This window comes from Rugamonas violacea, assembly GCF_016461825.1.
Taxonomy (GTDB): Bacteria; Pseudomonadota; Gammaproteobacteria; order Burkholderiales; family Burkholderiaceae_D; genus Rugamonas.
Genome location: NZ_JAEMNU010000008.1, coordinates 11,038 through 61,624 on the forward strand (window position 1 = coordinate 11,038; position 50,587 = coordinate 61,624).

The 50,587-nt window shown below is 67.3% G+C and carries 40 protein-coding genes and 1 tRNA gene; 22 read left to right on the forward strand and 19 right to left on the reverse strand.

Annotation, left to right across the window (positions count from 1 at the left end):
• From H7U20_RS01635 to H7U20_RS01645, 3 genes are all read left to right on the forward strand, one after another.
• Positions 1–576: YfiR family protein (locus H7U20_RS01635; RefSeq protein ID WP_199517877.1), on the forward strand; the 576-nt coding region annotated here is incomplete at its 5' end.
• 20 nt (positions 577–596) lie between these two features.
• On the forward strand, positions 597–2,648 hold the full coding sequence (locus H7U20_RS01640) for an ATP-binding protein (RefSeq protein WP_199517938.1): 2,052 nt from the start codon (positions 597–599) through the stop codon (positions 2,646–2,648).
• Positions 2,645–5,239, forward strand: a complete 2,595-nt coding sequence (locus H7U20_RS01645; protein WP_199517878.1) for an EAL domain-containing protein — start codon at positions 2,645–2,647, stop codon at positions 5,237–5,239. The genes H7U20_RS01640 and H7U20_RS01645 overlap by 4 nt, the downstream gene beginning before the upstream one ends.
• A gap of 13 nt (positions 5,240–5,252) precedes the next feature.
• On the opposite strand, the gene thiL is transcribed toward H7U20_RS01645, so the two are convergent.
• On the reverse strand, positions 5,253–6,227 hold the full coding sequence (thiL, locus tag H7U20_RS01650) for a thiamine-phosphate kinase (RefSeq protein WP_199517879.1): 975 nt from the start codon (positions 6,225–6,227) through the stop codon (positions 5,253–5,255).
• Between the two features lie 165 nt (positions 6,228–6,392).
• Positions 6,393–6,812 (reverse strand): hypothetical protein, encoded by a 420-nt coding sequence (locus tag H7U20_RS01655; protein ID WP_199517880.1) that lies wholly within the window; start codon positions 6,810–6,812, stop codon positions 6,393–6,395.
• A 305-nt stretch (positions 6,813–7,117) separates the two neighbouring features.
• Between H7U20_RS01655 and H7U20_RS01660 the strand changes: the two genes are divergently transcribed.
• The 7 genes from H7U20_RS01660 (at position 7,118) to H7U20_RS01690 (ending at position 16,697) form a co-directional block, all read left to right on the forward strand.
• The gene (locus H7U20_RS01660; RefSeq protein WP_199517881.1) at positions 7,118–9,436 is read left to right on the forward strand and encodes an NADP-dependent malic enzyme; all 2,319 of its coding nucleotides are present in this window, start codon (positions 7,118–7,120) and stop codon (positions 9,434–9,436) included.
• A gap of 279 nt (positions 9,437–9,715) precedes the next feature.
• Positions 9,716–10,759: a GDP-mannose 4,6-dehydratase gene (gene gmd / locus H7U20_RS01665; protein ID WP_199517882.1), complete on the forward strand. Its 1,044-nt coding sequence runs from the start codon at positions 9,716–9,718 to the stop codon at positions 10,757–10,759.
• Between the two features lie 10 nt (positions 10,760–10,769).
• Positions 10,770–11,705, forward strand: coding sequence for an NAD-dependent epimerase/dehydratase family protein (locus H7U20_RS01670; protein ID WP_199517883.1), 936 nt, complete (start codon positions 10,770–10,772; stop codon positions 11,703–11,705).
• Positions 11,702–12,853 carry a glycosyltransferase family 4 protein gene (locus tag H7U20_RS01675; RefSeq protein ID WP_370593045.1) on the forward strand — a complete coding sequence of 384 codons (1,152 nt, stop codon included), beginning with the start codon at positions 11,702–11,704 and terminating at the stop codon, positions 12,851–12,853. Before H7U20_RS01670 ends, H7U20_RS01675 begins: the two co-directional genes overlap by 4 nt.
• Positions 12,854–12,888: 35 nt before the next feature.
• Positions 12,889–14,013, forward strand: a complete 1,125-nt coding sequence (locus H7U20_RS01680; RefSeq protein WP_199517884.1) for a glycosyltransferase family 4 protein — start codon at positions 12,889–12,891, stop codon at positions 14,011–14,013.
• 385 nt (positions 14,014–14,398) lie between these two features.
• Positions 14,399–16,207 (forward strand): amidohydrolase, encoded by a 1,809-nt coding sequence (locus H7U20_RS01685; protein WP_199517885.1) that lies wholly within the window; start codon positions 14,399–14,401, stop codon positions 16,205–16,207.
• Positions 16,208–16,355: 148 nt separating this feature from the next.
• Positions 16,356–16,697 carry a CCDC90 family protein gene (locus tag H7U20_RS01690; RefSeq protein WP_199517886.1) on the forward strand — a complete coding sequence of 114 codons (342 nt, stop codon included), beginning with the start codon at positions 16,356–16,358 and terminating at the stop codon, positions 16,695–16,697.
• A 190-nt stretch (positions 16,698–16,887) separates the two neighbouring features.
• Here H7U20_RS01690 and H7U20_RS01695 read toward each other — a convergent pair.
• Positions 16,888–16,974, reverse strand: a tRNA-Leu gene (locus H7U20_RS01695).
• A 145-nt stretch (positions 16,975–17,119) separates the two neighbouring features.
• Between H7U20_RS01695 and H7U20_RS01700 the strand changes: the two genes are divergently transcribed.
• Positions 17,120–19,081, forward strand: coding sequence for an APC family permease (locus H7U20_RS01700; protein ID WP_199517887.1), 1,962 nt, complete (start codon positions 17,120–17,122; stop codon positions 19,079–19,081).
• A 15-nt stretch (positions 19,082–19,096) separates the two neighbouring features.
• Here H7U20_RS01700 and H7U20_RS30040 read toward each other — a convergent pair whose 3' ends face one another.
• From H7U20_RS30040 to hutC, 8 genes are all read right to left on the reverse strand, one after another.
• Complete coding sequence (locus tag H7U20_RS30040) at positions 19,097–19,780, reverse strand: PEP-CTERM sorting domain-containing protein (protein ID WP_233410432.1); 684 nt, start codon at positions 19,778–19,780, stop codon at positions 19,097–19,099.
• Between the two features lie 237 nt (positions 19,781–20,017).
• The gene (locus H7U20_RS01710; RefSeq protein WP_199517888.1) at positions 20,018–21,742 is read right to left on the reverse strand and encodes an ArnT family glycosyltransferase; all 1,725 of its coding nucleotides are present in this window, start codon (positions 21,740–21,742) and stop codon (positions 20,018–20,020) included.
• A gap of 112 nt (positions 21,743–21,854) precedes the next feature.
• Entirely contained in the window at positions 21,855–22,124 is a 270-nt protein-coding gene (locus H7U20_RS01715; protein ID WP_199517889.1) for a type B 50S ribosomal protein L31, read from the reverse strand.
• 300 nt (positions 22,125–22,424) lie between these two features.
• Complete coding sequence (gene rho / locus H7U20_RS01720; RefSeq protein ID WP_093382150.1) at positions 22,425–23,687, reverse strand: transcription termination factor Rho; 1,263 nt, start codon at positions 23,685–23,687, stop codon at positions 22,425–22,427.
• Positions 23,688–23,928: 241 nt separating this feature from the next.
• Positions 23,929–24,255 carry a thioredoxin TrxA gene (gene trxA, locus H7U20_RS01725; protein WP_199517890.1) on the reverse strand — a complete coding sequence of 109 codons (327 nt, stop codon included), beginning with the start codon at positions 24,253–24,255 and terminating at the stop codon, positions 23,929–23,931.
• Between the two features lie 322 nt (positions 24,256–24,577).
• Complete coding sequence (locus tag H7U20_RS01730) at positions 24,578–25,033, reverse strand: response regulator (RefSeq protein WP_199517891.1); 456 nt, start codon at positions 25,031–25,033, stop codon at positions 24,578–24,580.
• Between the two features lie 3 nt (positions 25,034–25,036).
• Positions 25,037–29,692 carry a PAS domain S-box protein gene (locus H7U20_RS01735; protein ID WP_199517892.1) on the reverse strand — a complete coding sequence of 1,552 codons (4,656 nt, stop codon included), beginning with the start codon at positions 29,690–29,692 and terminating at the stop codon, positions 25,037–25,039.
• Positions 29,693–30,014: 322 nt separating this feature from the next.
• Positions 30,015–30,734 carry a histidine utilization repressor gene (hutC, locus tag H7U20_RS01740; protein ID WP_199517893.1) on the reverse strand — a complete coding sequence of 240 codons (720 nt, stop codon included), beginning with the start codon at positions 30,732–30,734 and terminating at the stop codon, positions 30,015–30,017.
• A gap of 206 nt (positions 30,735–30,940) precedes the next feature.
• On the opposite strand from hutC, the gene ada reads away from it, so the two are divergent.
• The 10 genes from ada to H7U20_RS01790 all read left to right on the forward strand — a co-directional run bounded on the left by ada (position 30,941) and on the right by H7U20_RS01790 (position 41,835).
• Positions 30,941–32,032, forward strand: a complete 1,092-nt coding sequence (gene ada / locus H7U20_RS01745) for a bifunctional DNA-binding transcriptional regulator/O6-methylguanine-DNA methyltransferase Ada (protein WP_199517941.1) — start codon at positions 30,941–30,943, stop codon at positions 32,030–32,032.
• Positions 32,029–32,736: a 2OG-Fe(II) oxygenase gene (locus H7U20_RS01750; protein WP_199517894.1), complete on the forward strand. Its 708-nt coding sequence runs from the start codon at positions 32,029–32,031 to the stop codon at positions 32,734–32,736. Before ada ends, H7U20_RS01750 begins: the two co-directional genes overlap by 4 nt.
• 63 nt (positions 32,737–32,799) lie before the next feature.
• Positions 32,800–35,112: a peptidase domain-containing ABC transporter gene (locus H7U20_RS01755; protein WP_199517895.1), complete on the forward strand. Its 2,313-nt coding sequence runs from the start codon at positions 32,800–32,802 to the stop codon at positions 35,110–35,112.
• Positions 35,105–36,544, forward strand: a complete 1,440-nt coding sequence (locus tag H7U20_RS01760; RefSeq protein ID WP_199517896.1) for an HlyD family type I secretion periplasmic adaptor subunit — start codon at positions 35,105–35,107, stop codon at positions 36,542–36,544. Before H7U20_RS01755 ends, H7U20_RS01760 begins: the two co-directional genes overlap by 8 nt.
• A gap of 1 nt (position 36,545) precedes the next feature.
• Entirely contained in the window at positions 36,546–37,031 is a 486-nt protein-coding gene (locus H7U20_RS01765) for a hypothetical protein (protein WP_199517897.1), read from the forward strand.
• Positions 37,032–37,106: 75 nt separating this feature from the next.
• Complete coding sequence (locus H7U20_RS01770; RefSeq protein WP_199517898.1) at positions 37,107–37,700, forward strand: hypothetical protein; 594 nt, start codon at positions 37,107–37,109, stop codon at positions 37,698–37,700.
• Positions 37,701–37,717: 17 nt separating this feature from the next.
• The gene (locus H7U20_RS01775; RefSeq protein ID WP_199517899.1) at positions 37,718–39,439 is read left to right on the forward strand and encodes a hypothetical protein; all 1,722 of its coding nucleotides are present in this window, start codon (positions 37,718–37,720) and stop codon (positions 39,437–39,439) included.
• Entirely contained in the window at positions 39,436–39,909 is a 474-nt protein-coding gene (locus H7U20_RS01780) for a toxin-activating lysine-acyltransferase (protein WP_199517900.1), read from the forward strand. The genes H7U20_RS01775 and H7U20_RS01780 overlap by 4 nt, the downstream gene beginning before the upstream one ends.
• Positions 39,910–39,918: 9 nt before the next feature.
• Positions 39,919–41,310: a TolC family protein gene (locus tag H7U20_RS01785; protein ID WP_199517901.1), complete on the forward strand. Its 1,392-nt coding sequence runs from the start codon at positions 39,919–39,921 to the stop codon at positions 41,308–41,310.
• 66 nt (positions 41,311–41,376) lie between these two features.
• The gene (locus H7U20_RS01790) at positions 41,377–41,835 is read left to right on the forward strand and encodes a hypothetical protein (RefSeq protein WP_199517902.1); all 459 of its coding nucleotides are present in this window, start codon (positions 41,377–41,379) and stop codon (positions 41,833–41,835) included.
• A gap of 52 nt (positions 41,836–41,887) precedes the next feature.
• On the opposite strand, the gene msbA is transcribed toward H7U20_RS01790, so the two are convergent.
• Positions 41,888–43,741, reverse strand: a complete 1,854-nt coding sequence (gene msbA / locus H7U20_RS01795; RefSeq protein WP_199517903.1) for a lipid A export permease/ATP-binding protein MsbA — start codon at positions 43,739–43,741, stop codon at positions 41,888–41,890.
• Between the two features lie 193 nt (positions 43,742–43,934).
• On the opposite strand from msbA, the gene H7U20_RS01800 reads away from it, so the two are divergent.
• Positions 43,935–45,605, forward strand: coding sequence for an amidohydrolase (locus H7U20_RS01800; RefSeq protein ID WP_199517904.1), 1,671 nt, complete (start codon positions 43,935–43,937; stop codon positions 45,603–45,605).
• Positions 45,606–46,158: 553 nt separating this feature from the next.
• On the opposite strand, the gene tnpC is transcribed toward H7U20_RS01800, so the two are convergent.
• From tnpC to H7U20_RS30050, 7 genes are all read right to left on the reverse strand, one after another.
• A complete protein-coding gene (gene tnpC, locus H7U20_RS01805) occupies positions 46,159–47,700 on the reverse strand; it encodes an IS66 family transposase (RefSeq protein ID WP_199517905.1) in 1,542 nt (513 codons plus the stop codon).
• Positions 47,701–47,729: 29 nt separating this feature from the next.
• Positions 47,730–48,077: an IS66 family insertion sequence element accessory protein TnpB gene (gene tnpB, locus H7U20_RS01810; protein ID WP_199517906.1), complete on the reverse strand. Its 348-nt coding sequence runs from the start codon at positions 48,075–48,077 to the stop codon at positions 47,730–47,732.
• Entirely contained in the window at positions 48,074–48,499 is a 426-nt protein-coding gene (gene tnpA / locus H7U20_RS30845) for an IS66-like element accessory protein TnpA (RefSeq protein WP_370593046.1), read from the reverse strand. Before tnpA ends, tnpB begins: the two co-directional genes overlap by 4 nt.
• 54 nt (positions 48,500–48,553) lie before the next feature.
• A complete protein-coding gene (locus H7U20_RS01820; protein WP_199517907.1) occupies positions 48,554–48,877 on the reverse strand; it encodes a hypothetical protein in 324 nt (107 codons plus the stop codon).
• A 7-nt stretch (positions 48,878–48,884) separates the two neighbouring features.
• Entirely contained in the window at positions 48,885–49,424 is a 540-nt protein-coding gene (locus H7U20_RS01825; protein WP_199517908.1) for a hypothetical protein, read from the reverse strand.
• Positions 49,406–50,206: a TIGR04255 family protein gene (locus H7U20_RS01830; RefSeq protein WP_199517909.1), complete on the reverse strand. Its 801-nt coding sequence runs from the start codon at positions 50,204–50,206 to the stop codon at positions 49,406–49,408. The genes H7U20_RS01825 and H7U20_RS01830 overlap by 19 nt, the downstream gene beginning before the upstream one ends.
• Positions 50,207–50,390: 184 nt before the next feature.
• The coding region (locus H7U20_RS30050) for a hypothetical protein (protein ID WP_233410433.1) at positions 50,391–50,587 on the reverse strand (197 nt) is incomplete at its 5' end.

Genomic DNA, 50,587 nt, shown 5'->3' on the forward strand with positions numbered 1-50,587 from the left:
CCGCCGGCGGCGGCGGGCGGTTTGCTGGTCCGCTTGCTGCCGGGTTTGCTGGCGCTGCTGCTGGCGCTGTGGCCGGCCCAGGCGCCGGCCGAGGCGTCGGCGCCGGCCAACCTGGCGCTGCAGGTCAAGGCCGCCTACCTGTACAAGTTCGCCGGTTTCGTCGAGTGGCCCGAGGGCAGCTTCGCCCGCGCCGACAGCCCGCTGCTGATCGTCGTGGCCGGCGCCGACGCGCTGGCCGAGCAGCTCGAGCAGAGCGTCGCCGGGCGCAGCGCCAACGGCCATCCGCTGCAGGTGCGCCGGCTGCGCCGCGGCGAGGCGCCCGGCCCGGCCCACATCCTGTTCCTTGGCGCGCTCGAACGCGGCGCGTTGCAGGAGCTGCTGGCGGCGGCGCAGAGCCAGGCCATGCTGACCGTGTCCGACAGCGCCGAGGCCTACGCGCTGGGCAGCATGATCAACTTCGTCACCGCCGACGACCGCCTGCGCTTCGAGGTGGCCTTGCGGCCGGCCGCCGGCGCGCGCCTGAAGATCAGTGCGCGCATGTTGTCGGCCGCCTACAAAGTGCAGGGGGCGACATGAGCGCGGACGTGGCGGGCGGCATGGGCGCGGCGGACGGCACGGCCGCGGCGGCGCGCTGGTGGCGGCCGCGGCTGCTGCGCCAGAAGCTGCTGGCGGTGGTGCTGCTGACCACCTTGGCGGCGCTGCTGGTGGCGATCGGCTGCGTCATCGCCTACGACCTGCGCGCCTACCAGCGCGGCCTGCTCAGCGACATGCGCACCCAGGCCGAACTGATCGGCCACATCAGCGCCGCCGCGCTGGCCTTCGACGATCCGCGCCTGGCCGGCGAAAACCTGGCGCTGCTGCGGCTGCGCCCGGGCATCCGCGCCGGCGCCATCTACACCAGCGCCGGCGCGCTGTTCGCCGGCTATGTCGCGCCCGGCCAGGCCGGCGGCTTCCCGCGCCGCGCCGCCGCCGACGACGCCAGCTTCGCCGGCGGCACGCTGACGCTGTCGCGCCGCATCGTCGACAACGGCGAGCTGCTCGGCACCGTCTACCTGCGCGCCGACGACGGCCTGCTCGGCCGCGCCGCCGACTACCTGGCCATCGCGCTCGGCGCCGTGCTGCTGGCGATGCTGATCGCCTACCTGGTGATGCGCCGCCTGCACCATGTCGTCACCGAGCCGATCCTGGCCATCGCGGCGATCGCCGGCGAGGTGGTCGCCACCGGCGACTATTCGCGCCGCGCGCCGCGCATCAGCGACGACGAGGTGGCCCGCCTGGTCGACTCGTTCAACCGCATGCTGGTCGAGATCGAGGCGCGCACCGGCGCGCTGGAGCGCTCGAACCGGGCGCGGGGGGGGGGGGNNNNGCGCGCCGAGGCGCAGCGCGAGGTGATGCGCCTGAACGCCGGGCTCGAGCAGCGCGTCCACGAGCGCACCGGGCAGCTGGAGCGGGCCAACGGCGAGCTGGCGCTGGCGATGGCCGAGGCCAGCCGCGCCAACCAGGCCAAGACCACCTTCCTGTCGTCGATGAGCCACGAGCTGCGCACCCCGCTCAACGCCATCCTCGGCTTCGCCCAGATCCTCGGCTCCGACAAGCTGCCCACCACGGCCGAGCAAAAGCGCGAGTTCGCCGGCCACATCCTCAAGTCCGGCCGCCACCTGCTGACCCTGATCAACGAGGTGCTCGACCTGGCCAAGATCGAGTCCGGCACCGTCGCCCTGTCGCTCGAGCCGGTGGCGCTGGCCGACATCCTGCGCGAGTGCCACGACATGACCGAGCCGCTGGCCAGCGCGCGCGGCGTGCGCCTGCTGTTCCCCGAGCGCTGCGAGGGCAGCGTCGAGGCCGACCGCACCCGCCTCAAGCAGATCCTGCTGAACCTGCTGTCGAACGCCATCAAATACAACCGCGCCGGCGGCGCCGTGGTGCTCGACATCGCCGCCGCCGCCGGCGGCCGGCTGCGCCTGGCGGTGCAGGACACCGGCCACGGCCTGGCGGCCGAGCAGCTCGGGCGCCTGTTCCAGCCCTTCAACCGCCTCGGCCAGGAGGGCGGCGGCGAGGAGGGCAGCGGCATCGGCCTGGTGGTGACCAAGCGCCTGGTCGAGTTGATGGGCGGCGCCATCGGCGTGTCGAGCAGCGTCGGCGTCGGCAGCCTGTTCTGGGTCGAGCTGCGCGCCGCGGCGGCGCCGGCGCTGCGCCCGGTGCCGGCGCCGAGCTTGCCGCCGGCGCCGCCGGCCGCCGGCCGCGCCACCCTGCTCTACGTCGAGGACAACCCGGCCAACCTGCGCCTGGTCGAGGAGATCGTCCGCTTCCGCCCCGGCCTGCGCCTGCTGGCCGCGCCCGACGGCCACCTCGGCATCGAGATGGCGCGCGCCCACCTGCCCGACGTCATCCTGATGGACCTGAACCTGCCCTGCGTCGGCGGCGCCGACGCGCTGCGCGTGCTGCGCGGCGACCCGCGCACGGCGCACATCCCGGTCATCGCGCTGACCGCCAACGCCATGCCGCGCGACGTCGAGCGCGGCCTGGCGCAGGGTTTCGCCGACTACCTGACCAAGCCGATCAACCTCGACGAATTCGGCGCCGCCGTCGACCGCGCCCTGGCCGCCGCGGCCGGGCAGGCCGGCGCGCCGCGGGAGGCCCGCCCATGATCACCCCGAGCGACATCCTGCAGGCCCGGATCCTCATCGTCGACGACCAGCCGGTCAACGTCCAGCTGCTCGAGTACCTGCTCGGCTCGAGCGGCTACTCCGCCGTCAGCGCCACCACCGACCCGCGCCTGGTGGCGCCCTGGCACGCCGCCCGGCGCTACGACCTGATCATCCTCGACCTGCACATGCCCGGCCTGAGCGGCTTCGGCGTGATGGAGCAGCTCAAGCCGCTGGAAAGCGACGGCTACCTGCCGGTGCTGGTGGTGACCGCCGAGCCGGAGCAGAAGCTGGCCGCGCTCGACGCCGGCGCGCGCGACTTCGTCAGCAAGCCCTTCGACCCGGTCGAGGTGCTGACGCGCATCCGCAACATGCTCGAGGTGCGCCTGCTGCACCGCGAGGTGGTGCGCTACAACGCCCGCCTGGAGCAGACCGTGCGCGAGCGCACCGCCGAGCTGCAGCGCTTCCGCAGCGCGCTCGACGCCACCGCCGACGCCATCTTCCTGCTCGACGCCGCCAGCCTGGCCCTGCTCGACGCCAACGAGGGCGCCTGCCGCATGCTCGGCTACGGGCGCGCCGAGCTGCTGGCGCTGGCGCCGCAGCGGCTCGGCCTGGGCGTCGCCGAGGCGCTGCGCGAGCAGGCCGTCCGGCTGGCCGACTACGCCGCCTGCATCGGCCCGGCGCGGGCGCCCGAGCTGAGCGAGCTGGAGCTGAGCCGGCAGGACCTGGCCTCGGTGCCGGTGGAGATCTACTGGCAGTTGCAGCACGGCGACGGCCAGCCGGCCGTGCTGCTGGGCGTGGCGCGCGACATCAGCGAGCGGCGCCAGGCGCACCAGCGGCTGGCCCGCATGGCGCGCTACGACGGCCTGACCGGCCTGCCCAACCGCTCGCTGTTCTACCAGACCCTGAGCGAGGCGATCGAGCTGGCGCAGGACAAGGAGTGGCGCATCGTGGTGCTGTTCATCGCCCTCGACCGCTTCAAGAACATCAACGATTCGCTCGGCCCGGGCCAGGGCGACGAGCTGCTGCGCCAGTTCAGCAACCGCCTGGTGCAGTGCGTGCGCCTGCGCGACACGGTGGGCCGGCTGGGCGGCGACGAGTTCGCGCTGATCCTGACCATGACGCGCGACCAGCAGGACGCCGTCTACGTCGCCAACGAGGTGCGCGAGGCGCTGCGCGCGCCGTTCGACCTGCACGGCCACGCCGCCGCGCTGACCGCCAGCATCGGCATCGCCATGTACCCGGACGACGCCACCGACCCGGAGACGCTGGTGCGCAACGCCGACACGGCGATGGGGCGGGCCAAGCTGGCCGGCCGCGACGGCTACCGTTTTTTCACCGCCGGCATGAACGTGCAGGTGCTGGCCCGGCTCGATCTGGAGATGGCGCTGCGCCGCGCCATCGACGGCGACGAGCTGGTGCTGTACTACCAGCCCAAGGTCAACCTGAACACCGGCCGCATCAGCGGCGCCGAGGCGCTGCTGCGCTGGCAGCGTCCCGGCTTCGGCATGGTCTTCCCGGCCGAGTTCGTGCCGGTGCTGGAGGAGACCGGCCTGATCGTGCGGGTCGGCGCCTGGATCATCGACACCGCCTGCCGCCAGATCGCCGCCTGGATCGGTTCGCCGGTGGGGCCGGTGCACGTCGCCGTCAACGTCTCGAGCCGCCAGTTCGTCGAGGGCGACCTGGAACGCGAGGTGCGGCAGGCGCTCGAGCAGCACCAGGTGCCGCCCGAGCTGCTCGAACTGGAGCTGACCGAGACGGCGTTGATGTCCAACGCCGAGCGCACCATCGTCGTGCTGGCCAACCTGAAGGCGCTCGGCATCAAGGTGGCGATCGACGACTTCGGCACCGGCTATTCCAGCCTGGCCTACCTGCAGCGCTTCCCGATCGACAAGCTGAAGATCGACATCGCCTTCGTCCGCGACATCACCACCAATCCGAACGACGCCGCCATCGCGCTGGCCATCATCAGCATGGCGCACAGCCTGAAGCTGCGCGTCATCGCCGAGGGGGTGGAGACCCGGCCGCAGCTCGAGTACCTGCGGCGCAACCGTTGCGACGAGATCCAGGGTTACTACTTCAGCCGGCCGTTGCCGCCCGGCGAGATGGGCCAGCTGGTCGAGGCGGGCAAGTGCCTGCCGGCCGCGCCGGACGCGCCGGCCCAGCCGGCGCAGACCCTGTTGATCGTCGACGACGACATCAACGTGCTGGCCGCGCTGCACCGCCTGTTCCGCCGCGACGGCTACCTGATCCTGACGGCGGCCACGCCGGCCGAGGGCTTCCAGCTGCTGGCGCTGCACGAGGTGCAGGTGATCGTCTGCGACCAGCGCATGCCGATCATGAGCGGCACCGAATTCCTCAGCAAGGTCAAGGAGATGTACCCGGACACCATCCGCATCATCCTGTCCGGCTACACCGGGCTCGAGGCGGTGCTCGACTCGATCAACCGCGGCGCCATCTACCGCTTCTACACCAAGCCGTGGGACGACACCCAGTTGCGCGACAACATCCGCCTGGCCTTCCACCACTACTGGCTGATGCACGGCAGCGGCCGCCGCGTCGGCCAGCCGGGCGAGGACGCCACGGCGCTGTAGCGGCGCGGCCGGCCTAGGCCGGGCCGGCGAAGTGGTCGAAGCCTTGCAGGCGCAAATCGAGCGGCGCGCCGGCGGCGTCGACCAGGCGCAGGCCGGCGGCCGCCTCGATGCCGCCGACCCGCGTCACCGGCGTGGCCACGCTGGCGGCGGCGGCCAGGATGGCGGCGCGGGCGCCGGCCGGCGCGGTGAAGCACAGCTCGTAGTCGTCGCCGCCGGCCGCCGTGTAGGCGCGCCGCAGCGCGGCCGGCCGGGTGCTCAACACCGGCCCGGCCGGCAGCGCGTCGACGTCGAGCGTGGCGCCGACGCCGGAGCGCGCCAGGATGTGGCCGAGGTCGCCGACCAGGCCGTCCGAGATGTCGATGGCGGCGTGCGCCAGGCGCTGCTCGGCCAGCAGCATGCCCAGCTCGACGCGCGGGATGGGCGCGTGCATGCGCGGCGCGGCGGCGCGCAGCAGCTCGGCGGCCAGCTCGACCTCGTGGCGGTAGCCGGCCAGCGCCAGGCGGGCGTCGCCCAGCGTGCCGCTGATCCAGATGTCGTCGCCGGCGCGGGCGGCGTCGCGCCGCAACGCCTGGCCGGGCGCCAGCTCGCCGAACACGGTGATGCAGATGGTCAGCGGGCCTTTGGTGGTGTCGCCGCCGATCAGCTCGCAGTTGAAGGCGTCGGCCAGCGCGAACAGGCCCTGGGCGAAGCCGGCCAGCCAGGCCCGTTCGGCGGCCGGCAGCGCCAGCGCCAGGGTGAAGCCGACCGGCCGCGCGCCCATCGCCGCCAGGTCCGACAGGTTCACCGCCAGGCACTTGTGTCCCAGTTGCAGCGCGTCGGCGCCGGCGAAGAAGTGGCGGCCCTCGACCAGCATGTCCGACGAGATCGCCGTTTGCCGGCCGGGCGTGGGGGTGAGCAGGGCGCAGTCGTCGCCGATGCCCAAGGTGGCGCGGGCGGGGTGCCGGGGGCGCACGAAGTATTGCTTGATGAGGTCGAATTCGGAGAGCATGGCCGCATTGTACCGAAACGCCGGCGGCGGCGGCGTCCGTTCAAGGCCCCCCGAACAAGCCGTCGTTCCCGCGCAGGCGGGAACCTATACGTCGCACCTTCCCTAGCGCGGCATGGCTTCCCGCCTACGCGGGAAAGACGAATTCAGGGTTGTTCGACGTGCCCTTCAGCTGTTGCCGATGGTGAGGTGGGCCGGCACCGCCTCGGCCGACAGGAACAGCCAGTCGTGGTTGGCCAGCCGCACCGCCACGCCCTCGACGTTGAAGCGGGCCAGCAGGTCGGGCGTGAAAAACTGCTGCGGCCCGGCCTCGTAGCCGGCGCCGTTGAGCACGACGAACAGCTTGCACAGGCCGGCCTCGATGGTCAGCGCCTCGGCCGACAACCGCGCCAGGCGGCCGCGTCCGGTTTGCGTCAGGCCGCCGAGCGAACGGCTGTAGACGAAGGCCAGCTCCTTGCCGTCGCGTTGCCATTGCTGCAACCGGCGCCAGGCCGGGCCGTCGGCGCCGGCTTCGGCCGGCGGCTGCGCGGCCGGTTTGGCCGGCGGGGTGGCCGGCGAGCCGGCGGGCGGATTGATCAGGGCCGTCATGACGCTCTCCACAGCGAGGGGGATGCCGATGAGCATACAACAAAGCCGCCCTCAGCAGGCGGGACGGGCCTATTGGTCTCCGCAATCGTTATTTCATTGGTAATAGTTAAAGTAAATCAATTGAAGAAATTGATTGAATTTCGTAATTTAATAGCTATTTAATTCGGCGCCGGGCCGGAAAGCCGGCGCTTTTGCTCGTCTCGACACCATTTCGTCATAGGACTTGGTAAAAATACCTAGCTAATTGAAAGAATCCGTCTGATAAAATCGTAAGCTTTCCGACCGAACAAACAGGAAGGCAGCACATGGATTCGTCATCTGATCAAAAAGAGGAACTTCGTCAACAATTGCGCCTCGCCGCATTGGAATACCACGAGTGCCCCAGACCAGGCAAGATCAGCGTCACGCCGACCAAGCAACTGACCAACCAGCGCGATCTGGCGCTGGCCTATTCGCCGGGTGTGGCGGCGCCGTGCGAAGAGATCGTCATCGATCCCGCCAACGCCTACAAATACACCGCGCGCGGCAACCTGGTGGCCGTCATCACCAACGGCACCGCCGTCCTCGGCCTGGGAAACATCGGCCCGCTGGCCGCCAAGCCCGTCATGGAAGGCAAGGGCGTGCTGTTCAAGAAGTTCGCCGGCATCGACGTGTTCGACATCGAGATCAACGAGATGGACCCGGACAAGCTGTGCGACATCATCGCCTCGCTCGAGCCGACCTTCGGCGGCATCAACCTGGAAGACATCAAGGCGCCCGAGTGCTTCTACATCGAGCGCCAGCTGCGCGACCGCATGAAGATCCCGGTCTTCCACGACGACCAGCACGGCACCGCCATCATCGTCGGCGCCGCCATCCTGAACGGCATCAAGGTCGTCAACAAGGACATCAAGAACTGCAAACTGGTGGTGTCGGGCGCCGGCGCGGCCGCGCTGGCCTGCCTCGACCTGATCGTCGACCTCGGCTTCCCGCTGGAGAACATCTTCGTCACCGACCTGGCCGGCGTGGTCTACAAGGGCCGCGTCGAGCTGATGGACCCGGACAAGGAGCGCTTCGCCCGCGAGACCGACGCGCGCACCCTGGCCGAGGTGATCCCCGGCGCCGACATCTTCCTCGGCGTCTCCGCCGGCGGCGTGCTGAAGCAGGACATGGTCATGCAGATGGCGCCCAACCCGCTGATCCTGGCGCTGGCCAACCCCAGCCCGGAGATCCTGCCGGAGGACGTCAAGGCCGTGCGCGGCGACGCCGTCATCTGCACCGGCCGCTCGGACTATCCGAACCAGGTCAACAACGTGCTGTGCTTCCCCTACATCTTCCGCGGCGCCCTCGATTGCGGCGCCACCACCATCACCCGCGAGATGGAGATCGCGGTGGTGCACGCCATCGCCGAGCTGGCCCACGCCGAGCAGTCCGACATCGTCGCCACCACCTACGGCATCAGCAACCTGTCGTTCGGCCCCGAGTACCTGATTCCGATGCCGTTCGACCCGCGCCTGCTGATCAAGATCGCGCCGGCCGTGGCCAAGGCGGCCGTCGAGTCGGGCGTGGCGACGCGGCCGATCAAGGACCTGCAAGCCTACGCCGACAGCCTGCAGCAGTTCGTCTACCGCAGCGGCACCTTCATGAAGCCGCTGTTCCAGGTCGCCAAGAGCACCGCCGCCGAACTCAAACGCATCGTCTACGCCGAGGGCGAGGAGGAGCGCGTGCTGCGCGCCGTGCAGGTGGTGGTCGACGAAAAGCTGGCCCGGCCGATCCTGGTCGGCCGCCCGGCCGTGCTGGCCACGCGCATCGACAAGTTCGGCCTGCGCCTCAAGCAGGGCGTCGACTTCGACGTCATCAACCCGGACTTCGACGAGCGTTACCGCGAATACTGGCACGCCTACTACGAGATGACCGCCCGCAAAGGCGTCACCGAGGAGTACGCCAAGCTGGAGATGCGCCGCCGCCACTCGCTGATCGGCGCCATGATGATCCACAAGGGCGACGCCGACGGCATGATCTGCGGCACCTTCGGCACCACCCAGCTGCACCTGCACTACATCGACCAGGTGCTGGGCAAGCGCGCCGGCGCCAACGTCTACGCCGCGATGAACGTGCTGATCCTGCCGGAGCGCCAACTGGTGGTGGTCGACACCCACGTCAACGAGAACCCGGACGCCGAGCAGCTCGCCGAGATCACCATCATGGCCGCCGAGGAGATGGTGCGCTTCGGCCTGTCGCCGCGCGCCGCCCTGCTGTCGCACTCGAACTTCGGCTCGTCCAACAGCGCCTCGGCGCAGAAGATGCGCGCCGCGCTGGCGCTGATCAAGCAGCAGGCGCCCGAGCTGGAGGTCGACGGCGAGATGCACGGCGACACCGCGCTCGACTCCAAGCTGCGCAAGGCCATCATGCCCGGCTCGGACCTGCAGCACGACGCCAACCTGCTGGTGATGCCCAACATCGACGCCGCCAACATCGCCTACAACCTGGTCAAGACGGCGGCCGGCAACGGCATCGCCGTCGGCCCGATCCTGCTCGGCTGCGCCAAGCCGGTGCACATCCTGACGCCGTCGGCGACGGTGCGCCGCATCGTCAACATGACCGCGCTGTGCGTGGTCGACGCGGTGGCCCAGCGCAAGGCCTAGTTGCCCGCCGCCGCGCCGCCGCGCCGGCGCGGCGACGCCAGGCCAGCCTCCGCCCGGAGGCTGGCTTTTTTTTCGCGCCGGCGCCGGCGCGGCGTCGGCATATTGATGTATATCAAATAATATTGCATTTTGGCTGAAAATTACCCTGTAACAAGATGTAATTGTTGTAATAGCCACAGAGCGGGCAAAGTGGTCTTAACCCGCTCTGTTACAATATCGGGTTAATTGAAAGCCGGTCCGCCCGCCTTTCGGCCACTCCAAGCTTCGAATGTGAACACCATGCAAAAAACCAAAAAAGCACTCATCACGGGCATCACCGGTCAAGACGGCGCGTATCTGGCGCAACTGCTGTTGGAAAAAGGCTACGAAGTGACCGGCACCTATCGCCGCACCAGCTCGGTCAATTTCTGGCGCATCGAGGAGCTCGGCATCGCCGCCCACCCGCAGCTCACGCTGGTCGAGTACGACCTGACCGACCTGAGTTCGAGCATTCGTTTGCTGCAATCGGCCGCCTTCGACGAGGTCTACAACCTGGCCGCGCAAAGCTTCGTCGGCGTCTCCTTCGAGCAACCGATCACCACCGCCGAGATCACCGGCCTGGGCCCGGTCAACCTGCTCGAGGCGATCCGCATCGTCAACCCGAAGATCCGCTTCTACCAGGCCTCGACCTCGGAGATGTTCGGCAAGGTGCAGGCCATCCCGCAGGTCGAGGAGACGCCGTTCTACCCGCGCAGCCCGTACGGCGTGGCCAAGTTGTACGCCCACTGGATGACGGTCAACTACCGCGAGTCCTACGGCATCTTCGCCACCTCCGGCATCCTGTTCAACCACGAGTCGCCGTTGCGCGGCCGCGAGTTCGTCACCCGCAAGATCACCGACTCGGTCGCCAAGATCAAGCTGGGCAAGCTCGACGTGCTCGAACTGGGCAACCTCGACGCCAAGCGCGACTGGGGCTACGCCAAGGAGTATGTCGAGGGCATGTGGCGCATCCTGCAGGCCGAGCAGCCCGACAGCTACGTGCTGGCCACCAACCGCACCGAGACCGTGCGCGACTTCGTCAGCATGGCCTTCAAGGCGATCGACGTGGCCATCGAGTGGAGCGGCACGGCCGACCACGAGATCGGCACCTGCCGCCGCAGCGGCAAGGTGCTGGTGCGCGTCAGCCCGAAATTCTACCGTCCGTCCGAGGTCGAGCTGTTGATCGGCAATCCGGCCAAGGCCCTGGCCGAACTGGGCTGGGCGCCCAAGACCACGCTCGAAGAGCTGTGCCTGATGATGGTCGAGGCCGACCTGCGCCGCAACACCGCCGGCTTCTCCTTCTAAGGTGGACGCCGTGGCCAAGCCGACGCAGCTGCAGTTCCTCTCGCCGCTGCGCGAGGGCGCCGGCAGGCGCGCCCTGGTCACCGGACTGGCCGGCTTCACCGGCCGGTACATGGCGGCCGAGCTGGCGGCCGCCGGCTACCGCGTGTTCGGCACCACCACGCCGGGCCACGCGCCGGGCGCCGATTGCTACGCCGTCGACCTGTGCGACCGCGCCGCCGTGGCCGCCATGGTGGCCGAGGTGCGGCCGGACGTGGTGGCGCACCTGGCCGGCATCGCCTTCGTCGGCCACGCCGACGTCGAGCAGATCTACCGCGTCAACGTGGTCGGCACGCGCAACCTGCTCGAGGCGCTGGCCGCCCAGCCGCAGCGGCCCTCGGCGGTGCTGCTGGCGTCGAGCGCCAACATCTACGGCAACACCGAGGTCGAGGTGATCGACGAGGAGGTGCGCGCCGCGCCGGCCAACGACTACGCCGTCAGCAAGCTGGCGATGGAGTACATGGCCCGGCTGTGGCAGGACAAGCTGCCGCTGATCGTCACCCGGCCGTTCAACTACACCGGCGTCGGCCAGCACGACAACTTCCTGCTGCCGAAGATCGTCGCCCACTTCCGCCGTGGCGCCGCCGACATCGAGCTGGGCAACCTGAACGTGGCGCGCGACTTCTCCGACGTGCGCATGGTGGCCGCCAGCTACCGCCGCCTGCTGGCCGCCGCGCCGGCCGGCCAAACCTTCAACATCTGCTCCGGCCGGGCCTACTCGCTCGGCCAGGCGCTCGACATGATGGGCGAGATCGCCGGCTACCGCATCAACGTCCACGTCAACCCGGCCTTCGTGCGGGCCAACGAGGTGGCCCGCCTGGTCGGCGACAAGCGCCGCCTGGAGGCCGCCGTCGGCGCCTTCGAGGCGCCGCCGCTGGCCGACACGCTGCGCTGGATGTATCTGGCGTGAGCGCGCCGCGCGTCGCCCTGTCCACCACCACCGTTGAACCCGGCCTGACCGGCGGCCGGCTGGACGGCCTCGGCGTCTACAGCCGGGAGCTGATGGGCGCGCTGGCGCGGGCCGGCTGCGAGGTGCGGCCGTTTTCCTTCGCGCCGTCCGGCGCCGCCGCCGCGCTGACGGTCGGCCGCGCGTTGCCGCGCACCTTCGCCGCCGCCACGCTGCGCGACCTGCTGCCGGCGACGGCGCCGTTGCGCCTGCCGGCCGACCTCGTCGACGGCCGCGTGCCCGACCTGTTCCACGCCACCGACTACCGCGTCGTGCGGATGGACCGCCCGGTGGTGGCGACGCTGCACGATGCGCTGCCGATCGCCCATCCGGAATGGTGCAACCCGCGCCTGCGCCGCCTGAAGAACTGGCTGCAGGCCAAGGCGGCGCGCAAGGCCGACCACGTCATCACCGGCTCGCGCTTCTCCGTCACCGAACTGGTCGAATGCTTCGGCGTCGACCCGGCGCGCATCAGCGTGGTCTACAACGGCGTCGGCGACGAATGGTTCGAACCGCCCGCCGCCGAGGCGGTGGCCGCCACGCTGGCGCAGTACGGCCTGCGGCCCGGCTACTTCCTGTTCGTCGGCACGCTGCAGCCGCGCAAAAACCTCGAACGCCTGCTGCAGGCCTATCTGCAACTGCCGCCGGTGCTGCGCGCGGCGCGCCAGCTGGTGGTGGTCGGCGCGCCAGGCTGGCGCAGCCAGGAACTGGTGCGCCGCCTCGAGGCGGCCCGCCAGCAGGGCGAGAACGTGGTCTGGCTCAGCGCCCTGACCGAGCACCAACAACTGCGCCACTTGTACGCCGGCAGCGGCGTCTTCGTCTTCCCCTCGCTGTACGAGGGCTTCGGCCTGCCCATCGTCGAGGCCTTTGCCGCCGGCGTGCCGGTGGTGGCCTCGAACGCCACCTCGATGCCGGAGGTGTGCCTGGGCGCCGCGCTGGAGGTCGACCCCACCTCGGTGGCCGAGCTGGCCGCGGCGATGGCCGGCATGGCGCGCGACGAGGCGCTGCGCGCGCGCTGCATCGCCGCCGGCCGCCGCCGCGCGCTCGAGCTGACCTGGGCCGAGACGGCGCGCCGCACCCGCGCCGTGTATCATTCCGTCCTTTCATCCTGAGCGCGCCAGCCGCCATTCGTCCCTAGCCCCCTATCATGCGCGTCCTCCACTTCTACAAGACTTACTACCCCGACTCCTGGGGCGGCATCGAGCAGGTCATCCGCCAGATGTGCGTCGGCACCGGCCGCCTCGGCGTGACCAACGAGGTGTTGACGCTGACCCGCGAGAAGGACCCGTCGGACCTCGAGTTCGAGGGCCACATGGTGCACCGCATGCCGCTCGACTTCGAGATCGCCTCGACCGGTTTCTCCTTCGCCGCCATCCGCAAGCTGGCGCGCCTGGCGCGCAAGGCCGACGTGATCCACTACCACTTCCCGTGGCCCTTCATGGACCTGGCCCACTTCATGGCGCGCATCGACAAGCCGAGCGTGGTGACCTACCACTCCGACATCGTGCGGCAGAAGACCCTGCTGCGCGTGTACACCCCGCTCAAGCAGCGCTTCCTGCGCAGCGTCGACCTGATCGTGGCGACCTCGCCCAACTACCTGGCCTCGTCGCCGGTGCTGGCCCGCTACAAGGAAAAAATCCGCACCATCACCTATGGCCTGGACAAGAGCATCTATCCGGAGCCGGGCGAGGCCAGGCGCGGGCAGTGGCGCGCCCGCTGCGGCGCGCGCTTCTTCCTGTTCATCGGCGTGCTGCGCTACTACAAGGGCCTGCACATCCTGCTCGACGCCGTCGCCGATCTGGACTACCCGGTGGTGATCGTCGGCGCCGGCCCGATCGAGCGCGAACTCAAGGCCCACGCCGAGCGGCTCGGCCTGAGCCACGTGATGTTCGTCGGCGCGCTCGAAGAGGCCGACAAGATCGCCCTGCTGCAGCTGTGCTACGCCATGGTGTTCCCGTCGCACCTGCGCTCGGAGGCCTTCGGCATCTCGCTGCTCGAGGGGGCGATGTTCGGCAAGCCGATGATCTCCAGCGAGATCGGCACCGGCACCACCTACATCAACATCGACAACGACACCGGCCTGGTGGTGCCGCCGGACGATCCGGCGGCGCTGGGCGCGGCCATGCGCACCCTGTGGGAGCAGCCCGAGCGGGCCGCCGCCATGGGCCGGCGCGCCGAGGCGCGCTACTGGGAGTTGTTCACCGCCGAGAAGATGGCCGAGAACTACACCGCGCTGTACCGCGAACTGGCGGCGCGCCCGGCGAAGGGCTGAGGCCATCGGCCAAAGTTTGACTTTGCGCAAACCGGGGTCTTGAGATAACGCTAATATGGCGTCGAACTCCTGGCCCCGCCCATGGTCACAGCAACGCCAACAACAATGTTATCGGCGCTCCACTGTGTGACGCAACGACATGGACGGACGCGGGAGTTCACCCCACCCGCACTATCCCCTCGCCAGTCCCCTCCACATCAACAGCGACAGCAACAGCGCCATCGCCATCGTTTCATGGCCAGCGCCGGCCGCGCGCGATGCGCGCCGCCTCGGTGCGCTTGGCCGCGCCCAGCTTCCCGATCACCCTTGAACACCGCCCGCCCCAAGCCGGCTACACTGGCGGCGTAACGCCCTGTTCTCATCCACCGCCCCGAAGGAACTTTGCATGACCTCACGCACGCTGCGCAACGCCGCCACCGTTTGTCTACTGCTGGGCGCCGCCACGGCCACCGGCGTCGCCGCGGCCGGCCCCGCGCCGGCCGCCGACACGGTCTACCGCAACGGCTACATCTACACCGTCGACGCGCGCGACAGCGTGCAGCAGGCGCTGGCGGTGCGCGGCGGGCGCATCGTCTACGTCGGCGACGATGCCGGCGCCGCCGCCCACATCGGCAAGCGCAGCAAGGTGGTCGACCTGCGGGGACGCATGCTGATGCCCGGCCTGGTCGACGGCCACATGCATCCGCAATCGGGCGGCGCGCGTCTGCTCAACTGCAATCTGAACTACGCCTCGCTGACGGTGCCGCAGTTCCAGGCGCGCATCCAGGCCTGCCTCGACCAGGAAAAAAACGCCGACGCCAAGCGCTGGCTGGTGGTGGTCAACTGGTTCCAGCAGGGCATGCAGCCGGACGGCGTGGCGACCGGCGCGGCGACCCTCGACAGCCTGGCCACCCAGCGTCCGCTGGTGGTGCGCTCCTCGTTCGGCCACTCCGCGCTGGTCAACCGCCGTGCGCTGCAACTGGCCGGCATCACGCGCGACACGCCCGATCCGCTGGCCGGCAAGATCGCCCGCGACGCCAACGGCGAGGCCAGCGGCCTGCTGGAGGACGCCGCCCAGGAGCTGGTGATGCAGCACCTGCCGCCGCTGACCCCGGCCGAGAACCTGGCCGCCTCGCGCGCCGCCCTGGCCGCCATGCGCCGCCAGGGCGTGACCAGCTTCCTCGACGCCTACACCGACCCGGAAACCATGACCGCCTTCCGCCAGCTGCAGCGGCGTGGCGAGCTGACCGCGCGCGGCCACTTCGCCGTGCTGATCACGCCGGAGGAGGGCGCCGCGCCGGCCAAGGCGGTGGCCGCGCTGCTCAGGCAGTCGCGCCGGTACGACCAGGGGCCGACCCGCGTCGCGCCGTCGATGCAGGTGCGCCACGCCAAACTGTTCATGGACGGCGTGATCGCCGCGCCGGCGCTGACCGGCACCATGCTGGCGCCCTACTACGTCGACCGGGGCACGCCGCAGCAACCGCACTGGGTGCCCGGCGACAGCAAGGGACCGGCCGCCTACTTCGCGCCGGCCGTGCTGCAAGGCGTGCTGGGCGAGCTGGCCAAGGCGCGCATCGACCCGCACATCCACGTCGACGGCGACGGCGCCGTGCGCGCGGCGCTCGACGCCATCGCCGCGCTGCGCGCCACGGCCGAGGGCCGCGCCGTGCGGCCGGCGCTGGCGCACGACGAGATTGTCGACCCGGCCGACCTGGCCCGCTTCGCCGCGCTCGACACCAGCGCCGTGCTGTCCTTCCAGTGGGCCAAGCCGGCGCCGGACACGGTCGGCGCGCTGCAGCCCTACTTGGGGCCGGAACGCTACGCGCTGGTCGAGCCGCAGGCGCTGTTGCTCGATGCCGGCGCCCGCGTCGCCTTCGGCAGCGACTGGCCGGTCGACGCGCTCGACCAGTGGTTCGCGCTGAAGGTCGGCGTGACCCGCACCGCCGCGCCCGATGCCGGCGCCGAGTTCGCCGGCCGGCTCGGCACGCAGCCCGGCATGCCGCGCGCCGCCGTGCTGCGCGCCATCACCATGAACGCCGCCTACACGCTGCGCCAGGAGGCGCAGACCGGCTCGCTGGAGGTGGGCAAGCTGGCCGACCTGATCGTCCTCGACCGCAACTTCTTCGCCATCCCGGCCGAGGACATCGCCAACATCAAGGTGCTGCAAACGGTGGTGGGCGGCAAGGTGGTCTACCGCGACAAGGCGCTGCGCTAGCCGACCGCGCCAGCAACTCCGGCTCAATACGAATGCTCAAGCCGAAGTAGGTCAAGCTTTCGCCCGCATCGGATAAGCAATACCGCGCCCGGGTCGCCAAGCCGTAACACACCTATGCAATAATGAGGAACACGTGGGAGCAACCGCTATGAGCGCCGCCATCTTTGACAGCCACAAATACGCCAAACGCCTGATCGAGGCAGGTGTTGAAGCAAAAGCCGCTGACGTTCAGGCCGAAACGATGGTCGAAGTCATGACGCAGGTAGCGGCCAGCTCGGCCACGATCGATAAGCAGGACAGTAAGTTAAACCGACTGGACAGCAAGATCGACCTCTTGGCCGCTGAAATGCGTGCGCAACATGCCGAACTCAGGGCGCTGATTGAGCGGAACTCAAAAGAAAGCACGCGCTGGCTCATGGGCGTGGTGATATCGGTCGGCGTACTGCAATCAGCCCTCGTAACCGGGCTCGCGCTCAAACTCCTTCACTGACCAGAGCACCGTCAACCGCCTTCGGGCGGTTTTTTATTGGCCCACCGGTCGATGTGCCTCGGCAGCCGGTGCTACGCCACGCCAAGCTTAAGCAGGCTTGAGGCCGAGGCGGCGCCAGACAACAAAAAACCCGCGAAGCTTGGCAGCATGCGGGTTTTAATGTTGGGTGATACCGTGCAATACAAAATCATGGTGCCGGGAGCCGGAATCGAACCGGCACGCTGTCTCCAGCGCGGGATTTTGAGTCCCGTGCGTCTACCTATTCCGCCATCCCGGCAACGCGACTCGCATTATCACTGATTTACTCGCATCCGGCAAGCCTGATGCGGAATTTTTATATTTGTACAAGTATTCCAGGCCCGGTCGAAGCGGGTATCATCTCTGCTCCCCCCCGCAACGGCCGGCATGTCCGGCGTTCACGCATGAATAACAGCAAGATCCGCGAGATCATCCTCGGCAAGCCGCTCGACCCGATGAAGAGCGAAACCCGCCATTCGATGGCGCTGGTGGCCTTCCTGGCCTGGGTCGGCCTCGGCGCGGACGGCCTGTCCTCCTCGTCCTACGGCCCGGAGGAGACCTTCAAGGCGCTCGGCGCCCACACCCACCTCGGCCTGTACATGGCCATCGCCACCGCCGTCACGGTGTTCATCATCGCGCTGGCCTACAACCAGGTGATCGAACTGTTCCCCACCGGCGGCGGCGGCTACCGCGTCGCCACCCGCCTGGTCGGCCCCTACATGGGCCTGATCTCCGGCTGCGCCCTGATCCTCGACTACGTGCTGACCATCGCCATCTCGATCGCCTCCGGCGTCGACGCGCTGGCCTCCTTCCTGCCGCTCGGCTTCCAGCCCTACAAGCTATGGGCCGAGGCCTTCTTCATCGGCCTGCTGATCGTGATGAACCTGCGCGGCCTGAAGGAGGCGATCCAGATCCTGCTGCCGATCTTCCTCGGCTTCGTCGCCACCCATCTGGTGTTGATCGTTTACGGCATTTTCGCCCACGCCTCGCACCTGCCGGCGCTGCTGCCCAACACGCTGGCCGACACCGGCCAGCTGGCCACGCAGATCGGCTGGACCGGCGTGGCCGGCATGCTGTTGCTGGCCTACTCGCAGGGCGGCGGCACCTACACGGGGCTGGAGGCGGTGTCGAACAATGTCAACCTGCTGGCCGAGCCGCGCGTGCGCACCGGCAAGATGACGATGCTGTACATGGCGCTGTCGCTGGCCTTCACGGCCGGCGGCATCATCCTGCTGTACCTGCTGTGGGACGCCCAACCGGTCGCCGGCGAGACCCTCAACGCCTCGACCTTCAAGACCATCATCGCCAGCATGGGCCTGGGCGGACCGCTGCTCAACCAGGTGCTGCTGGTGGTGGTGCTGGCCTTCGAGGCGGGCCTGCTGTTCGTCGCCGCCAACACCGGCTTCCTGGGCGGCCCGTCGGTGCTGGCGAACATGGCGGCCGACTCCTGGGTGCCGCACAAATTCCGCTACCTGTCGACCCGGCTGGTGACGCAGAACGGCATCCTGGTGATGGGCCTGGCCGCGCTGGCCATCCTGTTCTGGACCGGCGGCAGCGTGACCCTGCTGGTGGTGCTGTATTCGATCTCGGTGTTCCTGACCTTCGCCATCTCGCTGTTCGGCCTGTGCCTGTACTGGGCGCGCAACCGCCGCCGCGGCACGCACTGGCTGCGCCGCCTGCTGCTGTCGGCGGTCGGCTTCGTCATCTGCGCCGGCATCCTGGCGATCCTGCTGGTCGAGCGCTTCGCCGGCGGCGGCTGGGCCACCATCGTCATCATCGCCGCCATCGCCGGCCTGTGCATCGTCGTGCGCAAGCACTACCAGAAGACCAAGCAGGCCATCCACTCGGTCGACCAGGTGTTCGCCAGCCAGCCCTTCGGCGCCAACCCGGAGCCGGTCGAGCCGCAGCTGGACGACCAGACCGCCGTGTTCATCGTCGGCACCTCGCGCGGCGGCGGTCTGCACGCGCTGCTGTGGGTGCAGCGCATGTTCCCCGGCCACTTCAAGAATTTTTTGTTCGTCAACGCGCGCACCGTCGACTCGCACGCCTACGGCGGCGAGGGCGCGCTCGAACAGATGCGCAGCGAGGCGGCCGCGACCTTGGAGTACTTCGTCGACTTCTGCCACAGCCACCACATGGCCTCGGCCTCCTACCTGGGCTTCGGCACCGACGCGGTGGACGAGGTGACCCGCCTATGCGAACAGATCAGCGAGGAGTTCCCGCATGCGATCTTCTTCACCAGCAAGCTGATCTTCGCCACCGACAACTGGATGACCCGGCTGCTGCACAACCAGGCGGCGCTGGCGGTGCAGCGCCGCCTGCATCTGGAGGGCTTGCAGATGGTGATCCTGCCGATGAAGGTGTGAACCGGCGCGGCCGGATCAGCGCCGTCCGACGGGCCGGGCCGCCGCCTGGGCCGCCGGTTGGCGCCGCTGGCGCCGGGCCGTGAAGGCGAGCAGGCCCAGGCCGCCGATCAGCATGGCGTAGCTCGACGGTTCGGGCACCGCCCTGACCAGCAGGAAGTCCTGGTTGGTCGGGCTGGCCAGCACTTGCACCTGCACCGTGTTGAGCGTGCCCAGGTCGCCCAGCCAGCCCTCGGCGATGCCGCGCGCGGTGCTGTTGCCCGTTTCCGTGAACACGCCGCTGGACAGGCTGTAGCCGCCGCCGCCCGATTCGTATTCGATCTCCCACACCGCCAGCTGGAAGGCGGCCGACTTGTCGGCGCTGTCGACGCCGGCGCGGTATTTGGTCACCAGTTTGCCCAGGTCCTGGGCCATTTGCGCCGGCAGCGCGGTCGGCACGTAGTTGGTGTAGGTCGCCCCCCAGTTGAAGGTCTGGTACAGGTCGAGGCAGTAGGTGGCGAAGGGCGAGCCGTTCAGCACGCCGCTGAATTCGCCGGCGCCGCCCGAGTAGTTGGTGTCGGGCGTGGCGCCGCCGTTGACGTGGACCGACACGCCGGCCGAGCCGTAGGTGTAGTTGTTCAGCTGCAGGGTGTCGGCGCCGGCTTGGGCGCAGCAGAGGACGAGGCAGGCGGTGGCGATGGAGGCGGAAAGCAGGCGGCGCATGGGAATTCTCCTGAATGGGTGGGGTGAAACTGTTATCTAAGGTATATTGGCTAGTGCATTAATGCAATCAATTTTTCCCAAAATAAACTTCGCTGTGGCCGCCCCGAGACACAATTCCTAAGCGCAATATTTTTCATTTCCCAGGTGAAATTCCACCACCGCGCATCTGTTGGATGGGCGGAAACAAACAGGGGCAGCCGATCGGCTGCCCCTGTTTGTTCGCCGTCCGGCCCGCGCTCAGTCGGTGCGGCGGTACAGGCGGAAGCGTTCCTCGCGGTCGGACGGCCGGCGGCCCTCCCACAGCAATTGCCACTGCTTGCCGCGGTGTTGCGCGGCGATTTCGCGGTCGTCGCGCAGGCGCACGCTGTCCTGCAACAGCAGCAGCTCGCAGCGGCCGCCCTCGACGCCGGTGAACGGCAGGTGGGCGTAGTAGGCGAAGGAGGCGCGCTGCGCCGGGCCGACGTTGGTCTCGATGCAGCCCACGCCGGGCGGCAGCTTGTCGGCGATCTGGCGCGCCACGCTGGCGTAGCTCTTGCTGTAGTTCATGTCCGGCAGGAACAGCGTCATCAACAAAATCCAGATCAGGATCAGGCCGCCGGAGGACAGCACCACGGCGCGCCACAGCACGGCGGGCTGGCGCGACAGGCGCCAATGCACCAGGGCGATCCAGCCGGCGGTGGCGGCGGCGGCGACGACGAAGGCCAGCAGGCCCAGCTCCGGCTTGAAGCCGGGCACCAGCTTGAGCGCGTTCTTGGCGGCCTGCGCCGGCCAGCCGGTCAGCTTGGCGATCCAGAAGATCCAGATCACGCCGGCGCACAGGGTCAGCGCCATCACCGAGAACCAGTCGATGGCGTTGATGGCGCCGCGCTTCATGGTCAGCAGGCCGAAGGCGGCCATGATGGCCAGCGGCGGCAGCAGGGCCAGCAAATGGCCCTGCTCGGGATTCGGCTGGAACAGGGTCAGCAGCGCGCCCATGGTGACGAAGCTGAGCGGCACGACGATGTGCAGCACGTGGTGCTGGCGGCGCCAGGCGTACACGGCCCAGCCGGCGAAGGGCCAGGCGGGCCAGAAGAACCAGGTGCCGACGCGGAAGAAGAACTTCAGCGACAGCGCCGTCGGCAGCGCCAGCTGGGCGGCGCCCAAGGCCAGCCAGCCGGCCAGCGGGGTCTGCTGGTAGGGCCGCAGCAGCTGGGCCGGCAGCAGCCACAGCGCGGCGATCGCCACGGCGACGACGGCGGCGAGGGCCAGCTCGCGCAGCGTGCGGCCCAGCGGCAGGCCGAGGAAGCGGGTGCACAGCAGCAGCGCGACGGTCAGCGCGGCCGGCGTCAGCCAGCCACGGGTCAGGCTCAGCAGGCCCAGCGCCAGGCCGATCAGGGCGGCGTTGCGCAGCGAGGCGCGTTCGACATAGCGCACCGCGCGGTAGACCAGCAGGGCCACCAGCGACACCTGCAGCGCCTCGGCGGTGGTCTCGTGGCTGTGCAGCAGCAGGCCCAGGCTGCCCAGGTAGATCAGCACGGCGGCGTCGGCCAGGGTGCGGCCGAAGTCGCGCGGCTCGGGCTGGCCGCCGAAGGCCAGGCGCAGCGGCTGGGCGTCGGGGCGGCGGCCCAGGTTGAAGGCGGCGTACCAGACCGAGGCGACGCCGAGCAGGAACACCAGGCCGGTGGCGACGCGGGCGCCCAGCACATCGCCCAGCAGCCAGCCGAACAGCTTGATGCCGAGCGCGCCCAGCCAGAAGGCCAGCGGCCCCTCGTCGCTGACGCTGAGGCCGGCGATGTTGGGCCACAACCAGTCCTGCCAGCCGCCCTGGGCCATGGTCCACATCACGCCGAAGCTGGCGGCGTCGTCGTTCTTCCAAGGGTCGCGGCCGATCAGGCCGGGCAGGATGTACAGCAGGCCGAGCGCGAACAGCGCCCAGCGGGGCAGGGCCAGGGTGGCGGCGGCGGGAAGACGGACTGGCTTCATCGATCAGTGTGCAATATGGAGGTAGACGGCAGTATGCAGGAAAACGCGGGGGCGGACAGCAACAGACAAAAAAAGGCAGCCGAGGCTGCCTTTTTGTACGAAGCGGCGGAAATTAGCCTGCTGCGATGGCGGTTTTCGAACCGACGGTACCGAATTTCTGACGGAACTTCTCGACGCGGCCGGCGGTGTCGACGATCTTGTGCTTGCCGGTGTAGAACGGGTGCGATTCAGCCGACACCTCGATCTTGACCAGTGGGTACTCTTTACCGTCGAGGGTGATCTTTTCGCGGGTGTTGATGGTCGAACGGGTGACGAATTTGAAATCGCACGACAGGTCGTGGAACACAACTTCGCGGTATTCTGGATGGATATCGGTCTTCATGGGATGCCTTAGATGGGTAGGTAGCCAAACAGCACTTCGTCGGTCGTCTTGCTTCTTGACCCGATTGCCGATCACTTGCCAGGGTTTAAATTAATGCAACCGTGGATTATACAGCCCTTTGCCGGCGCGGGCAAGCCGTGGCGGGGCGGCGGCCAAACCCAGGGGCGCAAACTGGGGGCGGACCCGGCCGGGTCCGACCCCGGCTCTTAGCCCTTGGGGTTCGCGGGCGTCCCCGGCGCCTTGAATGCAAAAAGGGCGGCGCCCCTGCGGACGCCGCCCCCTGGTCGATGCGCGGGCCGCTTAGCCGCCGCGGCGCATCATGTCGAAGAACTCACCGTTGGTCTTGGTGGCCTTCATCTTGTCGAGGATGAACTCCATCGCCTCGATCTCGTCCATCGAGTACAACAGCTTGCGCAGGATCCAGATCTTCTGCAGCTGGTCCGGCTTGATCAGCAGTTCCTCGCGGCGCGTGCCGGACTTGTTCAGGTTGATCGCCGGGTAGACGCGTTTCTCGGCCAGGCGGCGCTCCAGGTGCACCTCCATGTTGCCGGTGCCCTTGAATTCCTCGTAGATCACATCGTCCATGCGCGAGCCGGTTTCGATCAGCGCGGTGGCGATGATGGTCAGCGAGCCGCCCTCCTCGATGTTGCGGGCGGCGCCGAAGAAGCGCTTCGGACGTTGCAGCGCGTTGGCGTCGACACCACCGGTCAGCACCTTGCCCGAGGCCGGGATCACGGTGTTGTAGGCGCGCGCCAGGCGGGTGATCGAGTCGAGCAGGATCACCACGTCTTTTTTCATTTCGACCAGGCGCTTGGCTTTTTCCAGCACCATCTCGGCGACCTGGACGTGGCGGGTGGCCGGTTCGTCGAAGGTCGAGGCGACCACTTCGCCGCGCACCGAGCGTTGCATCTCGGTGACTTCCTCCGGGCGCTCGTCGATCAGCAGCACGATCAGCGTGACGTCGGGGTGGTTGGCGGTGATGGCGTGGGCGATGTGCTGCAGCATGACCGACTTGCCCGACTTCGGCGAAGCGACCAGCAGGCCGCGCTGGCCCTTGCCGATCGGCGAAATCAGGTCGACGATGCGGCCGGTGATGTTCTCCTGGCCGTTCATCTCGCGCTCCAGGCGCAGCGGCTCGTTCGGGTGCAGCGGCGTCAGGTTTTCGAACAGGATGCGGTGCTTCGACATCTCCGGCGATTCGCCGTTGACCTTGTCGACCTTGACCAGCGCGAAGTAGCGTTCGCCGTCTTTCGGCGTGCGCACTTCGCCTTCGATCGAGTCGCCGGTGTGCAGGTTGAAGCGGCGGATCTGCGACGGCGAGATGTAGATGTCGTCGGTCGACGCCATGTAGCTGGCGTCGGGCGAACGGAGGAAGCCGAAGCCGTCGGGCAGCACTTCGAGGGCGCCGTCGCCGAAGATTTGTTCGCCGGATTTCGCGCGCTTTTTCAGAATCGCAAACATCAATTCCTGTTTGCGCAGACGCGCCGCGTTGTCGATATCCAGACCGATCGCCATCTCCAGCAGGGCCGAGACGTGTAAGGCCTTCAATTCAGATAGATGCATATGTGTTGAGTGTCCCGTGACGGGAAGTAAAGGTAGGGGAGGGAACTGCGTGGTATTAATCAATATGGGCGCCGTGGCGACCCTGCCGATCGGATGGCGTCGCGGGCGCGGCGCCGTCTTAGTTTGCTGCTGGTGCTGCCTGTGCCGCCGATTGTGTTCTTATTGTGTTCTTATTCTGCCGCCGGTGCCGCCTTGCATCATGAACGGGGCGGCCGACAGCCCGCCGCGCCCATGATCTTACTTAAATATTGCTGTCGATGAAAGAGGTCAGCTGGCCTTTTGCCATCGCGCCGACCTTTTGCGCCGCCGCCACGCCGTTCTTGAACAGAATCAAGGTCGGGATGCCACGGATGCCGAACTTGGCCGGTACGGCCTGGTTGGCGTCGACGTCCATCTTGGCGATCAGGATCTTGCCATCGTATTCTTTTGCCACTTCTTCCAGAATCGGGGCGATGCTCTTGCAAGGACCGCACCATTCGGCCCAGAAGTCGACCAGCACAGGGCGGTCGGACTTGAGCACGTCGGCGTCGAAGGAGGCATCGGTAATGTGTTTGATATTTTCGCTCATGTTTTCCTCAAATGAGGGTCAGTGTGGGATCAATAACGCCTGGGGATTATGCCATTCTTGCCTGCAATCGCCAGCAACGTTGCCGGACTACAGGCAGCAGATGGAGGCAAAGTGTGCAAGTTCAATGTTCTGGAAGGGGTGGCAAGAAGGTAGGCAGGCGGGGATGGCTGAAATAATAACCCATTTTTCGAAAATGTGTGCCAGATTGTACAAATAGTTGATTTCTATTGTGGCGCCGCTTGATATAGCCGCGCCCGGGGCGCAGTCCGCCGCCGGCCGCCGCCCGCCGCCGTCCACCGCCGGCGCGCCGCCCCGGCCGCGCTCAGTACAGCCGTTCGAGCGCCTGGCACAGCGCCAGCCGGCTGACCGGCTTGGGCAGCGCCGCCAGTAGCTGCAACTGGTGGAACTGGGCCATCAGGCGGGCCGACTGCAGCAGCCGGGTCTCCTGGCCGGACATCAGGATCAGGCCGCCGCCGAAGCGGCGCGCGGCCAGTGCGTCGAGCAGCTCGAAGCCGTCCTGGCCGGGCATGCACAGGTCGGAGATCACCGCGTCCGGGCGCGGCCGGGCGGCGTCGTAGGCGGCGATGCCGGCGCGGCCGTCCTCGGCCAGCAGCACGGTGCGCACGCCCAGCTCGCCGAGCAGCTCGCTGAGCAGGGCGCGCTGGAAGGCGTCGTCGTCGACCACCAGCACGCACAGGCCGGGCCGTGGCGGCGGGTTCGGGGCGGCCTCGGCGTCGGCGTCGGACGGTGGGGCGAAGGTCTCGGTGGCGGTTAGCATGGCTCAGTCGTCGTTGGCGAAGGTGGTGTTGGTCATCACGTGTTCGGTCACCTGCTCGAGCAGCGGCCACAGGCGCGCCAGCAGGGCGCCGGCGTGCAGCGCCTCGTCGGGGCCGGGCGCCAGGTCCTCCATCGTCTGCAGCAGATCGGCCATGCCGAGCGCGCCGACGGTGCGCGCCGAGGCCTTGATGCGGTGGCCCAGCGCGCGCATGCCGTCGATGTCGCCGCGCGCCAGCGCCGTGTCCATTTCGGCCAGGCCGTCCTGGGTGGTCTGCAGGAACTTGAAGGCGAACTTGCGCACCTTCTGCGGATGGTAGCCGAGCAGCTTGGCCAGGATGGTCAGGTCGATCACCGCCGGATCGCCGCTCAGCGTGGCCTTGAAGGCGGCCGCCGGCCGCGCCGCCGCTTGCGCCGCCGGCGCCGGCTCGGCGCCGGCGGCGTGTTCGGGCAGCCAGTTGGCGATGGTCTGGTACATCAGCGCCGGCTGGATCGGCTTGGAGATGAAGTCGTCCATGCCGGCCTCCAGGCAGCGCACCCGGTCTTCGCTGGTGGCGGTGGCGGTCATCGCCAGCACGCGCATGCCGGCCAGGCGCGGGTCGGCGCGGATGCGCCGGGTCGCCTCGAGGCCGTCCATCAGCGGCATCTGCACGTCCATCAGCACGCAGTCGAAGGCGGTTTGGCGCAGCAGCTCGAGGGCCTCGACGCCGTTGTTGGCCAGGCACACCGAGGAGCCGACCTCCTCCAGCATCTCCAGCGCGATCTGCTGGTTGAAGGTGTTGTCCTCGACCAGCAGGATGCGGGCGCGCTTGAGCGCGCCCATCACGGCGGCGCTGCGCGCGCTGGCCAGCAGCGCGGCGGCGGCGTCGTTGACCTGGTGGATCAGCGCCGGCACGGCGCCGTGCGCCACGCCGAGGCGGGCGGTGAACCAGAAGGTGCTGCCCTCGCCGGGCCGGCTGGCGACGCCGACGTCGCCGCCCATCAGCTGGGCCAACTGCTTGCAGATCGCCAGGCCCAGGCCGGTGCCGCCGTACTCGCGGGTGGTCGAGGTGTCGGCCTGCTGGAAGGACTGGAACAGCTTGTCCATCTCGGCCTCGGACAGGCCGATGCCGTGGTCGCTGACCTCGAAGCGCAGCAGGCAGCTGGTGGCGTCGCCGACCACCTGGCGCACGCGCACCTCGATGCTGCCCTTCTCGCTGAACTTGATGGCGTTGTTGGTGTAGTTGATCAGCACCTGGCCCAGCCGCAGCGGGTCGCCGCGCAGCATGGGCGGCAGGTCCGGCTCCAGCTCGAAGACCAATTCGAGCTCGCGGCTGGCCGCCTTCGGCGCCACCACCGTGGTCAGGGTCTGCATCACGTGTTCGAGCGAGAAGTCGACATGCTCGATCTCCAGCTTGCCGGCCTCGATCTTGGAGATGTCGAGGATGTCGTCGATGATGCCGAGCAGGTGCTCGCCGGCGAAGCGGATTTTTTCCAGGTAGTCGCGCTGGCGCGGATCGAGGTCGGTCTTCAGCGCCAGGTAGGCCATGCCGATCACGCCGTTCATCGGCGTGCGGATCTCGTGGCTCATGTTGGCCAGGAACTGGCCCTTGGCCTGGCTGGCCTCCTCGGCCAGCTGCTTGGCCTGGCCCAGCTGCTCGGTGCGCTGGGCCACCCTTTCCTCCAGATGCTCGTTGAGTTCGCGCAGCGCGCGCTCGGCCTGCTTGCTGTCGGTGATGTCGATCGACATGCCGATCAAATAGGCCGGCGCGCCCTGCTCGTCGTAGACCGGCTTCTTGAACACGCGCAGGTGGCGCTGCTGGTTCAGGTGGCGGTTCCAGATCAGCTCCTCGAAGTCGATCAGCACGCGGCCGGCGAAGGCGGCGCGGTCCTTGTCGCGGTAGCGCGCCAGGGTCTCCGCGCTGTGCATGGCGCCGTCGTCGCCGTCGGCCAGCTCGGCGAAGGTGAAGCCGAACTGCTGCTCGCAGGCGCGGTTCATCAGCAGGAAGCGGCCGGCGCCGTCCTTGATGAACAGGCCGCTGGGCATCATCTGGATGATCTCCTGCAGGCGCTGCTCGCTGCGCCGCAGCGCGTCGGCGCTGCGTTTGCGCTCGCTGATGTCGGTCAGGCTGGCCACCACCAGCGAGACGCTGGCCGCCTCGTCGCAGATCGGCTCGGCGTTGACCGACAACCAGGTCAACGTGCCGTCGGCCTGGCGCACGCCCATCACCGCGTCGCGCACCGACAGGCCCGAGGCCAGCGCCAGTTGCACCGGGTGGCTGGCCGGGTCGACCGCGCTGCCGTCCTCGCGCACGCCGTCCCACAGGCGGGCGCCGGCGGCGTCGGCCAGCATGCGCACGGCCGCCGCGTTGCTCTCCAGGATGGCGCCGTCGGCGTTGAGCACCACCAGGCCGTCGCTGACGGCGTTGAAGATCGAGGCCATCCGCTGGCTCGAATTGCGCAGCGCCACCTCGGCCAGGCGCCGCGCCGTGATGTCGGTGACCATCGCCAGGGTGCCGGCGTAGGCGCCGTTGTCGGCGTTGATGACGGTGGTCGACAGCAGGCCCCAGACCGAGGCGCCGTCCTGGCGGAAGAAGCGCACGTCGCTCTGCCCGGCCAGGCCGCTGGCGCGCCGCCGCAGGTGCTCCTGCAGCAGGGCGTGGCCCTCCTCGTCCATGAACTCGCGCATCGGCCGGCCGGTCATCTGCTCCGGCTGGTAGCCGAGCATGCGCGCCATGGTCGGATTGACGAAGCTGGTCAGGTCGTCGGCGCCGGTCATCCAGACGCCCTCGGCGGCGGTCTGGACGATCAGCCGGTAGCGCTCCGAGCTGGCGTGCAGGGCCTCCTCGGCGCGCTTGCGCTGGGTCATGTCGCGCAGCGCCAGCACGGCCAGCTCCTCGCCGGCCAGGGTCAGCGGCGACAGGTGGACCATCGCCGGGAAGCGGCTGCCGTCGGCGCGCTGCGCCGTCAGCACGCGGCCGGGCAGTTGCGGCCGGGCGAACAGCTCGCGGCCGCGGCCGTTGCTGCGCATGGCGTCGGGCACCAGCTGGTCGAGCGACAGGCCGGCCAGGTCGTCGGCGCAGTAGCCCAGGCAGCGCAGGCAGGCGGCGTTGGCGTGGCGCACGCGGCCGGCCTTGTCGGCCAACAGCATGGCGCCCGGCGTGGCGTCGACGATGGCGCGCACGCGCGCCTGCTCGGCGGCGTGGCGCTCGCCGATGTCGCTCAGCGTGCCGGCGGCGCGCAGCGGCCGGCCGTCGGCGTCGCGCTCGACCACCATGCCGCGGCCGAACATCCACTTCCAGCCGCCGTCCTGGCAGCGCATCCGGTATTCGCTGGAGAAGGCGCTGTCGGCGCCGGCCGCCGCGCCCAGGTAGCTGGCGATGTCGCGGCTGACGCGGGCGCGGTCGTCCGGGTGGACGTGCTCGATCCACTCGGCCGCCGACGGCGCGAAGGCGCCCGCCGGGTAGCCGAGCAGTTCGCCGTAGCGCGGCGACAGGGTCAAGCGCTGCTGCGCCAGTTGCAAATCCCAGACGCCCTCGCCGGCGCCCTGCAGGGCCAGGCCGGCCAGGCGCTCGGCGCCGTCCAGCCGGGCCTGGGCGCGGCGCAGCGCGGCGGCCAGGCGGCGTTGGCGCAGCAGGCCGAAGCCGCCGCCCAGCAGCAGCAGGGCGGCCAGCGCGGCGCCGCCCCAGCGCGCCAGCGACGGCGGCGCCGTCGGCGCGTAGAGGAAACCCTGCAGCGAGAAGCCGGCCGGCAGCATGCCGATCTCGACATAGGTGGCGGCGATGGCGCGCCAGCGCTCCGGATTGCTGTAGCCCAGCTCGATGAGTTCCTGCTCCAGCAGCGGCGCGGTGGCCTGGGCCTCGAACAGCAGGTGCTCGCGGCTGTGCCGGTGCGGGTAGCGGGCGCGGATCAGGTCGGCGATCTCGCCCCGGTGGGCCATGGCGTAGCGCCAGCCGCGCAGGGTCGCCGCGCGCATCGCGGCGGCGCGCGCCGGATGCTCGCGCAGCTCGCTCTCGGTGGTGTACAGGTTGTCGCCGTAGAAGTCGACCCCGGCCGCGCGCGGCGACACCAGCTCGTAGCCGACGTTGGCGTGCTGCAGCAGGAAGGGCTCCTCGGTGCTGTAGGCGGCGTAGGCGTCGACCTTGCCCTCGATGAAGTCGTCGAGGCGGTAGCTGTGCGGCACCAGGAACAGGCTGTCGAGGCGCACGCCCTGCTTCTTCAGGTAGGCGGTCAGTTCCTCGTTGTTATTGGACAGCATGACGCGGCTGCCGCCCCAGGGCCGCCGCTTGCCGTCGGCGTCGAGCCGCACCAGCAGGGCGGCGCCGGAGTGCTGGAAGATCGAGGCCAGCACCACCACCGGCTGGCCCAGGCTGCGGCTGAGCAGCAGGCTGCTGCTGCCGGTGCCGTACTGGGCGTGGCCGTCGACCACCTTCTGCACCGGGTCGACGCCCGGCTGCGCCTCGACCAGCGAGACGTCGAGGCCGGCCTCGCGGTAGTAGCCCTGGTCCTGCGCCGCGTAGTAGCCGGCGAACTGGAACTGGTGCTGCCACTGCAGTTGCACGCTGACCTTCTCGGCCGCCAGCGCGCCGGCCGGCGCCACGCCGAGCCAGACCCAGGCCCAGGCCGCCACGCAGGCGGCCAGGCCGCGCCCGGGTGGCGGCCGGCGCAGCGCGCGAGGTGACAAAAGACGGTGCAACAAGAGCTTCCCTTTCAACGTCGAAGTGGCCGGCGCGGCGCGGCGGCGGCGCCCGGTGGCTGGCCGATCCGGGCCACTATAGCATCGAAAAATTGCCCACAGTGTTAACTTTTCGCGCGCTGTGGCGGGGTCGATTTCGGCCTGAAAGTTTCGCCGAAAAGTCGCCATTCGCCGGGCCGGAAGTGACAAACGGAGAGATTCGGCGCGGCCGAAACATGCTAGGCGGGCGGGCGCCGGCGGCGCTGAAAGGATATTTCATCGCAAGCCAGTAAATGAAATATTCTTTCAGGCGCCGCCGGGCCGGCCGGCCTCAGGCGAAACTGCCGGCGAACTGGTAGCGGTGGCCGGGATGCCACATGGTGGCGATCGAGGCCACCCGGCCGGCCGAGCGGGTCTGCCGCTTCAGCACCAGGCAGGCCTGGCGCGTGTCGATGGCCAGCATCTCGGCGATGTCGCGCGGCGCCGCCAGCGCCTCGATGCTGTAGGTGGCGCCCTGCAGCGGCGCGGCCGCCATCAGGTACTCGTTGGGGGTGATGCTGGCGAAGTCCTGCTGCATGTAGTCGGGCGCGCACAGCGGGTTGACCCAGCGGTCCTCGACCTGGATCGGCACGCCGTTCTCGTAGTGTACGATGATCGAATGGAACAGCGGCTGGGCCGGCGCCAGGTCGAACTGCTTGGCCAGCAGCTCGCTGGCGCGGCCCCGTTCGAGCAGCTGCAGGCTGGAGCGGTGGGCGTGGCCACGGGCGCGGATCTCGTCGGCGATGCTCTTGATCTCGAGCAGCGTGGCCTGGTATTTTTGCTGCGCCACGTAGGTGCCGGCGCCCTGCCGGCGGGTCAGCACCTGCTCGGTGGTGAGCTCGCGCACGGCGCGGTTGACGGTCATGCGCGAGACGCCGAACTGCTTGACCAGCGCCTGTTCGGACGGGATCACGTCGCCTTCCTTCCAGGTGCCGGCGGCGATCTGCGCCAGCAGGTAGTCCTTGATGCGCTGGAAAATCGGGGTGTGCTCTTGCGTTGTATGGTCGTCCAAACGGCTTCTCCGAAGGCGCGCCCGAGCTGGGCGGCTGCGGCCATTCTAGCATCGCCGGCGCGGCGGTCCTAGTGCCGGGGCCGCCCGGGACGGGGCCGGGCGGGGCGAATTCAAAAGCAAGCAACGGAGTGGCGCACGCCGCGCCGCTGGCTAAGATGGCGGTATTGAACATCATCCGAGGGAGCAGCAGAATGAAGCACAGCCTGATGAAAAGCCTGACGCCGGCCGCCGGCCAGGGCGCCGCGCCGGCCGCCTACCGCAGCGACGAGCAGCGCTGGGCCGCCGTGCAGGCGCGCGACGCCGGGGCCGACGGCCAGTTCTACTATTCCGTGCGCAGCACCGGGGTCTATTGCCGGCCGTCCTGCGCGGCGCGGCCGGCCTTGCGCCGCAACGTCGCCTTCCACGCCAGTTGCGCCGCCGCCGAGCTGGCCGGCTTCCGCCCCTGCCTGCGCTGCAAGCCCGGGCAGCCGCCGCTGGCCGAGCGGCAGGCCGCGCTGGTGGCGCAAGCCTGCCGTCTGATCGACCAGGCCGAGCAGGCGCCCGACCTGGACAGCCTGGCCGCCGCCGTCGGCATGAGCCGCTTCCACTTCCACCGCGTCTTCAAGCAGCACACCGGCCTGACGCCGAAGGCCTGGGCGGTGGCGCAGCGCGCCCGCCGCATGCAGGACGGGCTGAACCGGGAGTCGTCGGTGACCGAGGCGATCTACGCCAGCGGCTTCAATTCCAGCGGCCGCTTCTACGCCGCCTCGCCGGCCGCCCTGGGCATGACGCCGAGCGCCTTCCGCGCCGGCGGCAGCGGCGCGGCGATCCGCTTCGCCATCGCCGCCTGTTCGCTCGGCGCCATCCTGGTGGCCAGCACCGACAAGGGCATCTGCGCCATCCTGCTGGGCGACGACCCGGACGCCTTGGCGCGCGACCTGCAGGACCGCTTTCCGCGCGCCGAGCTGCTCGGCGCCGAGGCCGACTACGAGCAGGTGGTGGCGCGCGTGGTCGGCCTGGTCGAGGCGCCCGGGATCGGCCTCGATCTGCCGCTCGACGTGCGCGGCACCGCCTTCCAGCAGCGCGTCTGGCAGGCGCTGCGCGAGATCCCGGCCGGCCGCACCGTCAGCTACACCGAGCTGGCCGCGCTGGTCGGCCTGCCCAAGGGCGCGCGCGCCGTGGCCGGCGCCTGCGCCGCCAACGCGCTGGCGGTGGCGATTCCCTGCCACCGCGTGGTGCGCAACGACGGTGGCCTGTCCGGCTACCGCTGGGGCGTCGAGCGCAAGGCCGCGCTGCTCGAACGCGAGGCCGGCAAATGAGCGCGGCGGCGCGGGTGGCGGCCATGGATTGGCCGGCGATCCAGGCGGCGCTCGATGAATTCGGCTGCGCGCTGCTGCCCGGCCTGTTGTCCGCCGCCGAATGCGCCCAGCTGAGCGCCTGCTATGCCCAGCCCGCGCTGTTCCGCAGCCGGGTGCTGATGCAACGGCACGGCTTCGGCAAGGGCGAATACCAGTACTTCGCCTATCCGCTGCCGCCGCCGGTGGCGGCGCTGCGCCGGGCTTTCTACCGGCCCTTGGCCGACATCGCCAACCGCTGGCAGGCGGCGCTGGGGCTGGCGCCGCGCTTCCCCGCCGAGCACGCCGACTATCTGGCGCAATGCCACGCCGCCGGCCAGTCGCGCCCCACGCCCTTGCTGCTGGAGTACCGCGCCGGCGACTACAACTGTCTGCACCAGGACTTGTACGGCGACCAAGTCTTCCCGCTGCAGGTGGTGGTGCTGTTGTCGCAGCCGGGCGAGGACTTCGACGGCGGCCAGTTCGTGCTGACCGAGCAGCGTCCGCGCATGCAGTCGCGCGCCGAGGTGGTGCCGCTGGCGCGCGGCGACGCCGTCCTCTTCCCGGTGGCGCAGCGGCCCGTGTCGGGCGGGCGCGGCGTCCACCGCGTCAACATGCGCCACGGCGTGAGCCGGCTGCTGGCCGGCCGGCGCCACACGCTGGGGCTGATCTTCCACGACGCCGCCTGAACCCGGCCGGCCCGCGCCGCCCGGGCCGCCCGGGCCGGCGGCGGCGCCCATGCGGCGGAATTGTTGCAATACGCACACAATTGCATAATTGTTTGTGTTGACAAAAAAAGATTTCAAATCGATTATCTGGGAGTGCGCCATGCTCGGGCCCGCCCTGGGGTGGCGCCGTGCGCCGTGCGCGCCGGAGGCCGCAGCGGCCTCGTTGCGGTCTTTTTAAGTGGTCGAATAGATAATCAGGAACGCATGACGCAACCAGAGAAAGAGCTGCCGCCGGGATTGATTTGCTTGTGTGTCGTGGCCGCCCATTATCAGATCGCGGTCAACCCCGCCCAACTTGCCCATATCGCCGGGGGCGGCCAGGATTTCAGCAGCGACGATATTCTCTCCAGCGCCAAGCTATTGAACTTCAAGGCCCGCGTGGCCCGGTTCCGCCTCGACCAGTTCGCCACGCTGCCGGTGCCCGCCATCGCCGAGGTGGCGGGCCTCGGCCACATCCTGATTTCAAAAATCCAGGACGGCAAAGTCATCTATATCGACCCGGCCAACGCCCAGTCGCCCCAGATCGCCGGCGTCGCCGAGTTTCACGCCGCCTGCGACGGCAGAGTGCTCCTGTTCCGGCCCGGCCAGGCCGGCGGCGACGAACACGCGTCGTTCGGTCTCGGCTGGTTTGTCAGCGCGGTCCTGAAATACCGGACGGCGTTGGCCGAGATCTTTATCGCGGCCTTCTTCATCCAGCTGTTCGCGCTCGCCACGCCGCTGTTCGTCCAGCTGATTATCGACAAGGTCCTTCTCCACGGCAACGTCGACACGCTCAATGTGCTGGCCTGCGGGATGTTGATCGTCATCCTCTTCGAAATGATTTTCGTCGCCCTGCAGGGATACATCCTGGCGCACACCTCGAACCGGGTCGACGCCCTGTTGGGCGCCAAGGTGGTGCGCCATTTGCTGCGCATTCCCTTGCGGTATTTTGAAAACCGGCGCGTGGGCGACACGGTGGCCCGCGTGCGGGAGCTGGAGAACGTGCGCCAGTTCATCACCGGGTCCTCCATCACGGCGATCTTGGACGGTGTGTTTGTGCTGGTGTTCTTGCTGGCGATGTTCTATTACAGCAAAGAGTTGACGCTGCTTACGATGACGGCCATCCCCTTGTTGATCGGGCTGACCCTGATTGTGCGATCCATGATGCGCAAACGCTTGAATCACCGCTTCAACTGCGGCGCCGACAGCAACAGTTTTCTCATCGAGGCCGTCACCGGCATCCACACCTTGAAGGCGTTGGCGGCGGAGCCGCAAATGCAGAGGAAATGGGAGGTGTTGCTCGCCAAATATTCCAGCGCGACGTTTAGCACCGGCACGCTCGGCGCCTTCGGCGGCGCGCTGGGGCAGGGGATAGAACGCTGCATCGGCCTGCTGGTCCTGTGGCTGGGCGCCTCCCTGGTCATGCAGGGCAAGCTCAGCGTCGGCCAGTTGATCGCCTTCCAGATGCTGTCCGGCCGGGTCACCCACCCGATCGTGCGCATCATCGAATTGTGGCAAGGTTTTCAGCAGGTCGCCGTGTCCGTCGAACGTCTTGGCGACTTGATGAACACCAAACCCGAGGTGCTCGCCCTGGGTGGCAAAGTCGCGCCGCGATTGCACGGCCATGTGCGCCTGGAGAAGCTCAGTTTTCGCTATGAGCTCGGGGGCAAGGAGGTGCTGTCCGATTTATCGCTGGATGTCGCCGCCGGCACCACGGTCGGCATCGTCGGCCGTAGCGGCTCGGGCAAAAGCACCCTGGCCAAGCTCTTGCAAAGCCTGTACGTGCCGCAGGGCGGCCGCATCCTGATCGACGGCCTGGACGTCCAGCAGTTCGACCTGGGCTTGTTGCGGCGCCACATAGGCGTGGTGCTGCAGGAGAATTTTCTCTTCAACGGCACCATCGCCGAGAATATCGCCACCCAGGCGCCGCACGCGCCGTTCGAGGCCATCGTCGAAGCGGCCAGGTTGGCCGGCGCCGACGAATTCATTTGCGAGCTGCCCGACGCCTACCAGACCAAAGTGGGCGAGCGCGGCGTCGCGCTGTCGGGCGGACAAAGACAACGCGTGGCGATCGCCCGCGCCTTGCTGGGCAATCCATCCATTTTGATTTTCGACGAGGCCACCAGCGCCCTGGACTACGAATCCGAACGGATCATCCAGCGCAACCTCGACAAGATATGCCAGGGCCGCACGGTGTTCATCATCGCCCACCGCCTGTCGACCATCCGCCACGCCGACCAGATCGTGGTGCTGGATGGCGGCGCGCTGCGCGAGCAGGGCAGCCACGCCGAGTTGATCGCGGCGGGCGGCATCTATGCCCATCTGTATTCGCTGCAGGCCGGGAGCGGGCATGAATAGCCTGGCGTTTTGGCGCCGTCCGCTGCGTTCCCGCTTGCGCGCGGCCTGGTCCGGCGTGGCCGATACGGCCTTGCCGGGCGGCGCCTTGACGGCGCGGGAGCGCCGCTTTTCCCCCCAGGTGCTGGATATCAGCGAAGCGCCGGCGGCCAAGGAATACCGCATCGTTTTGTGGGCCATCGTCGGGCTGACGCTGGCCATGCTCGCCTGGTCGCTGGTCGGCGATCTCGACGTGGTCTGCAGCGCGCCCGGCCGGGTGGTCGCCGACGGCGCGGCGGCGAGCATCCAAACGGCGGAGACCTCGATCGTCAAGCAGATCCACGTCAAGGAAGGACAGCGGGTGCGTCGTGGCGATGTCCTGGTCGAACTCGACGCGGCGCAGCGGCAGGCCGACGTGGCCGGTTTGGCCGGCCGGCAGGGCCTGACCAGTTTGAGTCTGCGGCGGCTCAAGGCGGAATTGGCCGGGGCCTCGAGCGCCGGCGTCGTCGAGCAGTCCAGGTCGGCGCAGGAGAACGCCCGGGAGCGCGCCTTGATGGCGGAGCGGGGCGCCGCGTTCGCCGCCAAACTGGCGGCGGCGCGGGCCGAGATCCTGGCCAAAAGCCGCATCGTCGACGTCGAGACGGCGCTGCTCGCCAAGACGGAAAACAGCGCCAACGCGGCGCGCTTGAAAGAAGTCCAGGCGGCGCCCTATGTGGGCAAGGTCCTCAGCCAGTTCGACTATGTCAGGTTGGAGGAGGCCGCCAGCGCGGCCGCCAGCGACATGGCGGCCCAGCGCCAGCGCCTTGCCGCGGCCGAGCAGGAGGTGGCGACGAGCCGGCAGAAACTGGTCGAAATCGGCCATGATCGCAAGCAGCAAATCCTCGGCGAAATCGGCGAGAAGTCGGCCAATCTGGAGGCGCTGGCGACCGATGGGGCAAAGGCCGAGGACCAGTTGAAACGGAAGAAGTTGAGCGCGCCCATCGACGGCACCATCCAATTCGCCGAGGCGAACACCGCCGGCCTGGTCTTGAACGCCGGGCAGACCATCATGACCGTGGTTCCCGACCGCGCGGCGCCGCTGATCGAGGTGGTCCTGAAAAACGAGGACATCAGCCAGGTCAAGATCGGCCAGCGCGTCAGCATCAAGGTCGACGCCTTTCCATTCCACCGCCACGGCGTCATCGCCGGCGACATCATGTTAATCAGCCCGGACGTGCCGGAGCGCGATCGGGCCATCGACAGAACGCCGCGCGAGGACGCCGAGAAAAAACGCAACCCCGGCTATCGTTTGTACATCCGGCCGTCGAAGAACCATTTTGTGGTGGATGGCAAGGTGGCGCCGCTGCTGTTGGGGATGTCGATCGTCGCCGACGTCAATCTGGGCAAGCGCAAGATTTACCAGTATCTGACCTCACCCATCTCTGAAAGCGTGGCCAACTCGCTGTCGGAAAGGTAATATGCGAAATATCAAATCGACACTGTTTTTCTTGGTCGCGCTCGGCTGCGGAACGGCCCACGGGGACGGCGCCCCACCGCCATCGAAAACAATTCCTGGGAACGAAAATAGCGTGAAATTTACTTTTGGCGGTTTGCATAGAATGCCGGACGGGAAGATCGAAATGAACGAGTCCTCCCTCATCAGCAGGAAGAAATTCGACGGCTTTGGCTGGGTGTTGAAAATCGCTCCCGCGCCGACCAGCCGGCGCTGGAAGGAGGCCTTGTACCTGCCGGCGCCGGCCGCCGGCTGGCGGCAACCGCCGGAGGGCATCCGCTACGAGGACAACGGCAGCATCGCGATCCGCGACGGGACGATGGCGCCGGGCGAGGAATTTTTGGGCAAGATGTGGTCCATCCTGCCCGAGGATGTGGCCGGTAGATACAAGCTGGTTTTGTTTATTGATGGAAAAGAAGTGCGGACTGAAAAATTCTCCATCAGCGATTGAGGCGGTTTTTCCCTGCATTCCCCTGTTTTTCCCGTGTTTCACCCTACTGTGTTTCACCCTCTATTGGAGCGCAATATGCCTGGCACCTACGACATCATCCAGTCCCAACTGCCCCTGGTTGGCGGCCTGGGCGGCCATAACCTGATCGCCATCCGCGACCCCGGCGGCAATATCATCCGGGAATATAACGGTCTGGCGACGTCGTCCGACGGCACCATCAAGGCGGTCGGCTACCTGCCGTCGGACATGCTGAAGGTCTACGCTTTTGATTCCGCGCGGTATTACTCCACCGACCAGCATCAGCAGGTGCTGTTTTCCACCAATAACTATTCCGAGATTGTCGACCGGATGGGCGCCATGAACCAGGCGGCCGGGGCCATGAACGCCGCCAACCTGAGTTATCCGTTTTTGGGCTTCGGCAAGAACAGCAATTCGGTCGACTCGACGCTGATATCGGCCATGGGCCTGGCCGAGCGGCCGATTCCGAACGGCGCCTGGATCATGCCCGGGGTCGGCGATATTTTGCTGCCCGACGCCGCCATCAACGCGATCAAGCAGAACAACAACATCAATTCGAACTACCTCAACGGGGCCAACACCGGCTCGCAGTTCGACAACTCCTGGCCGACCCCAAGCTACGGCGACGCCTTCAATAATTTCGTTTCCTGATGTAAATGATCGCCGACTTGCTCCTGCCTTTCAGCGTGCGCCGGTATGCGCGGGCGCAGCTCATATTGGCCGACGCCGAAGGCTTGTTCAGCGAGCGGGAAATCCTCGAGCGCTACGCCTTCGGCATCGATACGACGGGCGCGGGCGGCGCTTTTTCCGCCGATGAAAAACTGTTCCACGCCGAAAGATATGGTGGCAAGGGCTTGCGCACGAATGGCGGCGGGGTGCGTTGTGGCGTCGACGGCGACTGGTTGGTCAAGGGCGTGGGTTGCAACCAGCTGTTGGGCGAGAACATGAATTTTTGGTCCGCCCACGGCAGCCTGTCCTTGGCCGACGCCATCGGCGAAGCCTTATGGGCCAAGCTGCTGCAGCGCGCCTTGCCGTTCGGCGCGGTGCGCATTCCAGCCGTGATCGCCACCGGGGCGGCCAGCTGGGTGCGGGGGCCGCAGGGGGAAAAGCTCGCCACCAAGGGGGCCCTGCTGCTCAGGCAGGCGACGCATCGACTGGGCAGTTTCGAGCGCGCCGTCTACTTCCGCCCCGATGCGACGGCGGCGCCGATCGCCTTGTCCGACGCCGACCGGGTGCGGCGGGCGATCGCCGAGTTGCCGCGTCTGCTGCCGCGCCCACCCGCGCTGGGACAGCACGCCTGGGCCGACATGGACCTCAGCGAGCGCCTGTGCGCCGGCCTGCTGGAGATGGCCAGGCGATTTGCCGCGCAATTGGCGGCCGCCGCCGCCAAGCGCATCATGCACGGCGCGATGGTCTCGTCGAACATCGCCCTGGATGGCCGCTGGCTGGACCTGGGCTCGGTCACCGGCCTGCCCCGCTATGGCATTTCCAGGGTCTTCAAGACCTCCTTCTGGAACGAATATGTCCGCTTGATGGCGGGCATCAAGGATGTCGTCTTCTACATCAAAAAATACACCGATCCCGCATTGTTGACCCGGCCGCAGCTGTTGAGCGGCCTGGAAATGTCCGTGAAGGTGTTCTTTTATCAGGAGTTGGGGTTTCGCTTGCAACTGCGCGCCGGTTTTCCCGAGCAGGCGCTGCGCAAGCTGAGCTGCCATCCCGCCGTCGCCGCGCTGGGCAAGCTGTTCGTCGCGCTGGCGCAGGCCGGCACCAGCGTCGACGTGCCGGCCGGCCCGGCCGATCCGAATGCGATAGGCGATTACGACTTCGGCGCGATCGCCAAAATCCTCGCCGGCGGCGCCGACCGGGCCTGCTGCGAACCGCGTTTGCGCGGGGCGATTGGCGATCCGCGACTGCGGCGGCAAGTGCTTGAGCAGTATGTCGAGGTGGCCGAGATGCTGCGCCGCGAAGCCGCCGGGCATGGCGTCGACAAGCTCAACTTTTCCCGCCTGTGCGCCCTGAACGCGATGAAATCGGCGACCGACATGCATTTCTTCAGCCGCTCGGCATTGAACGCGCATGTCCGCGCGGTGATCGAGCGCGAAGCCGATGAGCGCCAGCTGCGGCAGGAGTTCGAAGCGCTCGCCGCGCACCTGGGCGACCAGGCCGACATGGTGTTGGCCGACACGGCCGGCTACCGCTGTGTCGTTTGGCGCGACGGCCGGTTGACCGTCGAGTTCGACGCGGTGCGGGGGCGCTGGCTCAGCGTGGTCGGCGGCGCGCGCGTGGCGCGCGACTGGGACGCCATCCTGGGCGACGCCTGCGCGGATTTTCCGGCCCCCGCCATGCGCCGGTATTGGGGCGACGATTTTCTTTGGTCCATGCCATGAGTAACTTCTATTCCAAATTTTCCGTCAGCGCCGGTTGGGGCTTCGAGCGCTATCACGAGCAGATCGGCTTCGCCGCCTTCTTGATGGCGCAAAGTCCGCAGGCCCAATTGATCGAGTTGCGCAGCGTGCGCGAATGGGTCGAACCGGCCATCCGCCACCGCCAGATCATTTTCGCCTTCGACGCCTTTGGCGCCCCGGCCGGTTTCGTCATATGGGCGACCTTGGCCGAGGACGTCGAACGGCGCCTGCTCGACGACCCCTCCTCGACGCTGCACGAAAGCGAGTGGAACGAAGGGGACAGGTTGTGGATTCTGAGCTTCGTGTCGCCCTTCGGCGACGCCGCCAAGATGGCCAGCCACATCAGGAGGACATTTTTCCACCACCACGCCGCCGCCTATTCGCTGCGCCGCAGCCCGAAGGGAAGGCAATCGAATGTGGTCGTTTGGAAGTTCCGCAAGCCGAAAGAATGAGGATTTTTTTTGAATAAGACTGGCCTGCGCGCGTATCTATTGTGTTCGACCCTGTTGTGCGCCGCCGCGTCGGCCGGCGCGATCGATTTGGCCCAGGCGGTCGACTTGGCGGCCGCCCGCGACCCCGGCTTGCGGGCCGGCCGGCACGCCTTCAACGCCAACCAGGAGTTGACGCAGCAGGCCCGCGCGGCGATGCTGCCGACCTTGAGCATCGTCGGCACGCCGAGCCACATCAAGGGAACCATTGCCTTCTTCGACTCCGAGCCGGTGCCGCGTTCCTTCAACTCGACGACCTGGAACATCAAGCTCAACCAGCCCGTCTTCCGCGCCCAGCACTGGATCGCCTATTCGCGTTCGGCCGCGCAGGTCGCGCAGGCGGAAATCCGCTACCGCATCGCGCAGCGCGACCTGTCGCTACGCATCTGCCAGGCCTATTTCGACATGGTCACCGCGCAGGACGACGCCATCGTCGCGCTGAGCCAGGAGCTGCTGGCGCGCGACAAGGTGTCGCTCGGACGGGACGGCGTGGTGATCGGCCAGGCCAGCTTGACCGAGCTGGGCGAGTCGCAAATCGCGCTGCAACGCAGCCGGATCGATCGACGCAAAATGCTCGGCGCGTATGCGGAAAAGAAAAGCGACTTGGAGAGCCTGGTGCGCGAACCCGTTGCGACGATAGTCAAGATCTCGAACAAAAAAAACCTGGAGTTTGCGCCGCAGTTGTTGAGCAGCGTGGAGCAGTGGACCGCGCAGGCGGAGGACAGCGCGCTGGAGGTGCAGTTGAAGGCGCTGGCCGTCGTCATCGCCGCCTACGATGTGAAGATGCAGTGGGCGGCGAACCTGCCCACGGTCGACCTGACGCTGACCAGGGGGCGCTTTGTCGAGGGCGGCAATATCGATCTGCCGCTGAGCGCGAGCACGGTGACGCGCTCCACGGTGCTCGGGCTGCAAATCAATATCCCGATCGTCAACGGCGGCGACACGCTGTCGCGCATGCGCCAGACCGGCGAGTTGAAGGCGCAGGCCGAGGAAGAACTGGAGGCGGCGCGTATCGAAACCCGGCAAAAGGTCAAGAACGCGGTCGCCGCCTTTCGGCGCACGGAGAGCCAGATACAGGACTTGCTGGTCGCCGTGCGCCTGGCGGAGGACTTGCTGGTCGAGGCGGAGTCGGCATATACAATGGGCGCGCGGACGCAATCCCACGTGGCCAACGCGCAGTTGCGCGTGCAGGCGCTGTATCGCGATCTGAACCGCGCCCGCTACGAGGCCTTGTTGCAGGGCATACGCTTGAAGGCTTTCGCCGGCAGCCTGTACCCCGAGGAATTCGCGCAGGTCGGGAAAATGATCCGCCAGAACGGCGAGGCGTATCGCAGCGAGGAGTTTGACCGGCTCAGCGAGCAATGAGGCTCGCCGCCGCTTGGCTCGCGGCGGCGGCCACCTATCGAGTCACCTGTTTGGAAGGATAGCGTTATGCGTATGAACCCGGCTGTTGCGACGATACTGGCCATTTCCATGTTGGCGCTGGCGCCGGGCTGCGCGCCGCAGCCGCATCGCGTGCATGTGCGTCCCGAAGTGATCGGCACCCTCAGCAAGGGCGGCGTGCCGGTGGCGCATGCCGATGTCCTGATCGGCAGCAGCGCCGAGTACCAGGCGCCCTGCAAGGACCAGCGCAAAGTCGCCACGACCGGCGAACGGGGCGAGTTCAGGATCGCGCCGGTGGAGGAGGAGGAGCTGTTCGGCTCCCCGCTCAACCCGCCGGCCACGGTGCAGAGATTGAACAATGTGTGTTTTCAGCTGCCCGGGGAGGCGGTCTGGTTTGGCGCCCAGTTGGTGACCCGGCAAAGCCAGGCGAGCAGCATCAAGCTCGCCTGCGATCCGCTGTTGCCGAAAAAAGAATCGGTGATTTCCATGCCGCAGATCTGCCACTAGCGGCGATGGCGATGGCGATGGCGGCGCGGCGCGGCGCCGTCCGGCTGGGCGGCTAGACCGGCTGCGCCTCGCCCTGCACGCTCTTCTGCGTCTGGTACAGCCGCGCGTACAGGCCGCCCTTGGCCAGCAGCGCGGCGTGGCTGCCCATCTCGGCGATGCGGCCGCCGTCGAGCACGACGATGCGGTCGGCGTTCTCGATGGTCGACAAACGGTGCGCGATGACCACCGTGGTGCGGCCTTGCATCAACACCTCCAGCGCCGCCTGCACCAGCCGTTCCGACTCGGTGTCGAGCGCGCTGGTGGCCTCGTCGAGGATCAGGATGGGCGCGTCCTTGTACAGCGCGCGGGCGATGGCCAGGCGCTGGCGCTGGCCGCCGGACAGGCGCAGGCCGTTCTCGCCGACCGCCGTCTGGTAGCCCTGCGGCTGGCGTTCGATGAATTCGTGGGCGTGGGCGGCGCGCGCGGCCGCCTCGACCCGCGCCAGCGACGGCGTCGGGTCGCCATAGGCGATGTTGGCCGCCAGCGTGTCGTTGAACAGCACCACGTCCTGGCTGACCAGGGCGATCTGCCGGCGCAGCGCGGCCAGCTGGTAGTCGCGCAGGTCGACGCCGTCGAGCAGGATGGCGCCGCTGCTGACGTCGTAGAAGCGCGGCAGCAGGCTGGCCAGGGTGGTTTTTCCGCTGCCCGAACTGCCCACCAGCGCCACGGTCTCGCCGGCAGCGATGTCGAGCGAGACCTGGTGCAGGGCGGGGCGGCTGTCGGCGTCGCCGGCCTGGTAGTGGAAGCCGACCGATTGCAGCGACAGGCGGCCTTCGGTGCGCGCCGGCGCCAAGGTGCCGCTGTCCGGCTCGGTGGCGATGTCGATCAGGCCGAACACCGATTCGGCGGCGGCCAGGCCGCGCTGCAGCGGCTCGTTGACCTTGGTCAGGTTCTTGATCGGCGACTGCATCGCCATCAGCGAGCCCATGAAGGCGACGAAGGCGCCGGGCGACAGCGCGCCGGCTTGGGCGCGCAGCAGGGCGAAGTAGATCACCGACGACAGCGTGATGCCGACCAACAGCATGATGACGCCGGAGTTGAGCGCGGCGGTGGCGGCGTGCTTGACGGCCAGTTGGCGGTTCAGCTTGACCACCCGGTCGAAGCGGCGCTGCTCATACGGCTGGCCGCCGAAGATCTTCACCACGCGCTGGCCGCTGATGCTTTCGTCGAGCACATTGGTCAACTCGCCCATGGCCTGCTGGGCGCTCTGGCTCAGGTGGCGCATGCGGCGCCCGGCGAAGGTGACGATGATGGCCACCAGCGGCAGCAGGCCGAGGCAGAACAGCGCCAGCTGCCAGTCGATGGCGAACAGCGACAGCAGGTAGCCGACCGTGGCCACCGAGTCGCGCACCAGCACGTTGAGCACGTTCAGGCCGGCCTGCGACACCTGGCTGGCGTCGTAGGCGATCTGCGACAGCGTGGTGCCGGTCGAGGAGTTGTCGTAGAAGTTGTTGGGCAGGCGCAGCACGCGGGCGAACATCGACTCGCGCAGATTGGCCTGCACCCGGCTGCTCAGCCAGGCCGCGCCGTAGTCGCCGGAGAAGGTCGACAGCATGCGCACCAGCGCCAGCGCGCAGATGATGGCGGGGATGGCCCACAGCGCCGCCTTCGACGGATCGTTCGGCAGCAGCACATGCAGCCAGCCCTGCACCACGCCGAGCAGGCCGCCGGCGGCGCCGCCATGGGCGCCGGCCATGCCGGCCATGGCGTTGCCGGGCGCCAGCGCGTCGACCACGTTTTGCAGTTGGCGGATCAGCAGCACGTCGGTGGCCGAGGCGATGGCCACGGCCAGCAGCGTGGCACCGACGATCAGGCCGTAGGGGCGGAATTGCAGCAGCAGGCGGAAGTAGAGTTGACGACTTTGCACGGGGGACGGGGAGTGGGCGGGGAAGGCTGCATTGTACCCGCCTTGCCCGGGAAGCAGCGGCGGCGCTGTGTTGCGAATCCGAAACATTGCGCGGCGCGGACCGGCTTCTACGGCGGCGCGAAACTGGCTACACTCTCCTCCATGCTGCTGAACCGCCGCGCCGGCCGGCGCGGCTTCCGAACGGAGAGAATCGATGCGCCTGAAACCCCTGCAGTGTTGCCTGTCTGTCCTGGCCGCGCTGGCCACCCTCGCCGGCGCCGCCGGCGCCGCCACCGTGATCGACAACGCCAAGGGCCACACCCTGAACGCCGCCGGCAAATTAATCAGCTTCTCCTCGCTGGCCTTCGACGACGCCGGCAAGATCATCGCCGTCGGCGACGCCAGGCGGGTGGCCGCCAAGGCGCCCGGCGCGCGCCACATCGACCTGGGCGGCAAGAGCCTGCTGCCCGGCCTGATCGACGCCCACGGCCACGTTTTCGGCCTGGGCCAGATCGCCGCCGGCATCGAGTTGTACAGCTCCACCTCGCTGGCCGGCGCGCTCAACAGCGTGGCCGAGTTCAGCCGCGCGCAGCCGCGGCGCAGCTGGTTGATCGGCAATGGCTGGAACCAGGAGATCTGGCGCCTGGGCCGCTTCCCCAGCGCCGCCGAGCTCGACACCGCCGAAGCGGCGCGCCCGGTCTGGCTGCGCCGGGTCGACGGCCACGCCGGCTGGGCCAACAGCCGCGCGCTGCAATTGGCCGGCATCACGCGCGAGACGCCCGATCCGGCCGGCGGCAAGATCGAGCGCGACGCCGCCGGCGAAGCCAGCGGCGTGCTGGTCGACGGCGCCATGGAGCTGATCGACCGGGTGCTGCCGGCGCCCACCGTGGCCGACCGGCGCGCCGCCCTCGACGGCGCCCTGGCCGGCCTGGCGCGGGTCGGCCTGACCAGCGTGCACGACGCCGGCATCGGCGTCGGCGAGGACGCGCTGTTCCGCAGCTACGCCGACCAGGGCAAGCTGAGCGCGCGGGTCTACGCCATGATCTTCGACACCGGCGCCGACTTCGACGCGCTGTCGGCCAAGGGGCCGCTGCACGGCTACGCGCGCGACATGTACGCGCTGCGCGCCGTCAAGCTGCTGTCCGACGGCGCGCTGGGCAGCCGTGGCGCGGCGCTGCTGGCACCCTACAGCGACATGCCGTCGACCAGCGGCCTGCTGTTCCACCGGGACGCCGAGATGCGGGCGCGCATGGAGAAGGCGATGAAAGCCGGCTACCAGGTCAACGTGCACGCCATCGGCGACGCCGGCAACCGCCAGATCCTCGACGGCTACCAGGCGTTGATCGCCAAGTACCACAACGGCGCGCTGCGCCATCGGGTCGAGCACGCCCAGGTGGTGGCGCCGGAGGACATCCCCCGCTTCAAGGCGCTGGGCGTGATCCCGTCGATGCAGCCGACCCACGCCACCTCGGACCAGAACATGGCCGAGCAGCGCGTCGGCCCGCAGCGCATCAAGGGCGCCTACGCCTGGCGCAGCTTTTTGGCGCAAGGCTCGAAGATCGCCTGCGGCTCGGACTTCCCGATCGAATCGCCCAATCCCTTCGAGGGCATCCACGCCGCCGTCACGCGGCAGAACAACGCCGGCGTGCCGGCCGGCGGCTGGTACAAGCAGCAGGCCATGACGCTGACCGAGGCGCTGCGCTGCTTCACCCTGGACGCGGCCTACGCGGCGCACCAGGAGAAGGTGATCGGCTCGCTGGAGGCGGGCAAGTGGGCCGACTTCATCGTCACCGAGCAGGACTTGTTTACTGTGCCGGCCGAACAGATCGGCAAGATCGAGGTGCTGCAAACCTGGGTGGCGGGCAAGCGGGTGTTCCAGAAGTAGGGCGGGGAGGGGCGGTGGCTCAGTCGTTTTGTGAAAGTGCCGCCGTCTCCGCGCGCTGTAGCGCTAACTCGCGACTACCGGTGCCGCCACTGGACCTGCGCCGCTCGGTAACCTGCGGGGGCACTCTGCATTGAGGAAGTTCATCACATTGACACCGCCTACGCTGGCCTCTGCAAATGCCACTGGACGAGCAAGAGACGGCAAATCTGCCGAAAAGGCTAATTCCTCAGGGCGCAATCGAAGTCCATTAATGCTCGAACGCACGGCTTCGATATGTTCATCGCTCGCTCCTCCCCTGTGCTTAAGCAGAGCGCAAACATCATTTCCCCATACAAGATCTTGGTCACGTGCTTCCCATGTGTCTAACTGCACGAGCGGAAGACCAACAGCTCGAAAAATTTCAGAAATGAATGTTGCGCAGGTCAAACCGTCACTTCCCCGAGGTGCTGTGTAACGGCCATTGGCATCAAAGTAAGCGTCTGCCCAGTGACGTCTTGAGTGGTTTGGTAATTTGATTGATGATGGCGTCACACCGCTGGGAAGCGGCGTAATCTCAGCGGGCTGCTGGCAGGTTGCAGTTCCAAGGCAAGAAATCATCAACCCGGTTGACGGGATGATCGGCAATATGCGTCAGCACGTGACGCAACCAGGCTTCGGGGTCGACACCGTTCAGCTTGGCCGTGCCGATCAGCGAATAGATCGCGGCGGCGCGCTCGCCGCCGCTGTCGGCGCCGGCAAACAGATAGTTGCGGCGGCCAATGGCCACGCCACGCAAGGCGCGTTCGGCCGCCGAGTTATCAATCTCGACGGCGCCGTCTTCGCAGTAGCGCAGCAGCGCCGGCCACAGTTTGAGCGCGTACAGGATCGCCGCCGCCGTGTCGGACTTGCGCGAGAGCGTGTCAAGCGTGGTGCGCAGCCAGCGTTCCAAGTCATCGAGCAGTGGACGCGAGCGGGCTTGCCGAACTTGCCGCCGTTCGTCGGGCGGTTTGCCCCGGATCTCGGCCTCGATTACATAGAGCTCCGCGATTCGGCGCAGTGCCTCGGTGGTCAGCGGCGTCGGTCGCGCCGCATGCAAATCGTGGAATTTGCGCCGCGCGTGCGCCCAACAGGCCGCTTCGTGGATCGTGCCGTCTTCGAACAAGACGTTGAAGCCGGCGTAGGCATCTGCTTGCAGCACGCCCTCGAACTTGGCCAGGTGTGTTTGTGGATGAATGCCCTTGCGGTCGGGCGTGTAGGCAAACCAGACCGCCGGCGGCGAGGTGTCGCCCGAAGGCCGGTCGTCACGCACATAGGTCCACAAGCGCGCCGTCTTGGTTTTGCCATTGCCCGGCGCCAGTACTGGAATCGGGGTATCGTCGGCATGCAGCTTCGATGCGGCCAGCACGTGGCGTCGAACGGCGTCGACCAGCGGACGCAGCAACGCGCTGGCGGCGCCGACCCAGCTCGCCAGCAGCGCGCGGTCAAGGTCGACGCCTTCGCGGGCGTAGATGACGGATTGACGATACAGCGGCAGATGATCGGCGAACTTGGCCACCAGAATATGCGCCAGCAGACCAGGGCCGGCGATGCCGCGTTCGATCGGTCGGCTCGGCGCCGGTGCCTGGATGATGGCATCGCAGCAGGCGCACGCCAGCTTGGGGCGTACATGTCGGATCACGCGGAAGCTGGCCGGTGTGAACTCCAGTTGCTCGGCCACGTCCTCGCCCAGCGGGCGCAGGCCGCCTCCACAGGCCGGGCAGGCATCGACCGTCGGCGCATAGACCTTCTCGTCACGCGGCAGATGATCGGGCAAAGGCCGGCGCACCGACTTCTTGCGCGGCGCTTGGTCGGCCGCCGGCATCTCGCGCGCCGCCTCGGCCTCGTCGGCCTGCAGGTCTTCCAGTTGCAATTCCAGCTGCTCGATCTGATGGTCCAGCTTTTCCGACTTGCGGCCAAACTGCATGCGCCGTAATTTGGCGATCTGCAGCTTGAGGTGTTCGATCTCCACGGCACGCGTGTTCAGTTGCTCGCGCAAGCCTTCCACCACCTCGTCTTGGGCGAGCAGCAGCGCCTTCAAGGCGGCGATGTCGTTGGGCAGGTCGGCTGGGCTGAGCATGCGCCAAGTTTACGCGAGCCCTGCAACGTTTACAAGGCCGACGTTGGTTTCCAGGTCCGTTCCGGCCGCCGCCAGTCTATGCCTTCAAGTAGCATCGACAGCTGCGCCTGCGTCAGCGCCACAGAACCGTTGCTGGCCTGTGGCCAGATGAAGCGACCGCGCTCAAGCCGCTTGGCCAACAAGCACAGGCCATCGCCGCTCCACCACAATAATTTGATCAGGTCGCCGCGCCGGCCACGAAACACAAACACGTGGCCGCTGAACGGATCTTCCTCCAGCGCCGTTTGCACTTTGGCAGCTAGGCCATTGAAACCGGAGCGCATGTCGGTGGTGCCGGCGGCAAGCCACACCTTGGTGCCGGCGGGCAGCCCGATCATCGCAGCACCCGATCCAATACTTGGGCCAGCGTGGCCGCGTTGGGCTGGCCTTCGATGCGGACACGGACTTCGCCCAGCTCTAACACGATGGTGCCGCCGGCGTCGCCATCGGCATCGGTGTTGTTCGGTGCGGGCGCCGACGGCGCCAGCACCACCGGCAACAAGCCATCGGCGCGCATCAACGCCGGCACACCGAGGCGGCCTTGCTGATACAGGCGGCGCCAGCTAAATACCTGGTTGGCGTTGACGCCGTGTTCGCGCGCGATGCGCGCGACCGAGGCGCCAGGTTCGAGCGATAACGCCACCAAGGCGCGCTTGAACTCCAGCGGATGCTGGCGATAGTGGCCGCGTGCGTTCTTTGAAATGACCGGTTGAAAATTTGTGTCCATAATCAGAATTTGTGGGCACAAATACTGTGCCAAAATTCGATCATGATTGACGGTGTTCAGGCAGTCCAGACGGCGCTAGGAAGACGCTTACGCATCAAATGAGCCATTGGCCGCAAGCAAATTGATACCGAAGTTAATGCTTGCCTTTCGGCTGGCCACAGCCCGCGCAATGGCAACCAAAATCTTGGAATTTGTCTTCTGGAACTCGGGAATCGTTGCTATCCAGCACTGATTCAAAATTGGGAATGATTCAGCAACAACATCCCGATGAAATCGAAGGTGTAAGAGTTGGACTCCATCCTTAGCCGAATGAAAGGCGAGTCCGATGTGGCTTCCGAATGCTCCTCGGGTCAAACCAATAGCGATTTGATCCCTAGAGAAAGTAAGGCTGGTGGAGTTGGCAAAGGCCATTCGGAAGTCAGACAGTTAGCCCTACGAGTACTTCGTCGGGATCAAGGCCGAAACGGCGCAGTGCGGCGGGCGCTTCACCTAAGGCATGCGCCCACCCCGGAACTGCATCTCTATTTGCAGCAGTTGCACGTAGCACGGCGACAAGGTGTTCGGCGTTCACACTATTCGAGGCGACACCTCTGAGATCCAGACCCGTTGGCCCGTGCTGAGTCATCGCCTCGAACACGTATTCAACCGTTTCGCTAATGGAGTCAACATCCGTCGATCCATGAATGGAGAACAAGTGCTGCTTCCATTTGGACGCCGACTTCAATGCTGCCGATTCCTGGACACGGGCCTGAAACACCTGCGCAGACGCAGCTTGACCAGGATATACAGCTGTGTTGTCCAAGTCTGGCCGCCCCCAGTTCTGCGCGCTAACCGACTCATGACCCAGGCGTGGCAATGACGCGCGGCTGGTGTGGGTAGACACATTTTGGGAGCCAACAGATACGTCGACAAATCCGGCCAGAGACGAACGAAGATCATTCATGATGTCCTCTTCCAAATTTCTGTTTGTAAAACCGACGACGTTGCATCAGCAAATCCATGCGTAATCCACTCATGCGCGGTATCAAACCAATTTCTCATCGAGCCTTCCGGCGACGTTACCGGAATGCCACGGGCAATCATATCAAGGCGCACGATCTTCTCGTGCGTCGAATCATTCACGGCGGATTGAGCTACAACATGCAGGCGACCTGCTCCATCTGGAAGTGAGTATGAAGTAGACCAGCTGAAGCGTTCTGGCTCGGGAAGGAATCGGTCTGCAGAAGTACTCCGGACATGGTCTACAAACATGTTGTTCGCATCAACGTGATTGAGCCCGTTTGATCCGGAAATGAAATTTACATAGGTCAGGTCAAATTGCCGGAGAACAGGCCTGCTAACATTAACATCGTCGAGAAATTTCATGAACGATTCGAAGTAGGTCTCAAAATCTCCGATGACCTTTTCATAGCTAGGGTAGACGTTCTGATCAAGTGTTCGTTTCCAGTTGAACAAGAACCGATCTTGCTGAACTTGGATTAAATTGCAGCCGTTTTCACTGATCATCCAAGTCCGACGAAGCGGGGGGAGATCGCTCCACGCATATTCTGGAATTGCGTTGCCATCTTGCTCAACCAGGGGCGCAAGAGGTGGCGCGTCGCTTGCGGACGGAAACTGTGTTTTGACACGGTCCCAAAAAGCACCGATGTGCACCGTTTCGATTGGCCCGGGACTCGCAAACAGAACGCCGCACGCGACCTCGAAAACTGGTGGGCTGTCGAACTTAACTGGAGTTCTCATAGCTTGGGATTCAATCGATCCAATGTGGTTAAAGATTGGAAAATTATCACGAACTGCAATCTGTAAGTGAACACTCGAAAACGGATAATTTTACGTAACTTACCACAGAAATTCATGCCCCTGTTGTGCGGTATACGCAATGCAGCAATTACCCAGAAGGAAAAATTGTGGATGTGGCGGAATTCTATTTTTCTTGGCTATGAGGTAATAATTTCGTCATTCCCCGTTCAATCCGTCGTTTCCCGTCAGGATAGGATCGCCCCGGAGGCTGGAGGGGCGTAGTATTTTTATCAAAAAAGAAACAAAAAACCGGTTGACTTGGTTGTATAGACAACCTATCCTTCAAGGATGCGCGGGCCGGCGCATGGATCGTCGTGTCCA

Coding starts and splice junctions, on each gene's coding strand:
- trxA (WP_199517890.1), bottom strand. CDS start 24,255: ATGAGCGAAAATATCAAACACATTACCGATGCCTCCTTCGACGCCGAC.
- gmd (WP_199517882.1), top strand. CDS start 9,716: ATGCAAAAAACCAAAAAAGCACTCATCACGGGCATCACCGGTCAAGAC.
- H7U20_RS01760 (WP_199517896.1), top strand. CDS start 35,105: ATGAATAGCCTGGCGTTTTGGCGCCGTCCGCTGCGTTCCCGCTTGCGC.
- H7U20_RS01660 (WP_199517881.1), top strand. CDS start 7,118: ATGGATTCGTCATCTGATCAAAAAGAGGAACTTCGTCAACAATTGCGC.
- H7U20_RS01730 (WP_199517891.1), bottom strand. CDS start 25,033: ATGCTAACCGCCACCGAGACCTTCGCCCCACCGTCCGACGCCGACGCC.
- H7U20_RS01710 (WP_199517888.1), bottom strand. CDS start 21,742: ATGAAGCCAGTCCGTCTTCCCGCCGCCGCCACCCTGGCCCTGCCCCGC.
- H7U20_RS30040 (WP_233410432.1), bottom strand. CDS start 19,780: ATGCGCCGCCTGCTTTCCGCCTCCATCGCCACCGCCTGCCTCGTCCTC.
- H7U20_RS01645 (WP_199517878.1), top strand. CDS start 2,645: ATGATCACCCCGAGCGACATCCTGCAGGCCCGGATCCTCATCGTCGAC.
- H7U20_RS01715 (WP_199517889.1), bottom strand. CDS start 22,124: ATGAAGACCGATATCCATCCAGAATACCGCGAAGTTGTGTTCCACGAC.
- H7U20_RS01770 (WP_199517898.1), top strand. CDS start 37,107: ATGCCTGGCACCTACGACATCATCCAGTCCCAACTGCCCCTGGTTGGC.
- H7U20_RS01690 (WP_199517886.1), top strand. CDS start 16,356: ATGAGCGCCGCCATCTTTGACAGCCACAAATACGCCAAACGCCTGATC.
- H7U20_RS01700 (WP_199517887.1), top strand. CDS start 17,120: ATGAATAACAGCAAGATCCGCGAGATCATCCTCGGCAAGCCGCTCGAC.
- H7U20_RS01830 (WP_199517909.1), bottom strand. CDS start 50,206: ATGAGAACTCCAGTTAAGTTCGACAGCCCACCAGTTTTCGAGGTCGCG.
- H7U20_RS01765 (WP_199517897.1), top strand. CDS start 36,546: ATGCGAAATATCAAATCGACACTGTTTTTCTTGGTCGCGCTCGGCTGC.
- rho (WP_093382150.1), bottom strand. CDS start 23,687: ATGCATCTATCTGAATTGAAGGCCTTACACGTCTCGGCCCTGCTGGAG.
- thiL (WP_199517879.1), bottom strand. CDS start 6,227: ATGCTCTCCGAATTCGACCTCATCAAGCAATACTTCGTGCGCCCCCGG.
- H7U20_RS01680 (WP_199517884.1), top strand. CDS start 12,889: ATGCGCGTCCTCCACTTCTACAAGACTTACTACCCCGACTCCTGGGGC.
- H7U20_RS01790 (WP_199517902.1), top strand. CDS start 41,377: ATGCGTATGAACCCGGCTGTTGCGACGATACTGGCCATTTCCATGTTG.
- H7U20_RS01685 (WP_199517885.1), top strand. CDS start 14,399: ATGACCTCACGCACGCTGCGCAACGCCGCCACCGTTTGTCTACTGCTG.
- H7U20_RS01655 (WP_199517880.1), bottom strand. CDS start 6,812: ATGACGGCCCTGATCAATCCGCCCGCCGGCTCGCCGGCCACCCCGCCG.
- H7U20_RS01800 (WP_199517904.1), top strand. CDS start 43,935: ATGCGCCTGAAACCCCTGCAGTGTTGCCTGTCTGTCCTGGCCGCGCTG.
- tnpB (WP_199517906.1), bottom strand. CDS start 48,077: ATGATCGGGCTGCCCGCCGGCACCAAGGTGTGGCTTGCCGCCGGCACC.
- tnpC (WP_199517905.1), bottom strand. CDS start 47,700: ATGCTCAGCCCAGCCGACCTGCCCAACGACATCGCCGCCTTGAAGGCG.
- ada (WP_199517941.1), top strand. CDS start 30,941: ATGAAAAGCCTGACGCCGGCCGCCGGCCAGGGCGCCGCGCCGGCCGCC.
- H7U20_RS01750 (WP_199517894.1), top strand. CDS start 32,029: ATGAGCGCGGCGGCGCGGGTGGCGGCCATGGATTGGCCGGCGATCCAG.
- H7U20_RS01820 (WP_199517907.1), bottom strand. CDS start 48,877: ATGGCCTTTGCCAACTCCACCAGCCTTACTTTCTCTAGGGATCAAATC.
- H7U20_RS01780 (WP_199517900.1), top strand. CDS start 39,436: ATGAGTAACTTCTATTCCAAATTTTCCGTCAGCGCCGGTTGGGGCTTC.